General features: G+C 60.1%; 59 protein-coding genes and 2 pseudogenes. 28 read left to right on the forward strand and 33 right to left on the reverse strand.

From position 1 onward, the window contains the following. On the reverse strand, positions 1-117 hold a 117-nt coding region (locus tag EN786_RS39335; protein ID WP_135908707.1), incomplete at its 3' end, for a low affinity iron permease family protein. A 394-nt stretch (positions 118-511) separates the two neighbouring features. Here EN786_RS39335 and EN786_RS27130 point away from each other — a divergent pair. Next, a complete protein-coding gene (locus EN786_RS27130) occupies positions 512-748 on the forward strand; it encodes a DUF982 domain-containing protein (protein WP_127308789.1) in 237 nt (78 codons plus the stop codon). Between the two features lie 80 nt (positions 749-828). Continuing rightward, on the forward strand, positions 829-1,137 hold the full coding sequence (locus EN786_RS27135) for a hypothetical protein (protein ID WP_127286522.1): 309 nt from the start codon (positions 829-831) through the stop codon (positions 1,135-1,137). 167 nt (positions 1,138-1,304) lie between these two features. Here EN786_RS27135 and EN786_RS38740 read toward each other — a convergent pair. The 4 genes and pseudogenes from EN786_RS38740 to EN786_RS39495 form a co-directional block, all read right to left on the reverse strand. Further along, a pseudogene (locus EN786_RS38740) lies at positions 1,305-1,879 on the reverse strand (hypothetical protein); the annotation flags it as partial. A gap of 1,387 nt (positions 1,880-3,266) precedes the next feature. Further along, on the reverse strand, positions 3,267-3,530 hold the full coding sequence (locus tag EN786_RS27145) for a hypothetical protein (protein ID WP_127286521.1): 264 nt from the start codon (positions 3,528-3,530) through the stop codon (positions 3,267-3,269). Positions 3,531-3,582: 52 nt separating this feature from the next. Continuing rightward, entirely contained in the window at positions 3,583-4,089 is a 507-nt protein-coding gene (locus EN786_RS27150; protein ID WP_127308749.1) for a ferritin-like domain-containing protein, read from the reverse strand. A gap of 59 nt (positions 4,090-4,148) precedes the next feature. Beyond that, entirely contained in the window at positions 4,149-4,355 is a 207-nt protein-coding gene (locus tag EN786_RS39495) for a KGG domain-containing protein (protein WP_210212273.1), read from the reverse strand. 1,282 nt (positions 4,356-5,637) lie between these two features. Here EN786_RS39495 and EN786_RS27170 point away from each other — a divergent pair. The 3 genes from EN786_RS27170 to EN786_RS27180 all read left to right on the forward strand — a co-directional run bounded on the left by EN786_RS27170 (position 5,638) and on the right by EN786_RS27180 (position 7,437). Further along, entirely contained in the window at positions 5,638-6,093 is a 456-nt protein-coding gene (locus tag EN786_RS27170) for a hypothetical protein (protein ID WP_245478076.1), read from the forward strand. Between the two features lie 150 nt (positions 6,094-6,243). Next, a complete protein-coding gene (locus tag EN786_RS27175) occupies positions 6,244-7,068 on the forward strand; it encodes a Ku protein (protein WP_127308790.1) in 825 nt (274 codons plus the stop codon). Positions 7,069-7,122: 54 nt separating this feature from the next. Then, positions 7,123-7,437, forward strand: a complete 315-nt coding sequence (locus tag EN786_RS27180; RefSeq protein WP_127284513.1) for a hypothetical protein — start codon at positions 7,123-7,125, stop codon at positions 7,435-7,437. Between the two features lie 43 nt (positions 7,438-7,480). On the opposite strand, the pseudogene EN786_RS39500 reads toward EN786_RS27180, so the two are convergent. Together EN786_RS39500 and EN786_RS39340 are read right to left on the reverse strand one after the other, a co-directional pair. After that, a pseudogene (locus EN786_RS39500) lies at positions 7,481-7,641 on the reverse strand (exodeoxyribonuclease III); the annotation flags it as partial. A gap of 72 nt (positions 7,642-7,713) precedes the next feature. Then, on the reverse strand, positions 7,714-7,836 hold the full coding sequence (locus tag EN786_RS39340) for a hypothetical protein (protein WP_281033857.1): 123 nt from the start codon (positions 7,834-7,836) through the stop codon (positions 7,714-7,716). Between the two features lie 225 nt (positions 7,837-8,061). Between EN786_RS39340 and EN786_RS27190 the strand changes: the two genes are divergently transcribed. Continuing rightward, the gene (locus EN786_RS27190) at positions 8,062-9,021 is read left to right on the forward strand and encodes a hypothetical protein (RefSeq protein WP_245478077.1); all 960 of its coding nucleotides are present in this window, start codon (positions 8,062-8,064) and stop codon (positions 9,019-9,021) included. Here the strand turns inward: EN786_RS27190 and EN786_RS27195 are convergent. The 3 genes from EN786_RS27195 to EN786_RS27205 form a co-directional block, all read right to left on the reverse strand. Beyond that, positions 9,005-9,298 carry a hypothetical protein gene (locus tag EN786_RS27195; RefSeq protein WP_127308751.1) on the reverse strand — a complete coding sequence of 98 codons (294 nt, stop codon included), beginning with the start codon at positions 9,296-9,298 and terminating at the stop codon, positions 9,005-9,007. The genes EN786_RS27190 and EN786_RS27195 overlap by 17 nt on opposite strands. A 206-nt stretch (positions 9,299-9,504) precedes the next feature. Then, positions 9,505-10,776: a phospholipase D-like domain-containing protein gene (locus EN786_RS27200; protein ID WP_246688760.1), complete on the reverse strand. Its 1,272-nt coding sequence runs from the start codon at positions 10,774-10,776 to the stop codon at positions 9,505-9,507. 73 nt (positions 10,777-10,849) lie between these two features. After that, positions 10,850-11,176, reverse strand: coding sequence for a low affinity iron permease family protein (locus EN786_RS27205; protein ID WP_127308792.1), 327 nt, complete (start codon positions 11,174-11,176; stop codon positions 10,850-10,852). 503 nt (positions 11,177-11,679) lie between these two features. On the opposite strand from EN786_RS27205, the gene EN786_RS27210 reads away from it, so the two are divergent. Genes EN786_RS27210 through EN786_RS27220 form a run of 3 tightly spaced genes read left to right on the forward strand, consistent with a single transcriptional unit; the run spans position 11,680 to position 13,826 of the window. Further along, positions 11,680-12,735, forward strand: a complete 1,056-nt coding sequence (locus EN786_RS27210) for a glycosyltransferase family 2 protein (protein WP_189340176.1) — start codon at positions 11,680-11,682, stop codon at positions 12,733-12,735. Further along, positions 12,710-13,402, forward strand: a complete 693-nt coding sequence (locus EN786_RS27215) for a class I SAM-dependent methyltransferase (RefSeq protein WP_127284508.1) — start codon at positions 12,710-12,712, stop codon at positions 13,400-13,402. The genes EN786_RS27210 and EN786_RS27215 overlap by 26 nt, the downstream gene beginning before the upstream one ends. After that, positions 13,395-13,826, forward strand: coding sequence for a GtrA family protein (locus tag EN786_RS27220; RefSeq protein WP_127284518.1), 432 nt, complete (start codon positions 13,395-13,397; stop codon positions 13,824-13,826). The genes EN786_RS27215 and EN786_RS27220 overlap by 8 nt, the downstream gene beginning before the upstream one ends. A 13-nt stretch (positions 13,827-13,839) precedes the next feature. Here EN786_RS27220 and EN786_RS27225 read toward each other — a convergent pair whose 3' ends face one another. Together EN786_RS27225 and EN786_RS27230 are read right to left on the reverse strand one after the other, a co-directional pair. Further along, complete coding sequence (locus EN786_RS27225; protein WP_245478079.1) at positions 13,840-14,385, reverse strand: hypothetical protein; 546 nt, start codon at positions 14,383-14,385, stop codon at positions 13,840-13,842. A 64-nt stretch (positions 14,386-14,449) separates the two neighbouring features. Next, positions 14,450-15,607 (reverse strand): hypothetical protein, encoded by a 1,158-nt coding sequence (locus tag EN786_RS27230; RefSeq protein WP_127284506.1) that lies wholly within the window; start codon positions 15,605-15,607, stop codon positions 14,450-14,452. A 229-nt stretch (positions 15,608-15,836) separates the two neighbouring features. Between EN786_RS27230 and EN786_RS27235 the strand changes: the two genes are divergently transcribed. From EN786_RS27235 to EN786_RS27250, 4 genes are all read left to right on the forward strand, one after another. Next, the gene (locus EN786_RS27235) at positions 15,837-16,367 is read left to right on the forward strand and encodes an inorganic diphosphatase (RefSeq protein ID WP_127284505.1); all 531 of its coding nucleotides are present in this window, start codon (positions 15,837-15,839) and stop codon (positions 16,365-16,367) included. A gap of 165 nt (positions 16,368-16,532) precedes the next feature. Beyond that, positions 16,533-17,447, forward strand: coding sequence for a hypothetical protein (locus tag EN786_RS27240; RefSeq protein WP_127308753.1), 915 nt, complete (start codon positions 16,533-16,535; stop codon positions 17,445-17,447). A gap of 50 nt (positions 17,448-17,497) precedes the next feature. Next, the gene (locus EN786_RS27245; RefSeq protein ID WP_127284503.1) at positions 17,498-17,929 is read left to right on the forward strand and encodes a hypothetical protein; all 432 of its coding nucleotides are present in this window, start codon (positions 17,498-17,500) and stop codon (positions 17,927-17,929) included. A gap of 171 nt (positions 17,930-18,100) precedes the next feature. Continuing rightward, positions 18,101-18,709 carry an alpha-ketoglutarate-dependent dioxygenase AlkB gene (locus tag EN786_RS27250; protein WP_127308794.1) on the forward strand — a complete coding sequence of 203 codons (609 nt, stop codon included), beginning with the start codon at positions 18,101-18,103 and terminating at the stop codon, positions 18,707-18,709. 19 nt (positions 18,710-18,728) lie between these two features. On the opposite strand, the gene EN786_RS27255 is transcribed toward EN786_RS27250, so the two are convergent. After that, positions 18,729-19,742, reverse strand: coding sequence for an ATP-dependent DNA ligase (locus tag EN786_RS27255; RefSeq protein WP_127308754.1), 1,014 nt, complete (start codon positions 19,740-19,742; stop codon positions 18,729-18,731). Beyond that, a complete protein-coding gene (locus EN786_RS27260; protein ID WP_127308755.1) occupies positions 19,736-20,167 on the reverse strand; it encodes a GFA family protein in 432 nt (143 codons plus the stop codon). The genes EN786_RS27255 and EN786_RS27260 overlap by 7 nt, the downstream gene beginning before the upstream one ends. A gap of 699 nt (positions 20,168-20,866) precedes the next feature. On the opposite strand from EN786_RS27260, the gene EN786_RS27265 reads away from it, so the two are divergent. From EN786_RS27265 to EN786_RS27280, 4 genes are all read left to right on the forward strand, one after another. After that, positions 20,867-21,322, forward strand: coding sequence for a hypothetical protein (locus tag EN786_RS27265; RefSeq protein WP_127308756.1), 456 nt, complete (start codon positions 20,867-20,869; stop codon positions 21,320-21,322). Further along, positions 21,319-22,539 (forward strand): Nramp family divalent metal transporter, encoded by a 1,221-nt coding sequence (locus EN786_RS27270; RefSeq protein WP_127308757.1) that lies wholly within the window; start codon positions 21,319-21,321, stop codon positions 22,537-22,539. The genes EN786_RS27265 and EN786_RS27270 overlap by 4 nt, the downstream gene beginning before the upstream one ends. After that, positions 22,539-22,898 carry a hypothetical protein gene (locus EN786_RS27275; RefSeq protein ID WP_127308758.1) on the forward strand — a complete coding sequence of 120 codons (360 nt, stop codon included), beginning with the start codon at positions 22,539-22,541 and terminating at the stop codon, positions 22,896-22,898. Before EN786_RS27270 ends, EN786_RS27275 begins: the two co-directional genes overlap by 1 nt. A 440-nt stretch (positions 22,899-23,338) precedes the next feature. Beyond that, on the forward strand, positions 23,339-24,184 hold the full coding sequence (locus EN786_RS27280; RefSeq protein ID WP_245478085.1) for a cytochrome c: 846 nt from the start codon (positions 23,339-23,341) through the stop codon (positions 24,182-24,184). A 39-nt stretch (positions 24,185-24,223) separates the two neighbouring features. On the opposite strand, the gene EN786_RS27285 is transcribed toward EN786_RS27280, so the two are convergent. From EN786_RS27285 to EN786_RS27315, 7 genes are all read right to left on the reverse strand, one after another. Then, on the reverse strand, positions 24,224-24,640 hold the full coding sequence (locus tag EN786_RS27285) for a c-type cytochrome (RefSeq protein ID WP_127308759.1): 417 nt from the start codon (positions 24,638-24,640) through the stop codon (positions 24,224-24,226). Further along, on the reverse strand, positions 24,633-25,478 hold the full coding sequence (locus tag EN786_RS27290) for a cytochrome c oxidase assembly protein (RefSeq protein WP_245478086.1): 846 nt from the start codon (positions 25,476-25,478) through the stop codon (positions 24,633-24,635). Before EN786_RS27290 ends, EN786_RS27285 begins: the two co-directional genes overlap by 8 nt. Positions 25,479-25,803: 325 nt before the next feature. Beyond that, complete coding sequence (locus EN786_RS27295) at positions 25,804-26,406, reverse strand: cytochrome c oxidase subunit 3 (protein ID WP_127308761.1); 603 nt, start codon at positions 26,404-26,406, stop codon at positions 25,804-25,806. After that, positions 26,403-28,313 carry a cytochrome c oxidase subunit I gene (gene ctaD / locus EN786_RS27300; RefSeq protein ID WP_127308762.1) on the reverse strand — a complete coding sequence of 637 codons (1,911 nt, stop codon included), beginning with the start codon at positions 28,311-28,313 and terminating at the stop codon, positions 26,403-26,405. Before ctaD ends, EN786_RS27295 begins: the two co-directional genes overlap by 4 nt. Continuing rightward, entirely contained in the window at positions 28,310-29,269 is a 960-nt protein-coding gene (gene coxB / locus EN786_RS27305) for a cytochrome c oxidase subunit II (RefSeq protein WP_127308796.1), read from the reverse strand. Before coxB ends, ctaD begins: the two co-directional genes overlap by 4 nt. A 29-nt stretch (positions 29,270-29,298) precedes the next feature. Further along, positions 29,299-29,865 (reverse strand): cytochrome c, encoded by a 567-nt coding sequence (locus EN786_RS27310; protein ID WP_127308797.1) that lies wholly within the window; start codon positions 29,863-29,865, stop codon positions 29,299-29,301. A gap of 32 nt (positions 29,866-29,897) precedes the next feature. Next, a complete protein-coding gene (locus EN786_RS27315; protein ID WP_127308763.1) occupies positions 29,898-32,318 on the reverse strand; it encodes an FdhF/YdeP family oxidoreductase in 2,421 nt (806 codons plus the stop codon). A 660-nt stretch (positions 32,319-32,978) separates the two neighbouring features. Here EN786_RS27315 and EN786_RS27320 point away from each other — a divergent pair. The 5 genes from EN786_RS27320 (at position 32,979) to EN786_RS27340 (ending at position 37,837) form a co-directional block, all read left to right on the forward strand. Next, positions 32,979-35,090, forward strand: coding sequence for a catalase (locus tag EN786_RS27320; RefSeq protein WP_127308764.1), 2,112 nt, complete (start codon positions 32,979-32,981; stop codon positions 35,088-35,090). Positions 35,091-35,431: 341 nt separating this feature from the next. Continuing rightward, positions 35,432-36,007 carry a hypothetical protein gene (locus tag EN786_RS27325; RefSeq protein ID WP_189340177.1) on the forward strand — a complete coding sequence of 192 codons (576 nt, stop codon included), beginning with the start codon at positions 35,432-35,434 and terminating at the stop codon, positions 36,005-36,007. Beyond that, entirely contained in the window at positions 36,004-36,399 is a 396-nt protein-coding gene (locus EN786_RS27330) for a phage holin family protein (RefSeq protein WP_189340178.1), read from the forward strand. The genes EN786_RS27325 and EN786_RS27330 overlap by 4 nt, the downstream gene beginning before the upstream one ends. Then, positions 36,396-37,280, forward strand: coding sequence for a hypothetical protein (locus tag EN786_RS27335; RefSeq protein WP_127308765.1), 885 nt, complete (start codon positions 36,396-36,398; stop codon positions 37,278-37,280). The genes EN786_RS27330 and EN786_RS27335 overlap by 4 nt, the downstream gene beginning before the upstream one ends. 359 nt (positions 37,281-37,639) lie before the next feature. Next, positions 37,640-37,837: a hypothetical protein gene (locus EN786_RS27340; protein ID WP_127282294.1), complete on the forward strand. Its 198-nt coding sequence runs from the start codon at positions 37,640-37,642 to the stop codon at positions 37,835-37,837. 239 nt (positions 37,838-38,076) lie between these two features. Here EN786_RS27340 and EN786_RS39505 read toward each other — a convergent pair whose 3' ends face one another. The 7 genes from EN786_RS39505 to EN786_RS27375 form a co-directional block, all read right to left on the reverse strand. Continuing rightward, positions 38,077-38,256, reverse strand: a complete 180-nt coding sequence (locus tag EN786_RS39505; protein WP_348627047.1) for a hypothetical protein — start codon at positions 38,254-38,256, stop codon at positions 38,077-38,079. Positions 38,257-38,546: 290 nt separating this feature from the next. Beyond that, on the reverse strand, positions 38,547-38,864 hold the full coding sequence (locus EN786_RS27350; protein ID WP_127282295.1) for a YMGG-like glycine zipper-containing protein: 318 nt from the start codon (positions 38,862-38,864) through the stop codon (positions 38,547-38,549). 2 nt (positions 38,865-38,866) lie between these two features. Further along, the gene (locus EN786_RS37850; RefSeq protein ID WP_189340179.1) at positions 38,867-39,202 is read right to left on the reverse strand and encodes a hypothetical protein; all 336 of its coding nucleotides are present in this window, start codon (positions 39,200-39,202) and stop codon (positions 38,867-38,869) included. Positions 39,203-39,939: 737 nt separating this feature from the next. Continuing rightward, positions 39,940-40,215: a hypothetical protein gene (locus EN786_RS27360; protein ID WP_245478080.1), complete on the reverse strand. Its 276-nt coding sequence runs from the start codon at positions 40,213-40,215 to the stop codon at positions 39,940-39,942. 132 nt (positions 40,216-40,347) lie between these two features. After that, complete coding sequence (locus EN786_RS27365; RefSeq protein WP_127308766.1) at positions 40,348-43,911, reverse strand: CheR family methyltransferase; 3,564 nt, start codon at positions 43,909-43,911, stop codon at positions 40,348-40,350. After that, positions 43,865-44,911, reverse strand: coding sequence for a chemotaxis protein CheB (locus EN786_RS27370; RefSeq protein ID WP_246688761.1), 1,047 nt, complete (start codon positions 44,909-44,911; stop codon positions 43,865-43,867). The genes EN786_RS27365 and EN786_RS27370 overlap by 47 nt, the downstream gene beginning before the upstream one ends. A 191-nt stretch (positions 44,912-45,102) precedes the next feature. Continuing rightward, complete coding sequence (locus EN786_RS27375; protein WP_127308767.1) at positions 45,103-45,309, reverse strand: hypothetical protein; 207 nt, start codon at positions 45,307-45,309, stop codon at positions 45,103-45,105. Between the two features lie 504 nt (positions 45,310-45,813). Between EN786_RS27375 and EN786_RS27380 the strand changes: the two genes are divergently transcribed. Then, positions 45,814-47,061 (forward strand): GGDEF domain-containing protein, encoded by a 1,248-nt coding sequence (locus EN786_RS27380; RefSeq protein WP_189340199.1) that lies wholly within the window; start codon positions 45,814-45,816, stop codon positions 47,059-47,061. A gap of 216 nt (positions 47,062-47,277) precedes the next feature. On the opposite strand, the gene EN786_RS27385 is transcribed toward EN786_RS27380, so the two are convergent. Then, a complete protein-coding gene (locus EN786_RS27385) occupies positions 47,278-47,649 on the reverse strand; it encodes a nuclear transport factor 2 family protein (RefSeq protein WP_127308800.1) in 372 nt (123 codons plus the stop codon). A 554-nt stretch (positions 47,650-48,203) separates the two neighbouring features. Here EN786_RS27385 and EN786_RS27390 point away from each other — a divergent pair. Further along, a complete protein-coding gene (locus EN786_RS27390) occupies positions 48,204-49,388 on the forward strand; it encodes an acyltransferase (protein ID WP_127308768.1) in 1,185 nt (394 codons plus the stop codon). A 759-nt stretch (positions 49,389-50,147) separates the two neighbouring features. On the opposite strand, the gene EN786_RS27400 is transcribed toward EN786_RS27390, so the two are convergent. Continuing rightward, a complete protein-coding gene (locus EN786_RS27400) occupies positions 50,148-50,336 on the reverse strand; it encodes a hypothetical protein (protein ID WP_127308769.1) in 189 nt (62 codons plus the stop codon). Positions 50,337-50,522: 186 nt separating this feature from the next. On the opposite strand from EN786_RS27400, the gene EN786_RS27405 reads away from it, so the two are divergent. Both EN786_RS27405 and EN786_RS37855 read left to right on the forward strand, forming a co-directional pair. After that, entirely contained in the window at positions 50,523-51,338 is an 816-nt protein-coding gene (locus EN786_RS27405; protein ID WP_127308770.1) for a fumarylacetoacetate hydrolase family protein, read from the forward strand. A 329-nt stretch (positions 51,339-51,667) separates the two neighbouring features. Next, a complete protein-coding gene (locus EN786_RS37855) occupies positions 51,668-51,823 on the forward strand; it encodes a hypothetical protein (protein WP_187331241.1) in 156 nt (51 codons plus the stop codon). Here EN786_RS37855 and EN786_RS27410 read toward each other — a convergent pair. After that, the gene (locus EN786_RS27410) at positions 51,820-53,184 is read right to left on the reverse strand and encodes an NAD(P)/FAD-dependent oxidoreductase (RefSeq protein ID WP_127308771.1); all 1,365 of its coding nucleotides are present in this window, start codon (positions 53,182-53,184) and stop codon (positions 51,820-51,822) included. The two genes, EN786_RS37855 and EN786_RS27410, sit on opposite strands and share 4 nt — an antisense overlap. 91 nt (positions 53,185-53,275) lie before the next feature. Here EN786_RS27410 and EN786_RS27415 point away from each other — a divergent pair, with 91 nt between their 5' ends. Both EN786_RS27415 and EN786_RS27425 read left to right on the forward strand, forming a co-directional pair. Next, positions 53,276-53,929, forward strand: a complete 654-nt coding sequence (locus tag EN786_RS27415; protein ID WP_189340184.1) for a TetR/AcrR family transcriptional regulator — start codon at positions 53,276-53,278, stop codon at positions 53,927-53,929. A gap of 589 nt (positions 53,930-54,518) precedes the next feature. Next, the gene (locus tag EN786_RS27425) at positions 54,519-54,764 is read left to right on the forward strand and encodes a hypothetical protein (RefSeq protein ID WP_127308773.1); all 246 of its coding nucleotides are present in this window, start codon (positions 54,519-54,521) and stop codon (positions 54,762-54,764) included. A 413-nt stretch (positions 54,765-55,177) separates the two neighbouring features. On the opposite strand, the gene EN786_RS27435 is transcribed toward EN786_RS27425, so the two are convergent. Further along, positions 55,178-55,489: a hypothetical protein gene (locus EN786_RS27435; RefSeq protein WP_127308775.1), complete on the reverse strand. Its 312-nt coding sequence runs from the start codon at positions 55,487-55,489 to the stop codon at positions 55,178-55,180. Positions 55,490-56,087: 598 nt separating this feature from the next. Further along, positions 56,088-56,270 carry a hypothetical protein gene (locus EN786_RS27445; RefSeq protein ID WP_127308776.1) on the reverse strand — a complete coding sequence of 61 codons (183 nt, stop codon included), beginning with the start codon at positions 56,268-56,270 and terminating at the stop codon, positions 56,088-56,090. Positions 56,271-56,291 lie beyond the last annotated feature (21 nt).

A 56,291-nucleotide genomic window follows, 5' to 3' on the forward strand; every position in this document is an offset into this window, starting at 1 on the left:
AAACACAGGGCCAGTTGCCGCCCAGGTCAAAACCGATCCCAAGCAAAGAGCGAACGCCCACGGCCTACCTGTTGCGTGAGCGACTGCTTCCGCCATTCGATTGAACCTCTTTTCCATGACACAAACCCTGGATGATGATGCGCAACCAACGTTGGTTTAGGGCACCAGTTCCCACCGATCAGAATCGCGATCGCCGGCAACTTTTGCCCGCTTGCCGAGTTTGTTTCCTGAGGGTTTCTAAAAGGAAGAGTGTCACCATGGAAGCGACACAAACTCAGCCAGCCGCGGTAGGAGCCGGGGTGGAACGCAAGCGCTGCGCCGACATAGTCGACCTGCAGGCCTTACATTTTGAGCGAAAGAAAATCTTCCCGGTAGCCAGGGCGCTGAAGGCGGTGGCGCAAGAAATTCGCGGGGTTCAATCTCCGCCCCCGATGTGAGCCCGCTGCTCCCCGGCAGGGCCGATAAGCGCGATGACCGGCTGGCAAGGCGGCGCTTCTATTCTCCGGTCTATGTGAGAGCCGCCCCGGCGGACAGGCCTTGTGAAGTTGGCCACGTCCAGGAAGCGGCCGAGCAACTCGTCAAATGGCCGAAGCGGGGGCCCGGATGGCACAAGGCAATGATCCTTTGCCTGTCAGCTCTGGAGGGCGATCCGATTGATCCGCAGGTCATACGCCAAGCCTTCGAAGCTGCGGCAAAGGAGGCTGGGATGTTGCTTACTTCCGACCCACGTAATGGCAGCCGAGATTAATTCGCTTTCCCCGGAACATCTCATCCATGAACCCTGTTTTCTCCTTACAGGTCCTTCGGCGATCTAGGGAGGATAAGCTGATGAACGTCGCCAACTTGCAACTTGAAGGCCTTCTTATGTCCGTAGCGTCAATCAACAATCTGCTGGTTCACAAAGGGGTTCTTTCGATCGACGAAATTGACCGCGCCTTACAACATGCCGAGGATTCGCTGTTGGACGACGCACGGCTTTACGAGGATATGTCCCCGTCAAATCGCGATGCTGTGTGTTTTCCGCTGAGATTGCTTCAGTTGGCTAACTTGGCTCAGTCGGAAACAGAGATTCCGCCATTCTCCGAACTTGCCAGAATGGTGGCCGAGCTCAAGCAGCCCTATAACGAAAAAGGCTAGCTCCACGACGTCGCCCCGTTCGTGCCGTTCGGGGCAAGCGCCTTCTGATTGCACATAGCATCGCCCGCCGGCGCTTGGTCAGCGGGCAACTTCGCCTTCTCTATGACTGCCCCTTTCGTCACCGAGGTAGCTCCTGGCAAGCGGCCTAAGGCCGCGCAGCGCACGCTTTCGCATTCGACTTCATCCGGCCCGTATGCAGGCGCATCCGGGTTGAATTCGCTCCATCCGCTGGCCTCATACTCCCGAGGGCGTTCAGACACGTCAACCGAACCGTCCTGCCCGAGGATGCGCTCGGCTTCCGGAACGGAGTTCATCCTGGACTTTGGCAGTCACAAGTGTTCCGCCGCGTCTGATGTCTTCGGCGTAGACGTGAGCATCCCGCTCTGGCACCCCGGATTCGGTGAGCGCGCCCATCATCCCGCCGGCCGCTCCCCAACTGCGGCGCCGCTACCGCGCCGGCTGCTGTGGCGACGAGCCATCCAGCTGCAACTACAGGTCCCGTGCCTGGGATGGTCATTATGCCAAGACCCGTCAAAAGACCCCCGGCTCCCCCGATAGCCGCGCCTATGCCGGCACCGCCTGCTGCATCGTCTGCAACGTCAGAGGGTTCGCCATCATACCAATCGGCAGAGTTGTTAGCCACGAGAGTGATATCGGCCGAGGAGACTCCGAACGCATCCAATTCGCCAACCGCGTCAGAGGCGTAGGCATAGTCGTCGGACAGTCCGGTAGGGATTTTCATTTTTCTCTCCATCGCGTTCCTTGGGTGCCGGCAAACACGCTGCCTGATAATCCAGAGCGACGCTTGTGGATTGCCCGTTCTTGGCGGTGGCCTGACCGCGCCAGATACCTTGGTTGTCTTTAGGTCGGCCACGTTCGAATACCCGGCGCTTTCGATCCGGGCGTTGGCCTGGTCCTCCGTGAAGCTGTTGGCGCCAGGCACGGGAGACGCTGTCGACGGGGTGCTCGATGTCTTTACCGGCCGCCGGGGTTGTCCCGCCCCAGCCGCGGAATGTCGATCATCTCCTTTTGCATTTTCAGCGTGGGGAGCGTTTCTTGGGCGATGTCTTCAGTGCAGCGTTGTCGCCGTCTGCCGCGTAGCTTTAAAATAGGCCGACAGCATCGGAATGAGCCTTCTGCTGCGGCGCTTTGCTCCAGGTGAATGGAGTAAGGCAGGCGGGCAACAGGGCCACGTGCTCACGCTGCAGATGTCCCCGCGTGCACTACGATCCCGCCGCGGACGGCCCGAAAGTGAGAATAATCAAGAGGGCGACAAAAAGCATCGCGGCTATCATGGCACCCCACATCAGGATATTTCCGGTGCCGCGTTGCTCCGGGGCGCGAGACAGGTGTTTTGCCATTGGATGCGAACCTCAGTAAAATCATCTCTCAGCAACGTGCCTTCACAAGGGCTGGTTCCCGGCCGCTGCACCGCATCCCAAGTGGGGCTGAGGTCTTGTTCCGAAGATTCCGGGGCGCGGCCGGAACATTAGCGGCTTTGAATTAGTTAGGTCCTTGCGTCGGATGAGGCTGCTTGGAGTTCGGCGTAGGCTGGTGGGGCAAAAACATCAGCCGCGGCCCGCGCTATCGGTCCTCCGTAGCGCGGGCTTTTTCATGCCGCTGGAACAATGCGGCCACCTCGCAGTTTTCATGGTTGGCGGTGCATTCCAGATCACAACTCCGTGGCGCCGCCCGGAAACCTAGCCGAATGAAGCCCGCTCCGGTCCCCTCCCGGTGCGGGCTTCATTCAATATGACGCGGCCGGGGCCGACTGAGATGGCGATTGACGGCCAAGACCCATTCAGAACTAGACCAACGAATGGAGCGAACGAGTAGGGCAGCGCGTGAAATTATCGAAATGGAAGCAGCCGCGCGCGCTTAGAGGACGGGTTAAAGGATTTGCGCGAAGCAAAACATGCCACTGAGCGACAGCCTGTGAGGAAACCCAAAGACGGCCGACTAGCATTTAGGAATCGAGATCCATCCGCCGGTGTCTCGGCTGCTCATGCCAGACAACCTGTCGCAGTCGCGCCAGTCCACTGCTTGACCCCAGAGGGGACATTTGTGGAAATGATCGCCGGCGCTCAGGTCGCGCGCCGGCAACCGCCGCTCAAGATCGGAAAGCTTGGTCATTTTACGAAGACGGGGGTCTGCCGTCGTTCGTCCCATTCGCGAACGCTTTCATCATCGTCGCTCCCCCGGATCTCTTCAGCAACTGACGACAGAGCCCGTGAAACATTGAACAGGTTTAGCCGTTCAAAGGCGCGCGCTCGTTGCTGCAGGATCATAATACATCGTCGACGTTCAGAGACGGCTTCGGTCACCGATGCGACTGGTACCATCGCATCGGCTGGTTGTTCTACATGGAAGTTGGATTGCATCGGAATGGTCATCGTAGCACCATGCGGCTCCGGACAAGCACCGGAGCCGCTTGTTGAGAGCTGATCAGGCCGCTTGCAGGGCGCGCTCGTTGGCGTCGCTCTCGCCCAAAGCGCTGAGCGCTTCGTCGGTCGCCGTCTCTTCTTTGAGGGTTTCGCGCAACAGCGGGATGGCATCCTTCATGCCGAGTTGCTCCGCCCAGGCGATGAGGGTCCCGTAGCGGGCAATCTCATAGTGCTCGACCGCCTGTGCGGCGCCTACAAGGCCCGCATCGAGGGCAGGCGCCCCCTTATACTCTTCGAGCACCTCCGAGCCCTCTTCGAGAATGCCGTCGATGGCGGGGCACGTCTTGCCTCTGGCAGGTTTGCCAAGTTGCTCGAAAACCTGTTCGAGCCGTTCTACCTGGCGTTCTGTTTCCATCCGGTGTTTCTCGAAGGCAGCACTCACCTGCTCGGATTCCGCTGCCTTTGCGAGCTTCGGCAATGTCTTCAGAATCTTTTTTTCCGCGTAGTAGAGATCCTTCAGGCCCTCCACGAACAGCGTTTCCAATCCCTTTTCCGATTTCATCGGCATCGCGCTTTCTCCTTCTGAATGACTAAGAAAAGCGGCGCCTCAGAGCGCCGCTTCCTCTATCAGGACTGACCACCTTTGCGACCGGCTTCCGAAGCCTTCTCGCGGTCGTCAGCAAAGTTGCCGCCGCCGCCGCGCTGTTGGCCGCCGCGTTGCTTGTCGTCGGCCTGCTGCTGACCGCTGCCGCGACGCTGATCCTGATCGTCGGCGGATTTCCGGCTCTGTCCTGTCTTCTCATGCTGTTTGCGACTTCCGCCTTGGTTGGCCATGTCATTCTCCTGTCTTGGTAAGATTTTCCTAACCATACTCAACTGCGGCCATCGCGCTCTGTTCCGGCGGAAATATTTCGTGATTGGTATCGAAATGATTGACCTACGACAGCCCGGCCACTTATTGGGTTGGTCCCGCATTTAAAGGCGACCGGATCACCGGCTCGAGGTCATGTGGGAAGTCTGGAGCATCGACCGGTATGGCATCGGCTTGGCTTCTTTTCCGATTGGTCAGCGCTGGGAGCAGATCCGCCACCTCTTCCCAGATAACTCTGATAAGCTCACTCATCACTGGACCTACACAACTGCGGATGAACGCGTTGCCTAAGGGCCCGGTTCCGGTTTCAGCATTCGCCCCCTAATGGCCGAGCGCAGCACCGGGCGCTATGTCGGGAGCGGCTTCATCGCCTTGAAAAAGGGCGCGAACGGAAAGGCTGGGGCAGCGCGTCAAGGAGCATGACCCCGCCCAAGGGTACGAAGCGGCGGCGACGCAGCTGATCGGCCGTATGAAGCTTTGCGCGGCGAGGAAGACCTGCGGCATGCCTCACTGCGGGATTTCGCGAGGAGGTTGGGAATGAGGCGGCGTGGGCCGTCTCTGCCTCATTAAAGATGGGCAAAGGCAACGAAAATGCCTCTCGCCGGTTCAGAATCGACATCTCCCACCAACGCGGCCTTGCAAGCGCGAAGCCGCTTTCTGTTCCGGGCTGTTGCCGCACGAATCGCTGGCGACCGTGTTGAGTTGACGGGGAAAGCCCAGTACGACCCAAATGCGGGCCGACTTTTCGAAGGGTTTGGACAGCATGGGTGACCTCCCGGCAGCCTAGGCGAGCGCTCCGCCGCCGCAGCCGTGATTGCCGCTGACCATCCAAGGCAAGGCGGTGGTCACTTCCTCATGGATTCTAGCCGGCTTAGGCGAGCGCGGGGCCACCCTCCTCAAAGGCATACCTTGCGACGTGGCCAGACAACGCGCAGTGTAACGGGCTCCGGCAACCCTCAATGCTGGTGTATGGCCCGGCCTGCCCGAATCCTGTGTCACAAGATGAAAAGCAGACCGGGCTATCGCTCAACCCTGAGAGATCCCGAACCGTCTTCAACAGCGTCTCATGTAGCGCGTGCGTCGATCGGCAATGATCGCATTGCGGCGATATCAGCAGATCGACGATGCTCTTATGTGCAAGCCCTCCGCGGCGCGCAAAATTGGCAGTTCTTTTTCTTTGTCGGCGGCCTTGTTCAGTCTGGACGCTATCTGAGGAAGCGCTAAATCACGCCAATGACACGTTTCTTGCTGAGCCTCGTATCGATCCTGTTTTTCAGCACGCTTCTTCAGGCGCAAGCGTGGCAGCCTTTCGGCGTCAGGCAGTTTGGCTTCACATTCGATGTGCCGCCGGGCTTTGTCTTGACCCAACGTTCGGACCAGGGCGCGGCTTTTCGGGGCGCAAACGAAGCCTTCCTCGCCGTGTGGGGTGCCAGGCTCGGCAAGGCCAGTTTTCGGGCCGAGATCAAGCATCGCATGGTCGAGGACGAAAAGGCCGGCTGGAAGCTGACGTATCGACGCGTCACGCCCCGATGGGCCAGTTACTCGGGCATCAACAATGGCCAAATCCGATATGTCCGTGCCATTGCCATCTGCGATGACCGTGCCGCGCTCTTCACCATCAACTACAGCAAATCCGAAAAAGTCCCCTACGATCCGGTTGTGGTCCGCATGGTGCGATCCCTGAAGGCAGAAGGCTGCTGAGCTGAGTCCGCTGATGAATTGTCGGCACACGGGTTTCATCTCCGCGTTTCGCTCGATGCCCTCGCGAGACTGCCAAGTCGAACCTGCCGCTTGGAACATATCCAGCTCCTGAGTATTTCGGTAGAACTCAAAAAGAACGAGGCAACGACCATGACGGCGCCGCGGGCAGTTTGGAAAGGATTCCTGAAAGTTGGTTCGGTCTCCTGTGGCGTGAAGCTGGTCGGGGCGACCAGTGAAGCCTCGAAAATCCATTTCAAGATTCTGAACAGAAAGGACGGTCTTCCGGTAAAGAGCGCCTACGTCGATGAGGTGACCGGCGACATCGTCGAGGCAGAAGACCAGACGAAGGGATACGAGGTCGAAAAGGGGGAATTCATCGAAGTTCCGCCCGACGACATCAAGAAGCTCAAGCTGACGTCCGCCCACACCTTGGAGGTCGAGGAATTCGTTGCTCTCGACGACATCGACACGCGTTATTTGGAAAAACCTTACTACGTCATCCCTGCCGATGGCGCGGCTGTCGAAGCGTTTTCGGTACTGCGAGAAGCCATGGCAAAAAAGCGCGTAGCGGCCAGATCCTGTGTGGTGCTTTACCAGCGCGGGCGGGAAGTGGTGATTCAACCCTTCGGCAAAGGCATGCTGCTTACAGAGCTGCGTACCCATGACGAAATGATCCCGGAAAAGACCGTCTTCGACGATCTGAAGAGTCCTAAATATGATCAGGACCTGCTCGAGATCGCCGGCCTGCTGATCGACAAGAAGGTGACCAAATTCGATCCATCGAAATTCGAGGACACCTACGAGGATGCGCTCGTTGCAATGATCGACGCAAAGCGCAAGGGCAAGAAGCCGCCGAAACCGGCACCAAGGCCCAAAGAGAACGTCGTCGACCTCGCGTCGGTGCTGCGCAAGAGCCTTGCCAAGGAAGGCATCGAAACAGGCCCCAAGGCAAAGGCAACCCGCAAGTCGGCATGAGGGAACTTGCCGCTGATCAGCGGGTTGATCCTCATGATCTTCAGGAGCTGAGCTATGACAGGCGATGAAAACCGTCGCGAGACGGGTGCCAGGAAATATCCGGCGTCGAAAGACGCCGATCCATCGGATGATTTCGCGCAAGAGGCGGCGGGCAACAAAAAGCCGCCGGGCGGGATCGGCCTAACGAGGCCAACCGGGCAAGGGGACGACAGCTCCCATCGGTCCGCCCGCCAGAATCCAGGGAAACAGGCGACCCCGAGCCCAGCAACAGAAAAGACATCTGGAGCCGGCCCTGCGATCTCGGAACATTCAAAAGACGCAAAGGCGCCCAAGACAGGTCGCCAACCAGGCGCTTACGTCAAAGAGTGAGCCATGAACGTCAGCGGCGAGGCGACCAAATGTTCGGATGCTTGGAACTTTTGGCGTGCCAGATCGCGCCGTAGCCGGCCCTTCTGATCGCATCGACAGGAAATTTGTCGTCTGATGTCTTCAACTCCTGAAGGCAAAGGACGTCATACTCGGTTTGACCCAGTCACTCCAGAAGAACGGTAGCCGGCCGTTGACGCCATTCAGATGAACGTTGCGATGCGCGTCATTCGAACTCTACCATCTGGACCTGAGACTGTCATCTCGAGAACGGGAAGCTCATTTTTCGTCCTTGTAGGATTTGGCGGCTTCATCGATCTTGCGCCAATCATGTCCGTACCGACGCACAAGTTCTCGCGCCTGGGCTGGCGACACATTCTGGGTTTCCACAATATGTTTCACCTCTGCTTCCTCACCTTTCAGCGGCCGAGAACGAGGTCTTCTCGGCCGCATGGGGGCTGTCCCTGTTTCATCGCGTCTCGGCATGGTCTCACCTTTCCGAGTTAACCGCCGAATGTGGGGAAGGTTTCACCGCGCTTCGCAGAGCTTGCATACGTAGGGCTACACTTGTCCTCCTGCCGCAGGATCGTTTGAAGTTTGTGAACCTGCTGGCTCGGCCGGCGTTCAATGCATGGAACCGTGATCCCGCAGGGAGCGGAAAAATCGGACGCTGGTCCCATGCCACAAAAGCCGCATACTCCCGGTGCCGAAGCGCGCTTTCCCTTCGACAGGATGGCCGTCGAACGGTTCCGACAGGCTTTTCCGCGAGCGAGGTGGAGCGACGGGCGCAAGAGTTGGTTCGTTCCTGGAAAGACGGCCGCCGGGCGGATCGACCGTTGGCTGGAAAAAGAGGCAGCAATGCTGGCGGTTCACGGCGACAGCAAGGGACGCGACGCCTTCGCCTTTGATCCAATATCAAGCCCATACCTGGAGGTGTCCGACGACCTCCGTATTCGAACGCCGTATTCGAAGACGGTGATCGAGGAACTGCGAACAGTTCCCTGGGCCAGTTGGGACGAGGAATTACGGACCTGGCGAGTGCCGTTCCGTTCTTTTGAAGAGCTACGACGCCGTTGGCCCAGAATCGAAAAGGCCGCCCAACAGGCGGAACCGGAAGAAAGGAAACGACGACGAGAGTCTGCCAGAAGCTCTGATGCTCACAAGGCCGCTCAACTGCGGAATGCCGAACGCCGCCGTCATCGCTATCCACTTCCAGCGGAACACCTACCGCCCGTTGGCAAGCCGGTTGCGACAGAAGAATATGGCATTGTCGTTTTCAGCGAAGTGTCCGGTGAACTCGTCGAGGCGGAAGATTTGACCGCCTCCTATCCAAACGCGGCGTGCGCAAACGCGAGCTACATTTGGGGCAGGTGGCGTTCGGCCACGCTGTCCGAACTGATCGCCACATGGCCAACTCGCAGTGCGTCAAAAGCGGACAAACGTTTGAGGTGGTGGCAACCGACACTTCCCGAACTGAGAGTTGCTCGCCGAAACGCCCGCAGCATGGAACGCAGAAAACAGACTCGCGACCTCAGCAGGTTTGCTGACTTGGGATGTGCTTCGAGAGTGCTCAACCAGAACGCATGACACCGGGCTCTTCGATAGGTGCCTTGCTGCTGGAGGATCGCGGTCCGGAAGTGTCACGCACTAGATCGGAGAAATTGACGGTTGCCACCAGATAGCCTGCCGCATCGTAAACCTTGATGATCGAGCCCGATTGGGCAGCGCCGGCAGGGTCCTCGGCGACGAGTGCGGCGTGAGCCATTTCCAGCGCTCTCGGGCTCGCCAAATCGGCGCTGGAGAGTTCTTCCTCGACTATCTTGGTCTTGCCGAATTGGATCGTCTCAAAGCGGAAAGTGGGCATGGGAAATCTCCTGTCCCCCATGCAATGCTCAGGACGGCGTAGCGTTCCAGCAAAGGCGATCCGCCTCCACCAAACCGGGTAGAGCGCGAGCAATCCGCACGCGCCTGCAAAGGGGGCGCCGCTGTGCCGATGTTGGTCGAGAAGGCGCCGACGAGTTTCCCATCCGGCCATGTTCTATATGCGCAGGGGCAGGATCACAACGTCCCTCAAAGTTGAGAGCGTAGCCGACTGGCAAACCAGTCCGTGATCTTTTCGGTCAGGGGACGCGCTTCCCATTCGTCCCAACTGACTTGCCTTGATCGCTGAAGATCCTGGTTGAACAAGTCGATCTGCGTCCTTGCGAAATCCTTTCCGTAGACGTTCAGCGTGGCTTCGTCATTTAGCCGCAAAGAGCGCTCGTCCAAATTGGCAGAACCAAAGCTTGCCCAGACGTCGTCAACGATCAAGAGCTTGGGATGATACATGGTAGGCTGAAACTCGAAGATCCGCACACCCGCTCGGAGCAAGTCGCCCCAGAAATAGCGCGAGCTCTTTCGAGCCAGCGGCACATCCGTCAGCGAACTGGGCACAATGACGTCTACCGATACCCCGCGCCTCCTGGCATCCAAAATCTGCTGGAGGGCGATGTCGTCCGGCACGAAATAGGCCATTCCGATACGCAAATGATCCTTGGCGGCGGCAACGGCCGCCAACATCATCAGTTGCATGTTCTCCGAGCCGTTCGGCTGCGAAGAGAGTATCAGCTGAGCGCTAAGCGCACCCGCGGGTTCGGGTGGCGGGTAGAATTTCGCACCCAGCAAGGTCTCGCCGGTTGTCTCCAGCCAATTTTCCGCGAACGCCGCCTGAAAAGCAGAGACCACTGATCCTTCTACCCGGTAGTGCGTATCACGCCATTCATTGGGGTTGCGGGCGTTGCCAAGCCAGTTATCTGCAATGCCGACGCCGCCGGTAAATGCGACGCGCCCATCGACAATGAGCAATTTGCGATGCGTCCGATTGTTTACCCGGTCCAACGTATACCAATAGATGGGCCGATAGCGTTCGAACGCAACGCCGGCTCTTGTCATGATTCGGATCAGGTCTTCATCGAATGGAAGGCTTCCGACCCAGTCAACCAGCACACGGACTTCAACTCCATCTCTGGCTTTAGCGGCCAAAGCTGTCGCGAACTTGTAGCCGACGGCACCCGACCAGTAGATATAGGTCTCCATATCAATGGTGGACCTGGCCGCGCCGATCGCCTGCAACATTGAAGGAAAGATCTCATCTCCGTTGACCAAGGTTTGCACTGCGTTCGAATTGGAAAGCTGCCCTTGCGAATACCCGCTCATGCTCGTGGGAAACTGGGGGTCTGAGGCGTCGAAACGGTGAGGCACGATGGCTCGCAAGACGCGAGGTTCAGGGATCAGGTTTATGACAAGCAACGTGATCAAAACAGCGATCAACGCAACGGCCACATAGCTCAGAAACTTGAGCAAGCGTGCGAACCTTCCGTCGGACCCGATCGCTTTCCCGCCTGCCAGAAACGCCACGAGACCGGAAGGCCGCACGTCAATCTCCCTGCTGTTTGCGAACGCGATGTTTTTCGATTTCCTCAGGTTCCTGATCGTCAATCCGGGTGATGTTTGAAGCCGAGCTATTTGATCGCAACATCTCATCCAGCTTGGCGTGGATTGCCTGAGTGTCGCGATGCTCTGCTCGCTGGATGAACAGCGTCATGGCCCAGGTGAAGAGAGTAGCCGCCCCATGCCAATTCAAACTTTGCCGATCGAATACCACCCAAAGAATGGAATAAACCAACAACACCAGGAAGGCGGCAGGACGAGAGGTTAAGGTGCCGATCGAGGTGAGCAGGCTCGTGATTGGGTGATTGGCCATCACCAAGAACTTTCGACTGTGACGCAAGTTCCCGCGCGACCTGAAGGTCGGGGGGCAAGCCACCCCCGGTGGATGCCCCTTGCGTTGATCTGGCGCGCCGATCCGCGATCGCTCTGCAATCCGGGCAGCTCTGCTCGAAGGTTTCGAATGGATGCGCTACGAAGCGGCCTCGGCAGACCTCTACGGCACGTCCTCATGGTGGCGCCTGCCAGGCACGGGTCTTCAAGATCACCGCAAAGCTCGACATGCGCGAGACGCGCCCCGCGCAACTCCTGACCGAAATGGCGTAGCAGCTCATGGGCGCCGCCTTTGTCGAGCTTCGGATCCGCGAAATAGATGAAGAAATAGGCAGTGTTACGAGGCGATTATTCGAGCGCCGCAGGGGAGGGCTGGCCGGTTGCATCATTGGCTGATCCCAGAAGGCTGGCAAATTAGCGATTTCTGATGGACCTAGGGAACTTTGTGGCGGGTGTTCCATTTTCAACCGCATGCGAGACGCTGTGATGCACGGCATTCGGACGCGCGCAAACGCGCAGTCCCCGCGCTACTCATTGGTGCTGCCGATCTACAATGAGGAGGAGGTGCTGCCCCGGCTGGTCGAGCGAATAAGCCTGCTGGTGGGTCAGCTGGACTCAGAGGCGGAGGTCATCTTCGTCGACGATGGAAGCCACGACGGAAGCGTGAAATACCTTCGGCGCATGGTCGCTGCCGAGCCGAGCTTCCGGCTGATCGAGCTTTCCCGCAACTTCGGACACCAGATCGCCATCACGGCCGGGATGGAGGCGGCGGCGGGCGAGGCCATCATCGTCATGGATGCCGACCTGCAGGATCCGCCGGAGGTCGTGCTCGACCTCGTGGCGAAGTGGAAGGAAGGCTTCGAGATCGTCTATGCAAGGCGCACCAGGCGCGAGGGCGAATCCTGGTTCAAGCGTATGTCCGCGAGCCTCTTCTACCGCGTTTTGGAGAAGATGACGCCGGTCGAGATTCCCCGCGATGTCGGCGACTTCCGCCTGGTCGGCCGCAAGGCGCTGGAGACCTTCAAGCGCATGCCCGAGCACGACCGCTTCGTCAGAGGCATGTTCGGTTGGATGGGATTCAAGCAGGCGGCTGTGTCGTTCGAGCGACCGGCGCGCACGCTGGGCGAGACCAAATACCCGTTCTGGAAGATGGTGCATCTTGCGGTCCACGGCATCATCAGCTTCTCGGAAAAACCGCTGCGTCTGGCGCTTTGGGCGGGATTGGTCGTTTCCGCCCTGGCCGTCCTTTTCGGCGCTTACGCCATCTTTGCATGGCTCTTTGAAGCGGGCGTCCTCGCCGGCTGGACGTCGACCGTGGTCGTCGTGTCGCTGCTCTGCGGCATCAACCTTTTCATGACCGGCGTTGTCGGGCTTTACGTCGGCAGCATCCACGCCGAGGTCAAACGCCGTCCCCTCTACGTGGTCGACAGGCTGAACGGCTTCGGCCGCTCGGTGCGCGTCGCTTCCGGTGACCGGCGCACCTCGTTTCGCAAGGCAGAGAACGGGGTTGCGGCCGATGTCCGAACACTTCGACAGCTATAACACCAGTTACCGCGATGTGGTCGAAGGCTCGATTCGGTTCTCAGGCCTTCAGCATGATTTCTTCCTCGCAGCCAAGGCCGACCTTTTGCGGCGCGTGGTCGTCGAGCGGCACCTTCGCGCAGGTGGGGCGGAGGTGCGTGCGCTCGATGTGGGTTGCGGCATCGGCGCGCTCCATCCCTATCTCGAAGGCGCCTTCGATCGCCTCGAGGGTTGCGATGTTTCGCGGGATTCACTGGCGCGCGCCGCGCGCGACAATCCGCATGTCGGCTACAGCGCCTGCACCCATGGTAGCCTGCCTTATGAGAGCGGCGCCTTCGACTTGGCCTTCGCCAGCTGTGTCGTCCATCATGTGCCGCCCACATCCTGGCTCAATTTTTTCCGCGAGATGAGGCGTGTGCTGCGGCGGGGCGGCGTTGCCTGCATCATCGAGCACAATCCCTTCAATCCGCTGACGCGCATGGCGGTGCTCCGCTGCCCGTTCGATAAGGACGCCGTCCTGCTTGGCACCCGCAAGGCGGCATCGCTGTTTCGAGAAGCAGACTTCAGAAATATCCGGTCCGAGCATTTCCTGTTGCTGCCTTCAGCAAGACCCTTTGCCAGGAAAGTCGAGCGCGCGCTCGCAGCCCTGCCGCTCGGAGCACAGTACGCGTGTGTCGCTTATGCCTGAGCACCGCTTCACCGCTGGCGTGAAATTCCTGGCGCGCTTCGGATCGGTCGGCATCGCCGCGACGATTCTCTACGCTGTCCTGGCTGCGGTCTTCGCCCGGGCGGACCTCGGCTTCACGCCGGTGCAGGCTTCGCTCGCCGCTTATGCAGCAGCGGCACTGTTTTCCTATCTGGCGCACAAGTCCTTCAGCTTCATGTCGGCCGGATCGCATCGCTCGGAAGCCCCACGTTTCCTGCTGCTGACGGCGACCGGCCTCGGCGTCGCCTATGCTGCGCCCAAGCTCTTCACGGTGATGCTCGGCCTGCCGCTTTTCGTCCCCATACTGCTGACCTGCCTGATCATCCCGGCGCTCAATCTTATCGTGCTCGACCGCTGGGTCTTTGCCGGGCGGGAGCCGACCGAAGGGGCGAACCGTCCTAGGTGAATGTCGCTTGCGCCTAGAGCGCATCCAGCCGAAACGAGATCAGCTTGATCGACCGGTTGTATATGTTGCTTGCCGCCGGACTCTGCGCGATGCCGTCGGGATAGTCGAAGAACAAATCCAGCCTGCCGGTGTCGGCCAGGGCTGCCTGGGGAATGACGAAAGCCACCGTCATCGGTGCCGCGCCCGAAACTGTCGCCGGATGCAGCCTTACGCCATTTGCCGATATGACGATCCTCTGTGTGAGTTGGGGAGGGCGGATGACGGCGGCCACCTGCAGCGTGGCCAGAAGGCCGCCACGGACGGGGGGCAGCGCCAGGCGAAGGCGCGAGGACTCGCCTAGCGAATGGGTGCCGTCCGCCACCGGACCCGACCAGCCGCAAACCCTCATATCCGAGGTCTGTCTGGCGCCATCGGACCGGAACGATATTGTCCTGCCCGGCGTGTAGCTGCCGATCGCGTCGCGGTTGAGGCACGTCGTCGTGCGGTCGATGTAATAGGCGCGGTAGTCGCCGTTGACGTCGGGATTGAGGGCAAGCGTGAGGATGGCGAGCTCGGACAAGGCAAGGGCGGCCGCCAGACCGTAACCGCCAAGTGATACAGCGGACCTAGGGGATCGCAGCGCTTCAGACCAAGGCAAGATAGCCTCCGATCCACGCCACCGTCATGAAGTAGCAGGCGGCGAGGAACAGCGCCAAGGCCCCGACGAAGGTCAGCTTCGACGCTGACAGCAAGACGGCTACCAGCATCGCCAGCGGCGCGAGCCCGACGACGTATCTGACCATCGAGGCCAGGTTCGTGGTCAACGGCAAGATGATGCTGACGGCGCAGAAAAGGGCCGCGCCATATTGCCTGCGAGCCCCGAGCACCAAGCAGAGCGCCAGGCCGGCAATTGCCGTCATTGCGCTCCATTGCGGCGCCGTGGGCAGCCAGCCGGCATGGTAGGACAGGCCGTCCCACAGGAACAGCAGCGGATTGCCCGCCACGCGCCCGAAAGCGCGCTGGATGTGGAGGAAGGCAAAGCCGTCCCCGACCGTGAGATAGAGAAAGAGCATGTAGGCGAACAAACCGGCGGGCGAGATGAAGATGGCGACCAGAAGGTCCGGCCGGCCGAGCAGCCAGCGAGGAAAGGCGACGATCGAACCGCCCTTCGCGCGATACTCCTCGTACATGTGGATGACGGTGGCGAACACGGCTAGCACGCCAACGAGCCGCGTTGCCGACAGAAGCGCCGAGGCCACCCCGGCGGCGAGATAGTTGGAGCGCTTGAGCGCTAGGAAGACGCACGAGGTAAGCAGCACGAAGAGCGGTTCGCTGAGGAAAGTGGTGAAATGGAACGAGAACGGGCCACTGAGCAGGAAGGCGCAATAGAGCACGTAGGCGCGCATGTTCTTCCCCACGAGCGGCCATGCCACGAGGCAGGCTGCGTAGCTCAACGCCAGCGACGTGATCGTCGCGATCAGGATCGTGGGGAAGGGCAAGACGGATCGGATCGCCGCCACTAGAAGCGGATAGAGCGGGAAGAAGCCCCAGCGCCCGACATTGCTTGCGTTCGGAATTGGGAAGCGCTCATAGCCCTTTTCGGAGATGTCGACATACCAGGCGCAGTCCCACCTGCAGAGCGCCTGAGCATAGGCCGCAAAACCTGTATCCGACGATACTGAGGCAAAAGCCGCATAGCGAATGACAAGGCCGCTCAGCGCGAAGAGCAGCGGCACCGCCACCACAGTGACTATCATGATGCGAATGCCGATATTCGCACGCGCCGCACCTTCAAGCGCCACGTATGTCTCCACCGTCCGCTCGGCCCGGCAGCCGCGTATTCGGTAAAAGCGACTGCGGGAATTTTGGTTCCGCGGCAGCACGCAGCCGGCTCGGCGATGAGCCCGCTCGGCGCCTGAGCGCCCATTCGCCCCAACGCGTCGGACTGCGGCTGGGCTCGCGCTGCCCTTCGGAACATTCGTCGCGTCTTGAAGTTCCAACCGGAGCAACCCCCCGCGATAGAGCATCGCAATGCCCGATTATCTGAAGCTGCCAACCACGACGAATGGGCTTGTCAGAGTAGTGATTGAAACACCGCGTGGTGCGGAGGCGAAAATCGCCTACGATCGCGCAACCCGGACCTTCGGTTATGTCCGCCCCTTACCGGTCGGGATGACTTATCCCTACGACTGGGGCTTTATCCCTTCCACCTTGGGCGATGATGGCGATCCCCTCGACGGGCTGGTCATCCACCAGGCGGCTTCCGCTCCTGGCATCGTCATCAAATGCGACCTGTTGGGTGCATTGCGTGTCAAGCAGAAAGACTCCGGTGGCGAGCCCTTGCGCAACGACCGCTATGTCTTCTCTCCACATAGGGAAGATGCTGCCGAACCGGTTGCGGCGGATCGTGTGCCAGATGACCTGCGGCGCGAAATCGAGCAGTTCTTCCTGTCGTCCGTGCTGGGGACGGGCAAGACCATCAAGTTCAAGGGATGGCAGAATGCCGACGAGGCGCGCAGGGCGATCAGGAAGGGCATGAAGGCCTTTGCCGCCTGTAAATGACCCGGCTTACCGCCAACGGAACAGAAGACCTGCAGCGACATTGTTAGTTCATCACACACTAACCCACAGGAGGCTTCTATGGGCCGCGGTATCTTGCTCTGGCTGCTCGGCATTCCCATTCCGATCATCATTCTCATCATGCTGTTTGCGCGGTAGGAGGCTCAGATGGAGGCAACACTTGCGACTTCCGAGGCCTCTGCACCGACAGAATCCTCATCTTCAGCAGTGAACTGGGGGCCAATCATTGCCGGCGCCTTCGCCGCTTCGACCCTGACAGTCATGCTCCTGTTGTTGGGCTCCGGCCTTGGGCTGAGCATGGTTTCGCCGTGGTCCGGTGCCGGCGCGTCGGCTACGACATTTGCTGTGTCGACCGCAGTCTGGCTGGTGGTCGTGCAATGGCTGTCATCTGGCGTCGGTGGATATCTCACGGGTCGGTTGCGCACCAAATGGGTGGGGATTCATACCGATGAAACCTACTTCCGCGACACAGCTCACGGTTTCCTTGCCTGGGCACTCGCCACGCTTCTTGTTGCGGGAGTTCTCGGCTCAGCGCTTTCGGCGGCATTGGGTTCTGGAGTGCAGGCAGTTTCGACGGTCGCCGCGGGCGCCGCGACCGGGGCCTCGGCCGGTGCCGCAAGCAAGGACGGCTCAGCATTCGACAGCACGTCCTACTATGTGGATGCCTTGTTCCGCCCCGCCGACCTGACCAAGCCCGTCGACGCCAATCCGCAGAACGAAGCTGCAGCCACCGCGCAGGCGTCGCGCATCCTGCTCGCGACTGCTGCGACCGGCGGTGAACTTGCGGCTGACGACAGCGCCTATCTGACGCAACTCGTGGCCGCCCGCACCGGGCTTCCGCAGGCCGATGCCAAGGCTCGGGTGGATGCAATGATGGCCAAGGTGAAGGAGGCAAAGATCAAGGCCCAGCAGGCGGCCGACACAGCCAGGAAAGCCGGCGCCACCTTCGCCCTTCTTGGCGCCCTGTCCATGGTGGTAGGCGCCTTTATTGCCAGCGTCGCAGCGGCGCTTGGCGGACGCCAGCGTGACGATGAGGAGGCCACTTATTTGGCCGACCGATAGGCTTGTCGCGAAAACCCCTTGGGTGAATGCTCGATCAACAGGAGCTGATTATGAAACACCAGACCCTCGAACAACTGCAGGCGATCGCCGACATCAAGCCGCTGGCGCAGAGTCCCGTTATGACCCGAAGGCAACGGATCGAGCGTTGGGCGGAGCTGCTCGAGCGGCACCCCGGCCGATGCCTGGGCGCGCTTGCTGGCACCGAACGCCTGCGTCTGGACGCCCGCCAGGCCGCACGAGCCGATGGATCGCCAATTTCAGTTGCCTTGGAAGATCCGCTGCTGAAAGCCGCGGGACTTAGAAACGACACCTATGGAGAGGCCCTTCGCTTCTTCGAGCTCAGCGATTGGCAGTTGCACGAAATCGTCTGCAGCTGTCATGTCGGCGCCACCATGCAAGGCAAATGGGCCGCCGCCAGGGTGCGCAGGACCGTCAATGGCAGCCGCTTCCTGGCTTGGTTGAGGACCCTCCTCTTGCACTGAGTACTGCCGCGCTTGCCATTCAGGCGGCGACCGAAAGGGCAGCGCGGCCAGGCACGGCCGCCGACTGCAAACCATGACGCCTTGGCATCCACGGCACGGGGGAACGTTAGTATGCGGATCCGCCGCATCGTAGTCCTTGCGCTCAGGGAGCAGCTTCACCAGCTATTGTGCATGCCATCTCTAAAATCCAAAGCTCTGACCGGCGTGAATCTTGATCAGCCCGACCTGTTCGCCGCGGCCGATGATCTGCCAGAAGGGTTTCGCTATCAGGCGAACCTTGTCACGGCGGATGAAGAAGCGGACCTGCTGCGCCACCTTCAGAGGCTCCCTTTCCAGCCCTTCGATTTCCATGGCCACCTGGCAAATCGGCAGGTGATCGGTTTCGGCCTGCGCTACGACTACGATCGGCGCCAGGTGGTCGAGGCGCCCCCGATACCAGATTTCTTGATGACGCTAAGGCGCAAGGTAGCGACTTTCGGCGGGTTGCCGGAAAGCGCTTTCGAGCAGGTTCTGATCAACGAGTATCGACCGGGCGCGGGCATTGGCTGGCATCGCGACAAGCCGCATTTCGAGACGGTGGCCGGCGTATCTCTTCTTGCTCCCTGCAGCTTCCGACTCCGGCGCAAGAACGGCACGAAATGGGACCGCAAGACAATCATTGTCGAGCCGCGGTCGGCTTACCTCTTGAGCGGCCCGGCGCGCGATGAATGGGAGCACAGCATCCCGCCCCTGACCGAACACCGCTATTCGATTACTTTGCGAACCTTGCGCAACAAGTGAATGCTCGATTGCTAGGCCACTACTCCATCTGCTCGAACGTGCACTGGCGCGGCGCCTTGTCGGGCCGCCAGCGCAAGAGCCTGGTTCCGTGCCGGAAACGGGCGCTGGTGATATGGTCGAAGCGCACCTCGACGACCAGTTCCGGCCGCACCGGCTCCCATTCGCCGCTGCGTTCCGTGCTCCAGCGGCTTGGCCCGCCCGGCGCCTTGCCTGTGAAGCCGGGTCCGCCGCGCAATTCCTCCAGCTTCACGGTGACCGCCAGCCGCTCTTCATTGCTGATGGTCGAGGTGAAGCCGACATGGTCGAGCAAGCCGTTGTCGTTATAGAGGCCCAGCAGCAGCGACCCGACCTGGCGCTTGCGGTTCAGGTAGCGGAACCCGCCAACCACGCAGTCTGCGGTGCGCAGCCGCTTGACCTTGACCATCGCACGCTCACCTGGCCGATAGGGCTCGTCCAGCATCTTGGCGACGACCCCGTCGGTCGAACCGTGGCCAGCACCCTGCAGCCACTTGTTGGCCTCGGCGATACTCGTGGTTGCCGACGAAAGTCGCAGCGCCTCATTCTCCGCCCTGGTGACAAAATCTTCGGTTGCCGAGCGCCGTTCCCGCAACGGGCTTTCGAGGACGATCTTGCCTCCGGGCGCGGAGAGGATGTCGAAAAGAACTATCCGCGCAGGCGTTTGTCTGCTCAGCTTCCGGATACGGCTCTCTGCCGGGTGAAGCCGCATCTGCAGCGCGTCAAACGATGCGCGTCCTTCGATCTCGATTATGATCTCGCCGTCTACGACGAAATCCTGTGCTTCGAGCTCGCCCAGAAGCGCCGTCAGTTCGGGAAAATAGCGGCCAAGCGGCTTGCCGGATTTCGCCCTGAGATCGACCGCCTTTCTTCCTTTGAAGGCAAGGCAGCGAAAGCCATCCCACTTGGGCTCATACTGCCAGATGCCGTTGCCCTCTGGCAGCGTGTCGGCAGTCCGGGCTTCCATCGGCGGCGTGTCCACAGTGAGCGGAAACTCATGATCGGATTCCGCTACCATCGCTCTTCCGTGTCGTGATGCGGCAAGTCAACGCCACAGCAAACCCAGGCAAGCCGCTGCGAGGACCCGTAATTGTATTGCGGTTCCAGACCTTCAGGATTGTCAAAGGTTCCGACATGCAGAGCGACTTCGCCCTCGGCGGCGGCGTAGGAAAGGGTCAACGGAGAACCGCATGCTCCGCAGAATCCCCTCCGGGCGATGGGCGAAGATGTGCGATAGGCAGGCTCCTCGCTGAGCCATGACAGGTTGGACGAGGACGTCCAGGCCAACACGGCGAAGGCGCTGCCGGTCGCGCGGCGGCACATGTCACAGTGACAGTAGTGAACGCGCGGATCGCCAGTCACTCGATAACGGATACTGCCGCAAAGACATCCACCTGTTCGTTCGACGGCGGCGGTCCGGGAGGCAATCTCGACTGTGTCCATCTCGCTTGAACGTTCGAACGGAAATGTGGTTTCCGTCCTATGGTCACATCGAGACCCATTCCATTGTGATGTTGGCGATGGAATCGGAAAGCATCGCCCGGGCGGAACCGCCGTCGACCTATCTCTCCACTGAGGTCGTTCCTGTCAGCTGAATTTATGAGACGAGGCGGAACCTTCGCGCCCCGGCAGCTTTACACTCCATGATGAACCAGGAGAGGCCAAACGCAAGCCTGGGATGCGACTTGATCGTCCCGCATTTCCAACCTCGATTGCGACGATGCAGGAGACCGGCGTTGGTACGAGGGGCGACGCCAGCGTGGAAAGGCATATGATGCAGTTCTTCGTATTTCTTCACGCCGTGGCCTCTCGTCGAGGGGACGGACTCCACCCCGAACTTGTGCATCTTTTCAGACAACAAGCTGCATTGTCGGCGCCAGGCGTTGTGTCGTTGCGGCCCCTTGGCCGAGGTAGAAGGGAGCAGGCCGGTCCCAATCCACACAGGCTTTCGAAATGCACCCTGCCTAGCGATGTCATACCCTTCCCGGGAGGCCGAAATCCTTAGATCGGGATTCGTGATGTCCCTGATAGCCAGCTTCAGATCCGATCAGATGGAGCCGCACCATGCACCCCTTGCCCATCTCTGAATGCTTCAAGCAGACACCATCCAAACTCGGGCTGGCCGGAGGATAATGCGCTGCCATGCCGCTGACTGTAGGCATTGTCGATGACGACTGCTATCGGGTTTGCCGCTCATGCCTGTTGTCGACTATGCTCGCCTTGGCTGCCTGTTCGTCGTCCGGACCCGTCGAGCAGGAATCAAAAATCGCGGCGTCGGCTTCGCAGACAGCGGTGATGGTCATGGACGCCTGGGCCGCCGGCGCGGCTCCTTCAAACTATGCATCGGCCACATTGCAATCGACGGCCGAGGCGCTTGTCGAGGTCGGTCGTCAGATAGAATCTGACAATCCTCCTGAATCCCCCAAGCGGCGCGAGGTCGTAACGGCAGTCGGTCAGCTGTCGGCTGCGGCCAAGGACGCTCAAGCGGGGGTAGAGGCTGGCAACCTGCGGCAAGTGAGTCAGGCGCGGCAGGAACTTCGGGCGGCCGCGGCGAACCTGGCCGCCGCCTATGCCAAATATTTCGCGCCGAAATCATGAAGAAGCTGCTCGAAATCTCGCTTGGTATCGTCACCAGCGTTGGCGGCTTTCTTGAAGTCGGATCAATGGCGACAGCCGCGCAAGCCGGCGCCACTTTCGGCTTGCGGCTGATCTGGGCAATCCTCCTCGGCACCATCTGCATCATCTTCCTGGTCGAGATGGCGGGCCGGTTCGCGGCCGTCAGCGGCCACACGATCGCCGACGGAATCCGCGAGAGGTTCGGCTTCAACACCTTCCTATGGCCGTTGCTGGCCACCTTGCTGGTCAATTTCATGGTGATGTCGGCAGAGATCGGCGGCGTTGCCATCGCCGCTGACCTTGCGACAGGGATCGGCTTTCAATGGTGGGCAATACCCGTGGCATTCCTGGCGTGGCTGTTCTTATGGAAAGGCACCTTCGGGTTCATCGAGAAGGGCGTGGCGGTCCTCGGTCTTGTCACGCTCTGCTTCGTGGTCGCGGCGGTGATGCTGAAGCCGGATTGGAAACAGGTTGCGGCTGGCGCCGTGCCGAGCTTGCCGGATCATGATGCGGCAAGCTACTGGTTCATGGCAGTCAGCATTCTGGGCGCGTCGATATCCCCCTACCTCTTCATGTTCTATTCCTCGGGCGCCGTCGAGGACCACTGGGACAAGACCTATCTCGGCACCAATCGCGCAATTGCGGGCCTCGGCATGAGCTTTGGTGGCACCATCTCGGTCAGTGTGCTGATCGTGGCCGCGCTGGTCTTAGGCGCGCACGGCGTAACCCGGATAGACGATTATCATCAACTGCCACTGCTGCTGATCCCGGTATTCGGGTTCTGGGGCTTTGTCCTTTTTGTCGCTTCGCTTGCCATAGCCTGTTTCGGCGCGGCGCTCGAAATCGCCCTGCAGCAGGCCTACCTCGTCGCGCAAGGCTTCGGCTGGACGTGGGGAGAAGACAGGAAACCACGCGAAGATCCCGGCTTCTGCAGCGTCTATACGATCTCGCTGCTTCTTGCCGCCATACCAATAGGCCTTGGCCTCGACCCGCTGAAACTCACGATCTTCTCCATGGCAGTCACGGCAGCCAGCCTGCCCCTGACCGTGGTGCCATTCCTCTTCCTGCTCAACGATGAACGTTATGTCGGCGACCATCGCAACGGCATGATTTCGAATGCCGCGGTGATCTTCGTCATTGCGCTGGGTTTCGTCCTTGCCGTGGTGGCCATACCCTTGCAGATATTCGGAGGCTCGTGATGGATCTGCTGCGCGATCTACTGGACAAACAGGTCGTCGACCGCAGGCAGGTCAAGATCGGAAAGGTGGACGGATTGGTGGCCGAGTTGAGGCACGGCAAACCGCCCAGGATCGTCGCGGTCGAGCTTGGCTCGATCACGCTGGCGCGCCGCCTTGGTTCGCGACCGGGACGCTGGATGGCCTGGCTCGCGGCAAGACTTGGCGGCGAACGCCATGCCGAGCCGCACCGCATAGCGTGGAAGAAGGTGCGAAATATCGGTGTCGACATCGAAGTCGACGTTGATGTGCGGCGGACGGCGATCTTCGATTGGCAGGACTGGCTGCGCGATCACATCATCGGCCGCATCCCAGGAGCTTGACCATGGCCTCCGTCAACCTCGAACATCTTGCCGGTCGAAGGGTGCTATCGCTACGCGGCAAAAGCGTCGGTCACATTGAGGAGATACGCGCCGAGCGTGATGGTGACGATCTCGTCGTAACCGAATTCCACGTCGGCATTTTCGCTGCTTTCGAGCGCCTCTCTGCCTCGGCAATTGGCGTCGCGATGCTGGACTTGTTTGGCTTGCGCCACCGCGACTGCCTGTACCGCATTCCCTGGGAGAAGCTCGATATCTCCGATCCAACCAGACCTCGGCTGCGATGCACCCTCGAGCAACTTTCTCATATGAAGGCGGGAATTGACGGCAAGGGCAAGGCATGGTCGTCCAACAGCTTGCGGCACGTCATGGCGAGCACAGTGTGGAAAATTGCTCTCACAGTTTTCCTATGTGCAAGCGGCGTTGGTACGGTCTTGTGGTACATGACCGCGGCGCAGCCCCCTTTCTCGAACCAGGATCAGCAATTTGAAGGCCCGGTCGATGTCGCGCACGGTGAGCTCGTCTTCGCGGCAGGGGATTGCGCTTCCTGTCATGCGACACCGGGGCAATCCGATCGCCTAAAGCTGGGCGGCGGGATGGCGCTCGCTTCACCATTCGGCACCTTTCGGCCTCCCAACATATCTCCCGATCCGGTGGATGGCATCGGCGCATGGACCGTCACCGACTTGGCAAATGCACTCCTCGGCGGCGTGTCGCCAGAGCGTCAACACTACTACCCTTCTTTTCCCTACACGAGCTTTACCAGCATGACGGCCGAGGACGTCAGGGACCTCCACGGCTATCTCAGGACGCTTCCCAAGGTTTCGGGGCGTGCGCCACCGCATGATCCCGCGATCCTGTTCGGCATCCGGCGGTCCATGGGCATTTGGAAAATGATGTTCTTTCGCCAAGGCACGACCTCTGCGCGCCTCGACGGAGATCCCGTGCATGATCGCGGCGCGTATCTCGTCGAGTCCGTCTCGCATTGCGCTGAGTGCCATTCGACCCGCAACGCTTTTGGCGCCATCAAGTCGGACACTCGATTTGCCGGTGGCATCGATCCTCAAGGAACGGGATTCGTGCCAAACATCACGCAGCACAGATTGAGCGGATGGACAGAGAACGACATCGCGACGATGCTCAAAACTGGGGAAACGCCCAGCCACGGTCGCGTCGGATCCTCGATGGCCGATGTGGTGACGAATACGGCAATGCTGCCTGACAGCGATCGCCAGGCGATTGCACGTTACATCAAACGTCTGCCACCGATTGCCACGCCGCGCCCTTGAAGCATTCCAGGGAAAGCATGAAGTGACATTTCATCCGCTTCATTGTGCGTAGAGATACGCTGCGAGGTCTTTGGCTTCCTGTTGCGAGATACCGGTCGCCGGCATCGCAGTCCGCGGGGAGAAGCTCCGGGGCGAAACGATCCATGCGACAAGGTTGTCGGAATTGTTTTCCAGTACGCCCGCGATGTACAGCCGCTTCGACAGCCCAGTGAGAGGCGCGCCTGTCTGGCCGTCGGCTCCCGGTATCCCCTCAATAGTGTGGCAGCCGGAGCAGCCGTATCGTCGGAAGATTTCCGGTGCGCGTGCGGGATCGCCGTCGGTGATCGCTTTGGCTACGGCCGCCCGGCTGTGGTTGTCGCGCGCGATATTGATTGTGGCAAAAGCGGCCGATGCCGCGACGAGGGCAATGCCTATTAAGGCGGCGCGGCCTGAGAGAGTTGTCGGCAGGTCAGGCATTTTGCGCCCTTCGTTCACTCGATCCCAGAATCCAGAGCGCAAGCATCGCCATTGCCGCCACCGCATAGATCGTGCCGGCGGGCACCCACATGATCATGCCCGCCAATTGCTGGTCTTCCAGAGGCGTCAGCCCCCAGGCCATGGCGGTCCGGGTCTGCGCGATGTAGAGCACGCGTGGAGCGAGAGCGATCAAGGCACCCAGAATACTCGTGTGAACCATGGTCGCGAACAGGTGCCAGGCCGAGGCGCCGTAATCACTCCGCCAGATCATCGCCCACCAGAACAATATCGCTGTCACAAAGAAGCAAAGATGCTGGACGCGATGCAGGGCAGTGGTGGTGACGGCCGCGTCGAACAATAGCGGCAGGTGCCAGGCCCAGATCGCGAAGCCATGAAGGATGGTCGCATTCAAGGTGCCCGTACACCAGTCCCACGGACCGCGAACCAGGGGCGAACACATCCCTGATGCAGCCACGCGACGCGCTCGTCCTGGCAGCCCCCACATCAGGATGCCAACCGGGCGCGCAAGCACGATCAAAGGTGCCGAGACGGCCATGACCATCTCGTGCTCGATCATATGGAATGTATAAAGGTGCTCACCTAGCCAGTGAAGCGGCGACAGCAGCGCCGCCGCCAGTGTCAGCCAGCCGCTACAGTAGAGCAAAGCGCGCATGAGCATGCCGCCGGGTTGCCGCGCGCGCCGTGCCAGCCTTGTCACGCCCGCTCCGTAGAGTAGTGCAAGCATCGCAAGTGGCACGACCATCCACGGATCAAACGTCCAGGGATAGCCAGAACCATGGGTCTCGTCGCCGTGCGCCATTGCCGGGGAAGCGATCATGAAGAAGAACAGTATGCGGATCAGCGCTGGCATGGGTCGAGCAGCATCGTGGCCGCCTCCTGCAACGACAACGCAAGGACAAACGCCAGTGCGACTAGGAAACCTGCGTCAACGACAAATCGCTTCGATTTGACCAATCCGTTTGACGTCACCCGAGATGCGGCGACGCCGGCGACCGACGCAACGAGAAGGATGCCGCACAAGGCGGCGGTCCAGGAAAAACTTTGCCGGCAATCGATGTAGGGTGTGATCTGCCCAAGCTGGGTGCTGAGCGCCCAGCTTATGGGCGGCACAAGGAGTCCAGCGTTTCGGAGCCAACTTTTGGTCAAAGCCGTGGAGCCCAATAGAGGCAGGCATACATTGGCAACCAGGTCGCCACGACGAAGTTCCAGTACATCACATTGTCGCTGACATCCCCAAAGCGCCGCGGATTGTCGCCATGCCGCGAAAACATCAGGCAAGTCAGTACCAACGTCTCCACCAGATCGGTCAGAATATGGGTGGTGTGCAGGCCGAGCATGACCCACACGATCGACCCGTAGGCATTCTGATCCCACTGGATATGCATCGCCGGAAACTCGAAGGCACGCAGGACAAGCGGCGCTATTCCGATCAGGGACATGATGATCAGCCCGATACGCACCTTCCGCAAGTCCTGGTCGCGCGCCCAGCGCGCCAACAAGATGTTCGGAAACAAGCTTGCCACCAGGAAAACCGTCAGCGTCGTCCCAGGCAGCAGATCGGGTGGCGGGGCGTCCGGAGGCCAGCGTGGTGCCAGGCTCATGAGATAGAGGTAGACGACGATGGAAAGCGCAAAGCCAGTGCCTTCAATAAGCATGAAGGCGAGCGTCCCCCACCAGGACAAGCTCGCGGTGCCGAGGCCATGCGGGGGAAGCTCCGTCAAGTCGAGCACCACGCCTTCCTTCATGACTCGTCCTCCGGCACGCCCTTGGGCCAGAACCAGCCAATGAGTGCAATCGCGATTGGTATCGATCCCCAGACCACCGCCCAGGGTGTGAATATCGACCAGATCAGCGTCGCGGTGGTGGCGATTGCCGCCAATAGCGGCCAGATCGAATCCCCTGATGACGCTTCACGCGCCTCCGGGGTCGCTTCAACGATGCTGCTGACCAACAGCTCACGACGGTCGACGCGCAGGCCCGCAGCAACGGGAAGGACATCTCGGCGGTCCGACAGGGGATCAAGGCCGCCGACCACCGGTAGCCGGGCGAAGTTGTACGGCGGTGGTGGGGACGAGGTGGCCCATTCGAGCGTCGAGGCCTCCCAAGGGTTGGACGACGCAACGGCGCCTGTCCTCGCACTGCGTATGACGTCGATGAAAAACAAAAGAAAGCCGCCAGCAAGGATGACCGCGCTGAGGCTGATGAACATATTCAGGCCGGACCATGGCATCTCTGGCTGGTAGGTGTAGATCCGGCGCGGCATGCCCTGCAGGCCGAGGATATGCATGGGGAAAAAAGTCAGGTTGAAGCCCACGAAGATCAGGCCGAACACCCAGCGCCCGAGTGTCTCGCTCATCAACCGCCCAGTCAGCTTCGGGAACCAGTAGTAGAGCGCGCCGAGCAAAGGAAAGACCGCGCCTCCGACCAGGACGTAGTGAAAATGCGCGACGACGAAATAGGTGTCGTGGACTTGGGTATCGAACGGCACAGACGCCACCATCACTCCGGTCAGACCACCGATGACGAAGGTGACGATGAACCCGATTGCGAACAAGAATGGCGTCTTGAAGATCGGTCTGCCTGCCCATATCGTCGCGAGCCAACAGAATATCTGCAGTCCCGCCGGAACCGCGATCGCCATGCTCGAGGCGGTGAAAAAGCTCTCTCCCAACCGGGGAAGGCCGGCCACGAACATATGATGGACCCAAAGCCCAAAGGCCAGGATACCTGTGGCGATCAATGCCATCACCATGGCCAGATAGCCGAACACCGGCCGACGCGTAAACGTCGCGACGATTGTCGATACCATCCCCACCGCCGGCAGGAAGATGATGTAAACCTCCGGGTGTCCGAAAAACCAGAACAGGTGTTGCCATAGCAGTACATCGCCGCCTTCGGCCGGATTGAAGAAATGTGTCTCGACCAGTCGGTCGAGAATAAGGGCCGTGCTTGCGACCATGATCGCCGGCATCGCCAGGATGACAACAAACGACGTGACCAGCATCGACCAGACGAACAACGGGATACGGTCGAGAGACATTCCTGGCGCGCGGTGCTTGAAGACAGTCACGACGATCTCGACGGCTACAGCGAGCGCGGAGACTTCGGTGAAGGTGATCATCTGCGCCCAGATGTCGGCCCGCTTTCCCGCCGCGTATTGGGGACCGGAGAGCGGGACATAGGCGAACCAGCCGACATCCGGTCCCGTATCGAGCACAAAGGCGATCCATAGAAGCAAGCCGCCGGCGAGATACATCCAATAAGAGAATGCATTGAGACGCGGAAAGGCGATGTTTCTGGTCCCAACCATCAAGGGCACGAGGTAGACCGCCATCGCTTGCATGACGGGCACGGCGAACAAGAACATCATGTTCGTGCCGTGCATGGTGAAAATCTGGTTGTAGCGATCGGGCCCGATGAAGCGAGCTTCGGGTTGCGCCAGTTGCAATCGCATCAGCAGGGACAGCAATCCGCCAAGCGCCAGGAAGACAAAGGCAGTGGTGATATATCGTCGGCCGATGACTTTGTGATCGACCGTGGCAAGGGCGCCCCACACGCCCGGCGTTGTCGACCAGATCGCCGCAAGTCGACGGTCGATTTCAGCAGCGTCGAATGCTGTGTCACGAAGCGCGCCGGCATTTCTTGACGTCATTTCAGGCTCTCCATGTAGGCGGAGATATTTTGCAGCTCGACACTGGTCAGCGGCACCATCGGCATGTTGTTCCCGGGTTTGAGCGTCTGGGGATCGGCAATCCAGGCCGCCAACGAACCACGCGTGGTTTCCAGCAGCCCGGCCGCGATCGTCTGACGCCCGCCGATGTGAGTGAGGTCTGGTCCGGTCGTGCCTTTGGCTGCCGTACCGCGTACCGTGTGGCAGGCCGAACAGGGCTTGGCCAGAAAAGCCATTTGCCCAGCGGCCGCATCCGGATCGGCCGGCGTCAACGCATCACCACGTTGCACCGCAGCCCAGCGTTCAAAGTCGGCCGGCGCCTCGGCGATCACCAGGACTGCCATGTGGCTGTGCTGCAAGCCGCAGAATTCCGCGCATTGGCCCCGATACGCCCCGGGCTTTTCGGCACGCAGCAGCAAACTGTTGGACCGGCCCGGGACAACGTCTTGCTTTCCGGCGAGGCTTGGCACCCAGAACGAATGGATGACATCGACGCCTTCAAGCCGGACCTGGACATCCGTCCCCACGGGGATGTGGATTTCGTTGGCCGTCTGAAAGCCGGGCGACGCATCGGAGCCGGCGTAGAATACCTGCCACCACCATTGCTGTCCCCGCACCGTGATCGTGAGGGCCGCGCTGCCCGAAACACCAATGTTGCGGGTGGTGTAGAAGCTTGCAATCGTCAGACCGGCGATGATGACAACGCTGGCCGCGACCGCGGCGAACACCACTGTTGTCAGCCGGCCCTCGGGGTTTGCGTCTTCCGTTCCGGCGCGGCGGCTCCGCAGGAGCGCCAAGCCAAGCACGACGATCACCACGATCCAGATCACCGTGCACACGGCGACTATACCGATGATCAGGTGCTCGACATGAATTGCAGGACCGCCGTGCGGATCAAGCGCGGACTGCTTGCCGCTGCAGGCAGATGCAACAGCCATGATTGAAAGCAGAATAAGGCGAACATTTCTCAAGGCGAGGGTCCCTGATCCGGGTGGACGCCTACTGGTCCCTCGTCGAAAAGGATTATCGCCGGACCGCGATTCTCGGCCGGGCGAGTTTGTTTGTCGTCGTTGCGACTGGGTGCCGCCACCTTCGGGCTGTAGGAACCGATCGTCTGGACATATCCCGCAAGCTGCCAAATTTGCTCGATGGTCAGGCGGTCGCGAAACGCGGGCATACCGTGCGGGCGGCCGTCACGAATGGAAGCCACGATGGAAACCATCTCAGGCCCATAAAGCCACCAGCCATCGAGGAAGGACGGACCGACCCCGCCGCGACCGTCACCATGACAGGTACCGCAACCGAACCAGGCATAAAGCCGCTTGCCCTGGCTTAGATTGTAGGCGTCAGCCTCGTATGGCTTGCCAAGTGCGAAATAGCTCTCGGGCGGCGTGCCCCCGATGCCGTTGGACATGAGGCGGAACCGGTCGAGATCAGCTGCAACCGGCGGTTCGAAACGGAGCTCTCTTGGCTGCCGCAAATAGCCAAGCACCCCACCTGCGCTGGCGAGGGATAGGAGAACCGCAACCGCCAGGACCGACTTCGCAATGCTGAAAACCCTCTCTGTCAAGCGTTCCTCTGCCCTGGGGGGTCATCCAAGGGAGTTAGGTGTGATCGGCTGAGACGGACTGGCAAAAGCTTGTAGGACGGCGTCTTCGACTTCGGGTCGTGATGCGCCAAGGGAAAGAGCGGGTTGGTTTCGGGATAATACGCCCCGCAACAGCCCTTCGGGATATTGTAGGAAACGATCTTCAGGCCGGTGACCGTGCGGGCGACATTGTCATCGATCGCCGTGGTCACATCGACGATCTCACCATCGGTGAAGCCTAGCCGGACGATGTCTTCGCCGTTCATGAATATAATTCGGCGCGTGCCTTCAACGCCGCGATAGCGGTCACTGTAGCCGTAGATCGTGGTGTTGAACTGATCGTTGGATCGCAGCGTTGCAAGGTGCAGAACGTCAGCCCTGCCAGAGGTTGAGAACTCAGGAAAGAGTCTGGCTGGCGTGATGAAATTTGCCTTTCCGCTTTTGGTCACCCACTTGCGTTCGCGTGCCGGCAGCGGCCTGGCAAAGCCACCCGGTTTGAACATCCGCTCGTTGAAGTCCTTGAAGGTTTCCGGGTACGTCCGCTCGATGGCGTTTCGTATCTCGGCGTAGTTGCCGACCCAGGTGTCCCACGGAACCTTGGTTTCGCCGAGCGTGGCCTTGGCTATCCCGGCGATGATTGCAGGCTCCGATAGCAGCGCGGTACTGGCGGGCCTAGCTTTGCCGCGCGATCCGTGGAAATGGGCAATGGAACTTTCGATGGACACGGCCTGCGGTCCCGTCGCTTGCTGGTCGAGTTCGATGCGACCGAGGCAGGGCAGGAGATATGCAATCTCGCCATGCAATACGTGGCTGCGGTTAAGCTTGGTCGCGATCTGCACGCTCAGACGCAGTTTGCGCCACCCCTCTTCCATGGCGGCGGTATCAGGCACCGCTTTCAAGAAGTTCCCGCCAAGGCCGATGAAGGCGCGGGACTGGCCGTTCATGATGGCTTCGCAGGTTTCGACTGTGGTTCGGCCCGTCCAGCGCGGCGGCTCGAACCCGTAAAGTTCGGAAAGCTTGTCCAGCGGCGCCAGCCCGGGCTTTTCGGTAATCCCGACGGTGCGTTGTCCCTGAACATTGGAATGGCCGCGTACGGCGCAGATATTGGCTCCAGGCTTGCCAATGTTCCCCCGCAGGAGTGCGAGATTGCAAACCATATGGACGTTCTGGACACCCATGAGGTGCTGCGTCAGCCCCATGCCGTATACCATCATGACGGCATCGGATTTCGCATAGGTGGCCGCTGCTTGCATCATCTGGTCGCGGCTGAGCCCGGATACACGCTCCAATTCGCTCCATTTGTGATCGCGGGCAGCTTGGGCAAATTCCTCGAATCCGGCAGTATGCTGCTTGATGAAATCATGATCGAGCACGTGCTTTTTGTCGGCTGAAGCCATCGAGGCGGCGAAAGCGACCATCGCCGCATTGTTCGGGTCCTTCGGCTTGCCGTCCTCTCCCGCCACGCGCCTGTCTCCAGATGCCTTCAGGGCGTCGTCGGCTTCGATGAGCGCCTTGCAGACGCCGAACAACGCCGCGATGTCGCCGCCATTGTTGACCTGATAATATTCCGAGGAAATCTGCGTCTCTTTCCCGGTCAGCATCTGGGCTGGCGACTGCGGGTTGACGAAGCGTTCCAAGCCGCGTTCGCGCAGCAGATTGAAGGTGATGATCTTCACGCCACGATTGACGGCATCCTGAAGGTCGTGGAGCAGGCGAGGTGACGACGTACCCACGTTTTGCGCGATATAGAAAATACAGTCGGTGTTTTCAAAGTCCGACAAAATAGCCGTGCCGACAGAGGCGCCGATGCTTTCTGGAAGCGCCACCGAGGAGCTCTCGTGGCACATGTTGGAGCTGTCAGGCAGGTTGTTGCTGCCGTACATGCGCGCGAACAACTGGTACATGTAGCTCGCTTCGAGCGACGCTCGGCCGGAGGTGTAGAGGTCGACCTGATGGGGATCGAGCGCGCGAAGCTCCCTGCCGATCTCGTCGAACGCCTCTGACCAGGCCACCGGGACATATTTGTCACTGGCCGCGTCCCAGCGCAGCGGCTGGGTCAGCCGGCCCTGTTCTTCCAGATCATGATCTGGCCAAAGCTCCAGTTCGCTCAGCGGCTTTCCGGCGAAGAATTCGGGGTCGGCCCTGCGGGAGGTGATTTCCCACGCGGTCGCCTTCGCGCCGTTTTCGCAGAATTCGAGTGGATGCGGTTGTGAAGGTTTTGCCCAGGCGCAACTGACACACATGTAGCCTTCCGGCCGGTTCTGGGTCGAAAGCAATCTTGGTCCTTTCAAGGGGACGCGTTCTCTCAAAATGATCGCAGCCACGGATTTGGCTGAACCCCAGCCGCCGGCCGGCCCGCTGTAGGGCTTGGAAATGGCCGAGCTAGTCTTCAATGTCATTTTTAACCCCATCTTGCTGAGGCACGGCCAGGCTTCTCCTCAAGCGGAGCCTGTGATTGTCTTGCTCCAAGGCGCGCGAACGGCCACGCTCCCACCTCATGGTGATTGATGTCCTGCGCCGACTTGCGTCGAGTTCCCCGGCGCCCCTGGCCTGGTATAGCGTTCAGGAGGAAGCTCGCGTGCAGCGGGGCGTACGCCTCTGGGTTTTTCATAACCCGCCTTCTCAGGTCTCCGAACCTCTGTTCCAAGCGTCCCAGATAACGCAAGCGCGCCGCACACGTTCCCGCGAGCCAGGTAGGCGGCGGGACGAGAGATCAACGCGCCGATCGAGGTGAGCACGCTCATAGATTGGGTGATTTGCCATCACCAAGAACCTTCGACTGCGACGCTGGTTCCCCGAGGAGATTTCGTGGACATCGGTCGCATTGGCTAGTCGGCTAGGCGCAGGACGGCTAGTGCCGTCGACGCAGGGGCAAGCGGCGGCTTCCGACGAGACCGGCTGCCCCCGCGGATCCCAAAGCCTCTTGCGCTCCATTCAACGAAAAACTCGACGTGCTCGAGATGCGAGACCTTTCCGCAGGTCTGGAGTTTTCAGGAACCTAGAGTGCACCCCGGCATTGAGAGAGTTCAACCTGCTCCTCGATCCTTGGGAAAAGCACAATGGTAAAGACGGCAAAACGGCCCTCAGGCAAGTCCGCGATAATCCATGACCAAAAGCTTGTGCGGGGCAATGGGGGAGAGCTTCACCAGATCGTAGGGGATGACAACGCAGTCCTCACCACTGCGCAGGGCGGCTTGGTCTCGGATGACCAGAACTCGCTGAGGATCGGCGAGCGGGGGCCGACGGTCCTGGAAGATTTCCACTTCCGCGAGAAGATTTTCCACTTCGACCACGAGCGGATTCCCGAGCGTGTCGTGCATGCTCGTGGCTACGGCGCGCACGGCTATTTCGAAACCTATGACTCGCTCGCCAAATACACCCGCGCCGACATCTTTCAGCGCGCCGGCGAGAAGACGCCGGCCTTCGTCCGGTTCTCCACCGTTGCCGGATCCAAGGGCTCGTTCGATCTGGCGCGCGACGTCCGGGGCTTCGCGGTCAAGCTCTACACCAAAGAAGGGAACTGGGACATCGTCGGCAATAACATCCCGGTCTTCTTCATCCAGGACGCCATCAAGTTTCCGGACATGGTGCATGCCGTCAAGGAGGAGCCGGACCGGGCCTTTCCCCAAGCCCAGTCCGCGCATGACAATTTCTGGGATTTTATTTCGCTGACGCCCGAATCCATGCACATGATCATGTGGGTGATGTCGGATCGCGCTATCCCGCGCTCCTTCCGATTCATGGAAGGGTTCGGGGTGCACACCTTTCGCTTCCTGAACGCGAAGGATGAGTCGACCTTCGTCAAGTTTCACTGGAAGCCGAAGCTTGGCCTGCAGTCGGTGGTCTGGAACGAGGCCGTGAAGATCAACGGCGCCGATCCGGATTTCCATCGCCGCGATCTGTGGCAGGCAATCCAGTCGGGCAATTTCCCTGAGTGGGAGCTGCGGGTTCAGCTCTTCGACCAGGCCTTCGCCGACAGTTTCGCTTTTGACGTCCTGGATCCGACGAAGATCATTCCGGAGGAAGAGCTCGAGCCAATTCCTGTCGGTCGCCTCGTTCTCGACCGCATGCCGGACAATTTCTTTGCCGAGACCGAGCAGGTAGCATTCATGACGCAAAACGTTCCACCTGGCGTCGACTTCTCGAACGACCCGCTGCTTCAGGGGCGGAACTTCTCGTATCTGGACACGCAGCTGAAACGCCTTGGCAGTGCGAACTTCACCCATATTCCGATCAATGCGCCCAAATGTCCTTTCCACCACTTCCAGCAAGATGGGCATATGGCAATGCGCAACCCTGTTGGCCGGGCGAACTACCAGCCGAACTCTTTCGGAGAAGGACCCAGGGAGTCACCACAGCGCGGATTTCGGTCTTTTGCGGACGCGGAGGAAGGCCAGAAAGTCCGCCTGCGGGCGGAAAGTTTCGCCGATCACTACAGCCAGGCGCGGCAATTCTTCAACAGCCAGACGCCACCCGAACAACGTCACATCGCAATGGCTTTGACCTTCGAACTGAGCAAGGTGGAGACCCCAGTCATCCGCGAGCGGATGGTCTCGCATCTCCTCAATATCGACGAAGGATTGGGCGTGACCGTCGCTGGCAAGCTCGGCATACAAGAAATGCCCAAGCCGGCGGATGCCGCTGTCGTGCCAAGGGACGATCTCGAACCCTCACCGGCGCTCAGCATAATCGAGAATGGGCCAGACAGTTTCGCGGGACGCAAGGTCGGCGTGCTGGTGAGTTCCGGCACCGATGCCGCGTTGCTGAAGAAGCTGCAATCGGCGATCGAGAAGGAAGGTGCGACGATAGAGGTGGTTGCCCCGAAAGTCGGCGGTGTCGAAGCCGGGGATGGAAGCTGGATCGAAGCCAGGCATATGATCGACGGAGGACCCTCCGTCCTGTTCGATGCCATAGCTGTCCTGTTGTCGGAAGAGGGAGCAGATCGGCTAGCCAGAGAGTCAGCAGCGCGGGACTTCGTGGCGGACGCCTTTGCTCATCTCAAGTTCATCGCCTTTGTCCAGTCTTCCTCCCCGCTTTTTGTCAAAGCCGGGGTTGCAACCGACGCAGACGAAGGGCTGATATCGCTCGACGGAGTGAGCGGGATAAACACGTTCGTGCAATCCTGCCGGAGACTGCGTCTCTGGGGGAGGGAACCGGCCGTCAAGCTCTAGAAGAGGGTGGGGACGACTGTTGTCTCGGTGAGACCTTCGCTGCATCTCAATCGTCAGCTCAGAAACAGTTCCCTCGGCATCCACTTGGGCACCACCGAAGCGGCACGGTGATCTCGTAGGGCCTTGGCAGAGGGCGCTAGCGACCCCGCGCGCGGCTCGGCGGATGAGTCGCAGGAATCGATCTCGCTAATTTAGTGAAAACGGATGGAACCTGATGGTCGCCGGTAAGTTCGATATCCAATCGAGGAGATTGCTGCCATGAACAGCGTCATTTACCTGATCGGCTTTGTCGTCGTCGTGCTTGCGATCCTCTCCTTCCTCGGAATCCATTAGGAGATCCCATGCAGCGCGAAGACGATCACGGCCGTAAGCCGGCCGATTTCGAAACAGCCAAAAGCGAACTGTCCGAAACCTTCCAGCAGGCAACGCAGACCGCGACAGAAGCGCTGCATAGTGCTCGCGATGAACTCACCAGAAAGGCGAGCGACTATGCCTCGGAAGCAAAGCAGGCGTTGTTCAACAAGGCCGAGGGAACACAACACGATGTCAGCGCCAACCTGAGGGTCTTTGGCGGAGCGCTGCGAGCGGCAAGCGAACACCTTGCCAACAACGATCAACGAACCGCATCGAAGTTCGTCCTCGATGCCGCGGGCGGCCTCGAACGGCTTTCAACTTCATTACGGGACAAGCCATTCGAAGAGGTCCTTGGCGAGATCCAATCGTTCGGCCGCGAAAATTCCGGGGCGCTGATCGCCGGTTCAGTGTTGGCAGGCTTGGCGCTGGGGAGGTTCATCAAGACCTCATCACGCCCTGTCGAGAGTTTTGGATCGCGGCCGTCGGGGACAACTGAACCGACGCAGCCCCGCTCCAGCCCGGCTGGCGATAACTGGGGCCGCAAGCACGGAGGAGAGCCATGATCGGTAATCAGGACAATCGCGGTCTCACCACCCTCATCGGCGATCTGGCACAGCAGGTCACGACGCTGCTTCAAACCGAAAGCAGGCTATTGCGGGCTGAGATGTCGGAAAGCCTGAGCAAGGCCGGCGCGGGTGCGGTCGAGTTTTTGGGCGGCGCGATTTGCATTCTCGCCGCTTTGATCGTGCTCTTGCAAGCTCTCGTGATCGCATTGGCGAATGCCGGGCTGGGACCGGGGTGGTCCTCGCTTCTCGTCGGGATCGCCGTCGCAATCCTGGGCATCTTTCTGTTGCGCAGCGGCACAGCAAGCATGGCCCCTTCTGAGCTGACGCCGGATCGGACACAAGACCAACTCAAGCGTGACGCACGCGTGATCAAGGAACAAATAAAATGAGCGAGAAATCCGCAGCCGAGCTGGAACGAGATGCCGATATCGCCCGGGCGAAAGTCGTGGACACCGCTGATTCCATCCGCAGCAGGATGACTCCCGGTCAATTGATCGATGAATTTGCCGGAATGTTTGCCGGCGGGGACGGAGCCGCCATGCTTGGCAATCTCAAGGCGCAGCTCAGGGAGAACCCGCTGCCGCTAACGTTGGTTGGAGCAGGCCTGGCCTGGCTCATGCTTGGCAACGGGGCGTCAGCGACCACTTCAGCGGCTGGCAACCATACAGGCATGAGGCCAAGCGACTCCCTGTCCGACCGACCCGTCGATGAGCTCAATGAGGACAGCGAAGGTTCCGGAATTGCGGCGATGCTCTCCGATACTGCGGACTCAGTTGCATCAGCTGCAAGCGATGCGATCACAACTGCAGCCAACGCCGCAACGGGCGCGATGGAAGGGATCACGGGTTCGGCCGGGCAGCTTGGATCAGGCGCTAGCGAGATGAAGGCCCGGGCACGTCAATCGGCACAGGATATATTGGAACGAGAACCGCTGGCAGTCGCAGCAGTTGGCCTTGTCCTTGGCACTGCCCTGGGCACGATGCTGCCCCGCACGACCACGGAGGATGAACAGCTTGGCGGCTACAGCGACAAACTTCGCGACACCGCAGAGAAGGCTTTCGAAACAGGCCTTGAGCAGGTAAAGCAAGTCGCCGCCGAAGCCTACGATACTGTCAAGGAAGAGGCGGACCGGCAAGGCTCTGGTGGAGATGCCGGCACGCTAGCAGGCCAGGTCGGCAAAGTCGTGAAATCGACGGTAGAAAAAACCGAGGAAGCCATACGCGATCGGTTGCCCGAGTCATCGGAGGGGTCTTCCCAAGGTGCGTCATAGCGTCCCCGCAACCTGATCTAACGCTGTCCGTCACTATGGCGAAGAGAATCTGACTCTGCAAAGCAGCCTCGTCCAGCCCAGCCGTGAGGTAGATCCGCCACAAGATACTCTCCGACCATTGTAGGGCCGGCTACGGCATATAGCTGGCCCGCCAAAAGGTTGCCCTTGCCACACGTGAGAACAGCCTCCGCCTAGTCCCCCTTGCGCGTTTGCTCAACTGCCGAGTTATACCTACACCGGCTGTCGAGCCAGCCGCGCAGGTTCTGGAAAGTGTCTCAGTTTGAATTTCAGAAAATTGATGTGGCGTTTGAAGCCCTAGGCGAAACCGCCTATGCTTAGTGGAAATCACGGGATGTGTGATGTCGGAACGCGCACGCCAACTGTTCGACAAATACGTTGCCAGCAGTCTGAACCACCCAGACCTGAAGGGATTGAGCATGGGAACCCATTTGTTCAACCTGAACATGGCAGCGAGTGAGGCGCGCATCCCTGCATCAGAGATGATCGAAGAACTTGGTCCGCTGGCCCAAGCCCTCATTGCTGCTAAGATAGCCTGAATGCCGACGTGATCGGCCCCGCCGCCCGCGTCATGCGCATTGCCACTGGGTGCCGACAACACGCGGATGACGGCAAGAGCGCCGCCGCCAAACCTTGCTTTCGGAAAGGGGCAGCGCGAGCCGTATCCCCGACATATCAGATCGCCGCCAGCACGCCGGCGCCTGATGTGCCCACGAAGATAATATCGGCGAAATCCTTTCGGTGACCCAACAGCCGTTACCTTTAGTCGCAGCGAAAATCAGGGCGCGCCGAAATGCGCCATGGACTCCTCGCAAAGCTGCCTTTTGACCATCAGTTGCTTCAGCCCGGCCGGCGTCCAGCGGTTGTAGTCGTGCAGCCTGGCATGGACCCTGAACAGGAACGGGGTGGCGACCATCGCCCAGCCGCCCGGGCGGGTCGTGGCATGGATGTGCTCCACCGCCGCCCCTGGCCGCTACACATGCTCCAGGTCGGCAATAGCGACGGCGATTTGCTCGTCGGTGCGGTGCTGGCATCGAAGTCCAGGAAGTCGACCGAGCGATTGTTCGGACACATCGCTCTCCATCTCGATCACGTCGCAGGCTCGCGGTTGCCCGCCTCGAAAAAGGCGCTAAAGCCGTCAATTCGACCTCGTCCGCAGGTCCCGCCGCCAGACTTCTTCTACATCGAGAACCGTACAACGAGGAGGCCAGCGCCAAAACGCCGGCCTCCCCAGCCAAATGTTTGGGATCAATAGTCGCCGTTGTAGTATCGGTCGTCGCAGGGCGCGGTGTAGATGCGGCCATAGCGATCCTGGTAGCGGCAGAGCTGCTCGCCGCGGCGCTGCGGGGTGGTGGCCGAGCCGACGACTGCGCCGAGTAGCGCGCCGCCGGCCGCGCCGATGACCGTGCTCTTGGTGTTGCCGCCGATCGCCTGGCCGACCAACGCGCCGCCGGCGCCGCCAACCAGCGCGCCGGTGGTGGCCCGCTGCTGGCTTTCGGTCTGCGTCTCGCAGCCGGCAAGGGCCGCGGTCATCAGCACCGCCAGAATAGCCTTCTTGATGATCATCTCTAGAACTCCTCTGAAGCGCCCCAGAGACTGAAATTGGGGGCGAATGGTTGCCAGTTGCTGGCGCATTGCGGCGGAACATAGGCGGTTCTCCTCACGAAGTAAGACATGGTTTCTCGCCTCTTGAGGATCGTGGTCGCCAAACCGCAAACGGCCTGCGCGAACAGCACGATAACGTTTCGGCTTGAATCAGGTTGCGAATGCGCTAGGCCGCCTTCCGTCCGCATCGCCATTTTCGAAGCGGCAGCCAGAAAGCCATAACCATGACGTTCCGCATATTGGTTGATCTGGCGGAGGACATCCTCCGGAATGGTGACGTTGACCCGCACCACCTTCATTCGGCCTTCAGAGCAACCAGTATAGCGACGCCCGCCGGATTGTCCCGATCGGACATCACCTTTTCGAGGAATCGAGGTCTCGCAGCAGACAGCTTGCGGCTTCGACACCGCGAAGGCAGTTCGCTGGCATTGATGCCGGCCCGTTGACCGCCATGGAAATTGAGTTAGCCGAGTTGAGCCAGGAGTTCCGAAACGCCGCCGAGCGCTGTGGCTCGTGGAGCCTCGAACTTGTGGCGGCGCGAGGGTACATCAACCGCTTGATGGACAGTCCCAAGGGTGGTGCGGTATCTCGCCCATCGTTCCCCAGAACAATTTGCGGCATTTCAACAGGGATTGGAAACAACCCCAAATTCTCTGTTTTAGAAAATCCTTAATTGCCCTACGGTAATGTCATTAGTTGGCGGGTGGGGATCCGCTGTGGAACGTGGGGTAGCGGCGTTGCCAGGCAGCGCATGCATGGTTGGGCAAAATGGGGTTGGCGTTATTTAAGATCGGCGAGTGCCAAGGCTGCGTTGGCACCGGCACGATGTTCGATTGTGCGAGATGGCGCAGCTCGAACGGTCATTGCTGCCCAGCGGGCACGCATCAGCACAGATGTCCTGGAATTACCGTGACATGCGCTGAGTGCGATGGCACGGGCGGGGTGAAAACGCCTTCGGGATATGCGGAATCGAACGCCGCTTGAATTAGGGCATTCCTCGGAGAAGGTCGTTACCCAAGCAGCACCGAGCGAAAGATCAGTCGTCATGCCTGCGGAAGTGTGCGACCGCCTCGGTCAGCGCCTTGGGATCGACGGGCTTCGACAATCTGGGCGACTGCCGGAACGCATCCGGGAAGGCGGTCGAGCTGTCATAGCCGGTCAGGAACAGGAACGGGATGCCGCGCGCCGTCAGCAATTCGGCTATCGGAAAGCTCCGCTCGCCATTCAGATTGACATCCAGGACGGCGCCGTCGAGTTCGACGCCATCTATTTCGCGCAGGGCATGCTCCACCGAGGCGGCGGGGCCAATCACGTGGCATCCCGAACCGTCAACTGATCGGAGAGATCCAGCGCGACAAGGAACGCATCCTCGACGACGAGAACATTCAGCCCTGAAAGCGACGTATTCATAGCTTGCCTGGAGCAGGCAGGGACAGATAGTCGATCATGACTTGGGCAGCGGAATACGCAACAAGCACTCCACACCGGCCCTTTTGAACCGCAGATCCACATTTCCACCTAGCTCGTACTCCAAACTCTGCTGGATAAAAGTGGTTCCAAAACTTCTTTTCGGCGGCTCCTTCACCTTCGGGCCGCCGCTCTCCTTCCAGGCGATCGACAGCATCTGCGAGCCATCGATGCGCCAGGAAACCTCCACGCGGCCTTTTTCGGTGGAAAGCGCGCCATATTTGGCAGCGTTGCTACCCAGTTCGAAGAAGACCAGTCCGAGCGTGGCGGCCGCGCTGGCATCCAGCTGGAACGGCTCGCCCTCAAGGCCGAGGCTCTGGCCTTCCTTGCCGACATAGGGAGACAGGGTTGCTCGAACCAGCTTTTCGAGGTCGGCGCCTCCCCATTGATAGGATGCCAGCAATTCGTGCGTGCGCGCCATCGCCTGCAGGCGAGCGTGGAAGGCGCCCGCGAAATCGTCGAGCGTACCCGATGAACGCACCATGCGCGAGGTCAGCGCGGTGACGGTTGCTAGGATGTTCTTCACGCGATGCTGCAATTCGTGCAGCAGTCGCTCTTGGTTGCGCTCGGCATCCTTGTGGCTGGATATGTCAATCACCGCGGCGATGGCGCCGCGCACATTGCCCAATTCGTCGAACAGCGGATTGGCCGACATCATGACGTCCACATTGCCGCCATTGGTGCGCGCGATTCGAGCCTCGAAACCCGGAATGGGCTTGCCTGTCCGCATCGCCTTCAGCAAGGGTTGATCGGCGGCGTCTACCGCGGTTCCGTTCATCATCAGCGGCAGGATGGCGGGCATGGAACTGAGCTTGCCATCCGTGGCGGGCCGGCCGGCGAGTTCCACCGCGTGGCGATTGGCGCGGATTTGTTCGCCATCGCCGTCCTCGGCGATGAAAATACCCACCGGCACCAGATCCAGGAGGGTTTCCAGGCTTTCGACGCGGTTGCGCAGGTCATGCGACAGCGCGCCGATCTTCTCTTCCGCCCGCGCTATCTGCGTGACATCGACAAAGGTGACGACCACGCCGGCGATGACATTGTCGACGGTGCGGTAGGGCAGCACGCGCATGATGTAGCGCCGACTGCCTTCGGCGCCCTCGATCTGCCGCTCGATCGTGCCCAAACGCCGCAGAACCTGCTCAATATCGGCCTGCAGGCCGTCGGCGGCAAAGCGCGGGCGCACATGCGCAAGCGGCCGACCGACGTCGCTTTCGACCAGCCTGAACAGGTCCCGCGCCGTCGGCGTGAAGCTCTTGATGCAGAGGTCGCGGTCGAGGAACACGGTCGCGATCTGCGTGCTCTCGAGAAGGTTCGCCATGTCGTTGTTGGCGCGGCTGAGCTCATCGACGCGGATGTTGAGCTCGGCGTTGACGGTCTGCAGTTCCTCGTTGATCGACTGCAGCTCCTCCTTGGAGGTCTCCAGCTCCTCGTTGGAGGACTGCAGCTCCTCGTTGATGGAAGACAGCTCCTCGTTGGACGACTTAAGCTCCTCGTTGGAGGATTCCAGCTCCTCAGTCGTGATCTGCAACCGCTCTTTGGTCTCCCTGAGCTCCTTTTCGAGCTGGCTGACATTGGCGCTTTCGACATCGTCGGTATGGACGGGCTCGCTCTCAGGCTCCGGCTTGATACCGCCGACATCGCGGAACACCAGCATAAAGAGCGGGTCCGCTCCGCTCTCGGTCGGCAGCGGCTGCACGGCGAGGCTGATTGTCTGGCGGCCGCCATTGGTACCGACGGTGATCTTGTTCTGGATCGCCACCTGGCCGGTGCTGACAGCCTTGTGCAGCGCGGCCCTCAGGTCCATCCGCAGTCCGCGGCGCGCCATGGAAAAGACGTTGGAGTCGGGAGCGCCGGCTGCGAGCTCCAGGTATTTTCCCGTGCCGCCTGAACTGTGGATCAGTTCGCCGGCCGCGTTGATGACCACGTAGGCGGGCGAATAGCGGTCGAGGAGCAGCCGTTCGGCGCTCTCCTGCAGGGTTCCGCTGGTCGCCCGCTGGCGCACATGCGGGGGCTGCCGCGCCGCGGCGGCGAGCGGGAATTCAGGCAGCCGCTGCGCCGTGACGCCGGCACGCTTCTGGAAAAGGCGACTGGGCTTGTCGATGGTCGAGAACAGGCGCACATGACGGGTGACGTTCTCGGAGGAACCGAGGAAGAGATAGCCGTTGTTGCGCAGGGCATAGTGGAAGATCGGAATGATCTTTTCCTGTAGCTCCGGCCCCATGTAGATCAGCAGGTTGCGGCAGGCGATCAGGTCGAGCTTGGAAAAGGGCGGGTCGCGCAGCAGATTGTGTGACGAAAACAGGCATACCTCGCGAAGTTCGGACGCGACACGGTAGGTGCCGTCCTCGCGCGAGAAGAATTCCTTCAGCCGCTTCGGTGTGACGTCGGTTGCGATGGTCGCGGGATAGCGCCCGGCGCGGGCCACTTCCAGCGCACGCTCGTCGATGTCGGTGGCGAATATCTGCAGGTTGGGCGAAGCGGCGCCGCGCGGCGCGTTCTCCCTGAGCAGCATGGCGACCGAATAGGCTTCCTCGCCGGTGGCGCAGCCCGGCACCCAGACCCTGATCGTCTCGTCGGGCTTGCGGCCCTCGAAAAGCTTTGGAACGACAAGGCGCTCCAGCACATCGAATGCATGTGGGTCGCGGAAGAAGCTGGTCACGCCGATGAGGAGGTCCTGGAACAGGAGATCGACCTGTTGCGGCTCCGCGCGCAGCCGTTCGTAGAAGGCGGCCGGATCGTCGATCTGCAGCACCTGCATGCGGCGCTGGATGCGCCTCAGGATGGTGTTGTCCTTGTAGCCGCTGAAATCATGGCCGGTGCGCATGCGCAGCAAGGCAGCAATCCGCGAAAGCTGTTCGGCGACGTCGCGCTTGTGGCGATCGCGCTCGCTGTCGGCGCGGCTCGAGTGGCGAAAATAACTGACCAGCTTGCCCGCCATCTCCTCGGCCGGAAGCACCATGTCGACCAGGCCGCTCTGGACGGCACTGCGCATCATGCCGTCATATTCGGCACTTTCCTGCGCCAGCGTGAGCCCGCCGCGTTCCTTGATCGCCCTCAGGCCGATCGTGCCGTCGCTGCCGGTTCCCGAAAGGATGACACCGGCCGCGTTCTCGGACCGATCCTGCGCCAGCGAGGTGAAGAAGTCGTCGATCGGCGTTCGCCTGGCGCGCGTGGCCGCCATCCTGGCGACACGGAAACGATGATCCTCGACAGTCACCGAAACTCCGGGCGGGATCACGTAGATCTTGTCCGGCCCGATCTCTATGCCCTCGGCCGCCGTCTGCACCTCGATCGACGTGCAGCGCTGGATGATGCTTGCGAGCACACTTTCATGCTCGGCGTCCAGATGCTGGATCACCACATAGGCAAAACCGCTGTCGGCCGGAACCTCGGGAAAGAACTTTTGCAATGCCCCGATGCCGCCCGCCGACGCGCCTACGCCGATAATGGGGAAAAAACCATCGGCAGGCGCTTTGATGCCGTCGACTGGACTAGCCCGCTTTTTCCTTCCCGTTGCCTTCTTCGGTGACTGCGCCATCGTCCGTTACCTGCACCCGCCTGCTTTCCAGAATGCGCTCGATGACAGCGGCATCCGCCTCATATTCCCTGGCTCGCTCGTCGAGCTGCGTGGCGAGTTCGGAGCGGAACTTTTTCTTTTCGCGTTCGGCCATCCGTCGGGCAAACGCCGCCCGTTGCTGGTGCGAGCGCAGCAAGCTCCACAATATTTCATCCGCCTCGACCGCCTGTGCTTCCATCATCGCGTCGGCGGTGAAGGCATGCCCGGTATGGCACCGATAGCGAACCATGTCACCATCTTCGATTTCCCACAGCGGCCCGTGGCATTCCGGACATGTAAACACCGACAATTCGCCGAGTCGATCTTCATCTTTCATGGTCGAATGCTCCTGAGCGGCGACCGCCGCTTCCAGCCTGACGCTTGACGGGGCGGGCAAGGTTTTGCCGGCCGACTCTGCCGCCAGTTTTGCCAGGCAGACGCCCAGTTCAGCCGCGGGCAGGCAGTGGTCGACCTCGACATGGTGCAGCGCGCTTTGCACCATGGCCGGCACCAGAGTGTCCTTCGGATGCTGGACAAGGGCCAGCCCGCCGACCGCCTTGATCGCCCTCAGGCCCGCCGTGCCGTCGGCAAGCGAACCCGACAACAGGACACCGATGCCGGCAGCGCCGTAGCTCAGCGCGGCAGAGCGGAAAAGCGGGTCGATGGCCGGCCGGGCAAGGTTTTCGCGCGGTCCGCGCCGCAACATCATGTGGTCGCCATGGAGCAGAAGGTGGAAACCGGGCGGCGCGACGTAGATCTTGCCGGTCCTGAACTTGGCGCCGTTCTCGGCGACCAACGTCTTGAGCCTGCCCGCGCGATCGAGGATTTCGGCCAGGTAGCTGACCTGTCCGACATGCAGCACCACGAACACCGCTGCCGGCAGATCGGCGGGCAGGTCGCCGACGATCTCCTTCAGCGGCTCGACCCCGCCGGCGGACGCGCCGATGACGATGACAAAGCGGTTGCGTGCGGCGGGCGTCACCTGTCGCTCAAGGCGGGTCTCATCCTCGCTTATGGCTGAAACAGGGTTCTGATCTTCGGCCATTGCACCATACCAGGGGCACGGAATGCGCCCTCGGCCTCGGATCAACAATGGGTGAGGGGGGACTTATGTTCCATGGCGCGCCTGGCCTGCCTTCGCAAGGAAGCATGGATGGGTAGGAGGCAAGAGCATTACGACGAAACGGTGATCACGCCAAGCAAGGGCGAGAGATGGTTCTGCGCTGAAGCCGCAGCGCGCACGCGGGCTGGCGAAAGGCGCGGTGAAGCATCGCAGAGCTTTGGAGAGATTGTCAGGATGTCCTCGACCTTGCCGGGGATGACTGGTAAGTCCTCGATGTCCTGCATGGCTTTGGACAGGATCGCTGTTGCCGCTTGCATGTCCGCATCGGAAGCGAGCCTTCTGGCAGCCGCTCCGGTCCGACCAATTCCTCTAATCCGAGCAACCCGAGAATGGTCAGCGTCGTCGCCGACAGTTTCGGCGCGTATGCCTTAGCGACGGGCGATCAGCTGACAGAGCATAACCATCTTGGCTGAACCAGTCGCGAGGCGGTACAACACTCTCCTGCCCGGCAGGTCGAAAGGCTCGTCGACAAGCGACGGACCGTTTGCTGCGCTCCCACAGGCTTCGGTCCGCTCGTGGGCCGGGGCTGAGCCGCCGCCCTCGATCGCCAGTTAGGCATTCGTCCAAGCTCTTGTTCTTAGCGGCGATGCGCGAGCCTGTCGTCAACGGTTTGGACCATTCACGAGACCGGATGGATGGGATTTTCGTTCAACTGGAAAGCAAATCTTTAGAAAGACCGGACATGTTGCCTATTTCCGCCACCGCGCTTGGTTGGGAAACCGTTAGGGGGAAGCGGCCAAAGGCCTAAGGTTGTGTCAAATCTGGTGCCCTCCGACGAGCAGTATGAACCCGCCATAGGTGCAGAAGTTGACCAGCTTCTGGCTCGCCGCACGCGCGACATCCGTCTCAAACGCGAGATCATGCGCCTGTTCAGGGCGCGTGTCTGGTCACAGACCGCGAAGATCATACGTGCATGGATGATCTGGGTGGCTTTGTTGGATGTGCTCACCCTGACGGTCAACATGGTGATCCTTCCAAGCGCGGTCGCCACTCGCATGCTTCTGCCGGCCGCAATCATTCCTCCGGTCGCGATGGCCGTGGTCCTTCTCTGGCGAAAACCGCAGGCACCGTGGGTCGAAGCGTCCTCGCTCATCACAGGGATGTTTCTCATCTTGTTGTCGGTCGCATTGGTCGGCGTAAGCGCTGGTGGCGAGTTCTATGAACGGCAATTGAATGTCATGTTGTTCGTGGCCATTACCGCGATCATCATTTTCGGTATCCCGCTGGCCTCGACGGTGGCCATCGCCGGGCTGGCGCTCGGGCTGTATCTCGTGTTTCAGCTGCAGAACCCCGCCATCGAACATGGGAGCGCGGCCGCTGGGACGCTGTTCTTCGCCAGCGGTATCTTCGCAACAGTCGCCGCGCGACGCATCATGACAATTCTGGCGCAGAAGACTTTCCTGTTTGAGCTTCGCGATCGGCGCAGGGTTGCCGAACTGGCCAAGGCGAACCAGCTGTTGGAACTGTTGGCAAGGACCGATCCGCTCACCGGCCTCGCCAACCGGCGCTGGATGACGGAAACGCTCAGCCGCATCTGGGGAAGCGACAAACGCTGCCTCGACGGTGCCGCACTGCTCATGTGCGACATCGATCACTTCAAGAAGCTCAACGATCACCTCGGCCATGCCGAAGGCGACCGCTGCCTGGTCGAGGTCGCTGGGATTATCCAGCAAAACATCAGGCGCGATCAGGATCACGTGGCCCGCTACGGCGGCGAAGAGTTCCTCGTGCTTTTGCCCGGGGTGACGGAGGAAGAGGCGAGCGCCGTGGCCGAACGCATTCGAAAGAGCGTTGAGGCCGCAGCCATTCCCAACCCGGGCACTCGCGCGCGCCGCGTTACTCTCAGCGTTGGAGTTGCAATGCAGACCGCGGACGAGGCCATCTCACCGGAGCAGCTACAGCGCCACGCCGACACAGCGCTCTATCTCGCGAAGGAAAGAGGGCGCAACCGAATTGTGCTCCGCAGACCGGACTCTGAGGAGTGTAAACCTGTTCGTTGGGCACAGTGATGCCGCCAAAGGCCCCGGTTCGGGTCCGGCCGGGTGAGCATCCATCGTCGCTCGTGTCGCCTTCGCGCTCATCGGTGCCGATTTGCCGAGTGCGTTGGAGTCGTCGATCTTAACCGCTGCAGGCTTGGCGGCCTTTGAAGTTTGGATACGGAGTCCTAGTGGCGAACGATCAGAGGAGCGAATTGTGGACCGCCTAGAGTTGAGGCACGCGCCGTTCTACTCGACCATCTTCCAGTACGAGTCCTTGCGGATCACCTTGCCGTCGCGGAACGTGTAGAAGTCGCAACCGCGGACTTCCTTTCTCGTCCCGTCGCGGGCAGTGCCGGTGAGAAGCCATTTCGAGATGCCGGTATTGTTTGCCGCATCCACGAAATGCTCGCCATTGCCATAGTGAACATCGGGCAAGCCTTCGAAACGTGTGGCCAGCGCGTCTCGGACATTTGCCTTGCCTTCGAGGCGGGAACCCCATGGTTTGTTGCCCCTGGGCATCTCCAGGACGCAGTCGTCGGCAAAGCACGCCATGATGCGATCGAGATCGTGGGCGTTGAAGGCGTCGCACAGCTCCGTCAGCGTCGATCGAATGTCCATTCGCCCGTCTCCTCCAGTCGTATAGCCTATAACGTGCACGTTCGATGATCGAAGTAGGTCACCGGCGGCGATGCCGGTCAAGGCCTCCAAGGCTGCCCGGAAAAAACGCGTGCCCGCTCATGGCCAGCCGCATCATCCCCGCCACGCTGCGGTCTCTCCTACATCGCCGCCAATCTGCGCCCCGAGGACCGAGCCGAGATCGACTGCCAGCTCGACCATTGGTCGCCGGCGCTGCTGGCGCTCACTGCCCAGCACGGCTCTGGAACTGGTGATATTGGCGCCGGCATGCGCGGCAGGTGAAACGGCGTTGATACGAGGGCCACTAGGGGAAGATCGGCAGTTCCGGCCTTCCACCTTCCACCCGGATCCCCTAAAAACCTCCGCTCATGTTGCATTGCGTTAAATTTGTTGCATTGCGATATCAGCGCGCCGGCTCGAAACTCCTCGCGGCGGGGTTTTCTGACAAGGTTTTGGCGTGTCAGTATCATCCCGGCCACCGGCCTGCCTCGATGAACGATTGCATTGCTGACGCTCCCGCTCTCAAGGAGTTCGGCATGACCCGATCCCGTGTCGAATGCCTGGACGGGCTTCGGGCGCTTGCCGCGATGTGGGTGCTTGTCGGGCACTGTCTGCTTCTGACCGGCTGGCGTGTTCCGATCCTGGGCGAACCGGATCTCGGCGTTGATCTCTTCATCATGCTGTCCGGCTTCCTGATGGTGTTCCATTACCAGCTTCGCCAGGACAAGGAGCCTTGGCAAAGGCCGGAGACCTGGCTGAAATTCTGGACACGCCGCTATTTCAGGATAGCGCCGCTGTTCTATGTCATGCTTTTCCTGGCGCTGGCGCTCGGGCCCTATCTCTACGAATCCAGGACGGTCATCGACGATTTCCTGCTGAGGTCGCATCAGGCGCCCGAGCGTTACCTCGACAGCGGCCTGAAGAACATCGTCGCCCATCTTCTGTTCCTGTTTGGCCTGTTGCCGAATTTCGCCTACCGCACGCCGCTTCCCGACTGGAGCCTGGGGCTGGAGATGCAGTTCTATGCGGCCTTTCCGGCCGTCATGCTGCTTGTCCGCTGGCTTGGCTGGGTACGGAGCGCCGTGCTGGTCGCGGCGCTCGGCGGCCTCGTCGTGTTTGCGATGGGGCAAATGTCGGTGCATTTTCCGATGCCGTCGTTCCTGGCGCTGAAGATGCAGGTATTCCTGTGCGGGATGCTTCTGGCCGGCGTTCTGCATCAGAGCCGGCCAAGGGCCATTCTCTATCTGGCGTTGGCCATGCTGTTGGCGGCGCTGCCCTATGGCGGCGAATATGGGCTGGGAAAGCTGCTGATACGCGAAGTGCTGGTGATGGGCTTCTTTGCTCTTGTTCTCTATCGGATGCTGCCGGGAATGGCGGGCGTCGTGGCAGCAAGGATAGCCACGACGCTCGGCAACCGGTTCTTTCATCTGATGGGAGAGCTTTCCTTCAGCATCTACCTGATCCATCTGTTGGTTCTCCAACCGGTCGCGGCTTTCGTCATCACGCAATCTGGCCACGGCCTGGCCGCGCCGCTTCGCTTCGCGATCGTCCTTCTCATTGTCCTGCCGACGGTGAGCCTGCTGTCTTGGATCACCTACAACCTGGTCGAGATTCCGGGCCAGAAGGCCGGCCGTTTCGTCGTCCAGCGCTTTGGCCGCAAGACGATGCTGGAAACGACGCCGTCGGCCGCTGCACATGCTCCAGCCCCTGGTCGGCGATGACGACGGAGAATTGCTCGTCGGTGCGGTCACGGCAGATGTTGAAGTCGGGGAAGACCGAGGGATAGTTGCCCGCCTTGAGAAAAGCGGTGAACGCCTCGATCTGGCGGATACGCAGCCAGCTGCGGCTATCGTAGCGCGAAGGGCGGCATCAAAGTCGGCGACGAGGTCGCGATCACCGCGGCCGTGCGCAAGCGCGTGACTGAGGATCGGGTCGCCGTGTTGATCCCTTCCTACCACCAGCCGCATTCGATCGTAGAGTGAAGGTTCCGCTGCCTTGACGGCCGTTTACCTAGACGAAGTCACCTTTGCACTTTCGCCCTTTGTTGCTGGTGATGGTCAGGTTGCCGGCACGTCTGTGTAACCTGTGGCGCTACCTGTGAAGGTCTCCGCACCATCCCCAGATTGACCCGCACAGGCAGCGTCATGGCGCATCCACGAAGCAAGATTATTCTTTTGCACTCTAGGACCCCCTTCGAACTTCGCGGCCGCATACAGCCAAAGTATCAGTCGGGTCTCAAACGGCCATTCAGGCTGTCTACGGGACATACTAGCTTTGCGCCATACTGTGTGGCCAACTCGGGGGCACGGGCAAAATTTGCCCAGGTGAACGGCAGCCTTTGCGCCTCTTTTGGGTCATTGCCGTGTTGACGGGCGCTGCCCAGAAGCGGACATCCATCAAATGTCGCGCGTTGGCTCCTTTGCGCCAAAAGCGGGCGTTGCAGGAGAGAGGGGCGATGTGCCGGCCTGCCACGCTCCGCCTCATGGGTCGCGCGTGTAGATGCGGGCGTAGACCAGCAGGTTATCGCCATCAAAGCTGACACCATAAAAGCGCTTGTGGTGATGCCGGATGGGGCTCCACTTGTGATCGATTTCGCGCGCCTCTTCCTCGGTAATTTTCTTGGTATCGAGTGAACCAAGCAGGTTGTGGTTCTTGCCGCCGCGCTCCACCTGCAGCGCTGTCGCAAGCCTGGCGGAGAAATAGTTCGGCCCGGCGATTTCGCTGACGAGGGGGTGCGGGTCCAGGCTGCAGGGACATGTGAGGACGTTGCTGGCCGCTCTAGGTCCGAGTGATTATCGACCGCCAAAATGTTACAATGTGTCCGCTGTCACAGTCCTCTATTTTTAGGCCATGTCATGCACGAAACCTGGAGTACAGACGAGCTCAGCCAAGAATTATTGGCTCTTTGGAACACGGGGCAGCAGACGATGCCATTCTCCCATCGCTGCGTGAACTTCGATCTTGTTGACGCCTACAAGATCGTCGCTGAGGTCGCTCGATTGAGACGAAAGCGTGGAGAGAGGACCGTTGGGCGTAAAATAGGTTTCACCAACAGATCAATCTGGAACCGCCTCGGCATCGCCGCTCCCATTTGGAACTTCATCTATGACACAACCGTCAGCCATGTCGTAGATCGGCCCTCGTTCGACCTTAACGGAATGCCAGAACCTCGGATCGAGCCCGAGATAGTCCTTCATCTGGCGTCGCCTCCAAATCCCGGTATGTCCCAGCACGACCTTTTGAAATGTGTCGATTGGGTTGCCCCGGCTTTCGAGATCGTGTTTTCGATCTTCCCCAACTGGCAGTTCACAGCAGCCGACGCCGCAGCGGCATATGGCGTCCATGGCGCTCTCATCCTGGGTGAGCGCTTGCAGATCACGGGCGCGCAATTGGAGCGAGACGAACAACTTCATGAATTCGTTGTGGAGTTGGAAAGTGACACTGGCATTCGTAGAGATGGGCATGCCACCGATGTTCTTGGCGGCCCGTTGGAGGCTTTGAAGTTTCTAACGGATGAACTGGCGCGCCGGCCAGACTGTGAACCTCTAGGGCCGGGGGAACTTGTAACCACGGGGACTTTGACCGAAGCCATGCCGGCCAAGGCGGGTGATGCCTGGCGCGCTAGGTTTTGCGGAATTCCGATATCTCCGCTGGAGTTGAGAATAACCTAGCTGGACTACACCAAGCTAAGCGAGCGTCCAGTGATTTCTCGCCCCTTGTTAGTTGACCGCCCTAGCAGACGCATGGCGCTGGTCTGCTTTTCAACTCTAATGCTCGGACAGAGGACGGTCTGTTTGCGGCCGTTCTAGCCATTGCTATTGATCACCGAACTGACGGAATGGGCAGGCCTATTGATGTCAAAAACACACAACTCCCTTTCAATGTTCGCCTTTTGTGCTTCGAAAGTCGCATAAAAGGTAGAGTGGAACTGCTTGCGTATTGAGTAACGGCAGCCAGTCCTACCCAAAAGCGGTCCGACTGCTTGCGGCCCAAAGACGACATGACAGCTTTGCGCCTCATCTCGGTCGTCGCGCGGATCCTGCCCGCACCCCAGAAGCGACCAGCCGACGTGATCGGCAACGCTGTCCGCGTCATGCGCATTGCCACTGGCGAACTCAACCGCCAACTATCTCGCAGGCTGGCGCTCACCATCTAAATCGGCGCCAAGCTCTCAATGTGATCGGCGATGTAAGCCGCGTCACGCCCGACGAAGGATAGGACGGCCGACCGGAACGTGTGCATCCAGTGAAGTCCAAGAAAATAAACTCCCGGGCAAGGGGTGACGCCGCGCTGTTGGACTGGAGTGCCGTTAGCATCGATGATCTTTAGATTCACCCAGTCGTAGTTATAGCCGTATCCGCTTGCCCAGACGATCGTGCGAACGTTTTCCCCGCTCAATTTCAAGGCGGGCACGCTCTCGATCTGGAAAGGCAGCGGTGGCACCGAGCGATCCTGTTGGTCCACTTCCGACTGCATCGAAGTCGTAGCGGCCAGATGGTCTGCCGCCTCCAGGAAACCTGCATAACTTCTGTCGGCGGCCGCGAGCGCGTCCACAGCGTCATCAGCAAGTACTGCTGTACCATCGGCAATCCCAACTAATCGCCCCAGTAGAGTTGCGCCCTCAACGCCCAGCCGACGCGGATCAAGATCATACCCCCCGTCCATGCCGGTCAAAATTACCGACGGCGGGTACCTCCTATTGGGGAAGGAGTCGATCGTCACGTCGAAGCGGCCCAAATTTTCGTACCACCAGATAAGGTCTTGACCACGATAACGCCGAGGCACTCTGCTGTGTCGGCTGACAGCAAGAAATACTCGTCGGCCGCTGCGCAACAGTTCATCTGCAATCTGGCAGCCCGAGTTGCCACTGCCTACGACAAGGACAGCCCCCGGCGGCAGCTGTTGAGGGTTTCGGTAGCAGGTCGCATCGATCTGACAGATCGAGGCCGGTACTGCGTGGCTGTAGCCTGGAACGATCGGACGTTGAAACGGACCGGTCGCAATAACAACATGGCGCGCCCTGATCGGGCCGTTTGCGGTTTCGAGATGATAGGCTGCGCCGCGGTCATCGCGGGAGAGGCCAGTTACTTCAACGCCGGTGCGCACTGGCGCTTCTATCTCAGCGGCGTAGTCTACGACAAAGCGCAAGACCTCTGAATGATGAACAAACCCGTCCGGCTCGGTCCCTGCATATGGCTTCCCTGGCAAGTCGAGCCAGCGGTTTGGTAGCTGGAACCGTAGCGAGTCCCAACGTTCAGACCGCCATCGCTCGGCCACTGTAAACCGTTCGAGAACGATGTGCTGTCGACCGCGCTGACGCAAATGATAGCTCATGGCCAGTCCCGCCTGGCCACCGCCGATGATGACTGTGTCATGTTCCTCGTACAAGCTTTCGAGGCTGACTCGTGCGCCACCCAAGGCTGGTCGGCCTCGAGACTTTGGCCTGCCGGGCACCGGGACGGTATGTCGGTCAAATATGGGTCGCATGTTCACGCCTGGCGGGCCGTCAATATCCATCGCGCCGGTGTCCCTTTTACCGCCGACATCTTGGTTGGTCACTGACGGGCGGATGTGGTACCGTTACTTGATAGTAAACTGGTCTACTACAATGATTGAAAAGAATCTCGCTACACGTGAACGCTTGGTTTCCGAGGGATTGAAAGCGCTGATCCTGAACGGTTTTGACGGCGTCGGTCTGAATGCCATCCTCCAATCGGCACGTGTCCCAAAAGGCTCGTTCTACTATTTCTTCAAGAGCAAGGAGGAGTTCGCCGGTGCCGTGCTGGACGCTTACGAGCGCCACTATCTCGACTGGCGCGATGAAATGTTCAAGGACAGTTCCTGCAGCCCACTTAAGCGGCTCCGAAACTATTTCGACGCCGTAGAGGCCCAGCATCTGGCTGAGGTGCCGCTTGGCGGCTGCCTCTTTGGCGTTCTCAGCCAGGTCGCAGCTGCACGCAGCCCGGAATTCAGGGCGAGGCTGGCCAGCGTGTTCTCCCGATGGGAGGAACAACTGTGTGGATTGCTGGAAGAGGCGAAGGCCATCGGAGAGGTCGGACCAAGCGTCGACGTCAAAGATGCGGCTGCCTTCCTAATCGATTGTTACGAGGGAATGCTGGTGCGCATGAAAGTCGATGGCGATCGAGGTTCTTTTGATAGATTCCGCCGCCTAGCCCTCGACCCTCTGGCATCAGGCAGACAACATGCGAAAAACTATCGCTGCATCGGAGGCGATCAGGAAAGCCAACAGACGCCTCAGTGAATCGCAAGCTGGTCCTCTGCGCGCCTGCCAACTTCAGGACCACTATTACCCACTTCGCACGTTCGGGCGGCCGAGTAGCTCACTGTGGAAGCCTGAAAGATGCCGTAACTTCGCCCCAACGAAGGTGGATGGGCTTCCGCACCAGCGTTACCGTCGGCTTTCAGGTGCTCTTGATCTCTACGCGCTTAGCCAAGAGCTGGCTAAGTTCTTCGACCAGAGCGGGACACGGTGCATCACTCGCGAGGCGATCCTTCGAGATATCGTAAACGACGACGAAGGCGAGGACGCGCATTGTGGCCGGCCCCAGCGCCCATGAGAACGCCACGCTCGCTGAACAGATCGCCAGGGCCAGCCGGGTAGCAGATGCAGGTTGCGTCGCGCAATTCGTCCGTTCGTGTCGCCGACTGTAGCGCCAAGTCCGGCTGTGACGCCGCTTGCGCCACCAAGCGTCGCCCCGGGGATTTGACTCGTAGCGTTCCGGCAACCCTCAATGCTGGGGTATGGCCCGGTTCGTAGCCAACTGTGACGGAACCAAATGCAGCCCGAAGATGTTTAGCCGGAGGAAGTTCAACCGCGCGGAGGTTGTCCCGTGATCACGAACCCGACTGAACTAATCGATTTTGGAAGATCGCTGTTCTACGGCCGACATACCGCAAAGATCGCCAAACCGCCTGTTTCGAGAGCCTTTCAAGGAGGCGTCTTCGCCGCTCGCACGGGGATGGAAAGGGACGACAACCCCTATCCGTGGGGGACGGTTGCCCACATCGATTGGATCGACGGTTATGAGTCCTCGGTCCAAGTAGGTCAGGCGATGGATCTCGACTGGGCAGGCTGACGCCACCGCCATCAGGTTGACAGGCAGCAGCCGTTTTGGTGGAGGCGTGGGCAATTATCAACCCGAAGAGGTAGTGTGGATAAGCACGATGGTTCGCGAGGCTAGGTTCCTGAAGGTCGACACTAGAGTTGCCGGCCGGCACTAGCGGATCCGCTGGACGCGGCCTCTATCGAGTCGAAATACCCCGTTCTGGCCGCCCTGCTTCTCAAAGTCGGTTTGTAGCTCATCCCAGGTGCCAAGGTACTTTCCGCAATCATCGCAAAAAATGGGCGTATCCGGACGAGAGTCATCGGGTATTCTCAGCCTGATGGTGAGGCAGTATGGGCATTCCAACCGATGATCGAGATATTTCGGGGCCATCGACAAGTTCACAATCTGCTCTGATTTGCGCTCGATCCCGCGCTGGCCAAGCGCTAGTTCTCGCTCGCCAAAAGAAGTGGTGGTTGGCGGTGGAGGGAGGTCGAAAATCGCCCGGCCAGCCTAGTTTCCGCTTCGTGCGCAGCAAGAATGCCGCTCGTACCATCGAATTCCATCGGGATGTGAAACATTTGAGCGGTGTCCAGGACTATCTCCTCAATGTCCTCAAGGGCGATATTCTCCGAGAGATGACAACGCCTGACTTGTTCCGCCACGACCGGAACGTTGACAATGCGAAGCCTCTGGAACGCCTCAGTGACACTCGCCGTAACGTCGTCCAGTAGGGTCTGTGAATAATGGTAGCGCATGGTGACCTCTTGTCCTCCGGACCGGGTTACCCTCACCTTCACCATGCGCGCTCGCGAAGCGGAGCACAAGTCACAAAGCATTAAATAAGCTAATATTTTCAAGAAGTTAGTACTTACGGTAGACGCAGCCCTTAATGCATTCACCTCATCAGGCGTACAGACCCAAGACGATGGTCATGCAACCTTTGGAGTGTTATGCTCATTATACGCTAACTACTCATTCGACGCTCTATGGGTGAGGTCGCAAAATGCCACAAATCGAGAGACCTGTACGTCTTCAAATAATGTTGTCGCAAAGAGAAATTGATGCGCTGGAGGACTGGCGCTTTGAAAGACGAATGCCAAGCCGAGCGTCAGCGGTGCGTGAGCTGTTGAGGCGGGGCCTGGCTGCTGAGGGCTTTCTCTTGGCGGATGGAAATATCAAATCTCAGGATTTTGGCATTGTCGGTAGCGGAAACGGACAGGGGGATGCCAATTAGGACGCTTCATCGACAAGGTGACCTTTGATGCCGAAACGGGCTCATGACCAGCATGCCTCGATGCAGGATTTGGGGAAGAATTAGCCTAGTGCGCAGAGTTGGACCTATATGCTAAAATCTCACCGATGGACCAACGAACCATTGATAGAGCGCTCTTCCTGCTCAGGCAGTATCGCGACACCCTCGTAATGAGCCACGCGCCAATAGGGCCTGACGGTGAGATACGCACGCCAGCACAGGCCGCTGATCCGCTCGAAATAGCCGCGCTGGAAGATATCGCCTCGCTCGATGCGGTCATCCAAGAGATGTCGACCTAACGTCTC

The sequence above is a fragment of the Mesorhizobium sp. M4B.F.Ca.ET.143.01.1.1 genome (assembly GCF_004792275.1).
GTDB classification, from domain to species: domain Bacteria; phylum Pseudomonadota; class Alphaproteobacteria; order Rhizobiales; family Rhizobiaceae; genus Mesorhizobium; species Mesorhizobium abyssinicae.

Coding starts and splice junctions, on each gene's coding strand:
- EN786_RS27255 (WP_127308754.1), bottom strand. CDS start 19,742: ATGGTAGCGGAATCCGATCATGAGTTTCCGCTCACTGTGGACACGCCG.
- EN786_RS27285 (WP_127308759.1), bottom strand. CDS start 24,640: ATGCCTGACCTGCCGACAACTCTCTCAGGCCGCGCCGCCTTAATAGGC.
- EN786_RS37850 (WP_189340179.1), bottom strand. CDS start 39,202: ATGAAGGTGGTGCGGGTCAACGTCACCATTCCGGAGGATGTCCTCCGC.
- EN786_RS27335 (WP_127308765.1), top strand. CDS start 36,396: ATGAGCGAGAAATCCGCAGCCGAGCTGGAACGAGATGCCGATATCGCC.
- EN786_RS27220 (WP_127284518.1), top strand. CDS start 13,395: ATGCCTGAGCACCGCTTCACCGCTGGCGTGAAATTCCTGGCGCGCTTC.
- EN786_RS27325 (WP_189340177.1), top strand. CDS start 35,432: ATGCAGCGCGAAGACGATCACGGCCGTAAGCCGGCCGATTTCGAAACA.
- EN786_RS27435 (WP_127308775.1), bottom strand. CDS start 55,489: ATGCGCTACCATTATTCACAGACCCTACTGGACGACGTTACGGCGAGT.
- EN786_RS27295 (WP_127308761.1), bottom strand. CDS start 26,406: ATGAAGGAAGGCGTGGTGCTCGACTTGACGGAGCTTCCCCCGCATGGC.
- EN786_RS37855 (WP_187331241.1), top strand. CDS start 51,668: ATGACAGCTTTGCGCCTCATCTCGGTCGTCGCGCGGATCCTGCCCGCA.
- EN786_RS27195 (WP_127308751.1), bottom strand. CDS start 9,298: ATGCCCACTTTCCGCTTTGAGACGATCCAATTCGGCAAGACCAAGATA.
- EN786_RS27135 (WP_127286522.1), top strand. CDS start 829: ATGAACGTCGCCAACTTGCAACTTGAAGGCCTTCTTATGTCCGTAGCG.
- EN786_RS27280 (WP_245478085.1), top strand. CDS start 23,339: ATGACCGCGGCGCAGCCCCCTTTCTCGAACCAGGATCAGCAATTTGAA.
- EN786_RS27330 (WP_189340178.1), top strand. CDS start 36,004: ATGATCGGTAATCAGGACAATCGCGGTCTCACCACCCTCATCGGCGAT.
- EN786_RS27210 (WP_189340176.1), top strand. CDS start 11,680: ATGCACGGCATTCGGACGCGCGCAAACGCGCAGTCCCCGCGCTACTCA.
- coxB (WP_127308796.1), bottom strand. CDS start 29,269: ATGGCTGTTGCATCTGCCTGCAGCGGCAAGCAGTCCGCGCTTGATCCG.
- EN786_RS27245 (WP_127284503.1), top strand. CDS start 17,498: ATGAAACACCAGACCCTCGAACAACTGCAGGCGATCGCCGACATCAAG.
- EN786_RS27375 (WP_127308767.1), bottom strand. CDS start 45,309: ATGCAAGCGGCAACAGCGATCCTGTCCAAAGCCATGCAGGACATCGAG.
- ctaD (WP_127308762.1), bottom strand. CDS start 28,313: ATGACGTCAAGAAATGCCGGCGCGCTTCGTGACACAGCATTCGACGCT.
- EN786_RS27415 (WP_189340184.1), top strand. CDS start 53,276: ATGATTGAAAAGAATCTCGCTACACGTGAACGCTTGGTTTCCGAGGGA.
- EN786_RS27385 (WP_127308800.1), bottom strand. CDS start 47,649: ATGGACATTCGATCGACGCTGACGGAGCTGTGCGACGCCTTCAACGCC.
- EN786_RS27270 (WP_127308757.1), top strand. CDS start 21,319: ATGAAGAAGCTGCTCGAAATCTCGCTTGGTATCGTCACCAGCGTTGGC.
- EN786_RS27215 (WP_127284508.1), top strand. CDS start 12,710: ATGTCCGAACACTTCGACAGCTATAACACCAGTTACCGCGATGTGGTC.
- EN786_RS27265 (WP_127308756.1), top strand. CDS start 20,867: ATGCCGCTGACTGTAGGCATTGTCGATGACGACTGCTATCGGGTTTGC.
- EN786_RS27340 (WP_127282294.1), top strand. CDS start 37,640: ATGTCGGAACGCGCACGCCAACTGTTCGACAAATACGTTGCCAGCAGT.
- EN786_RS27145 (WP_127286521.1), bottom strand. CDS start 3,530: ATGACCATTCCGATGCAATCCAACTTCCATGTAGAACAACCAGCCGAT.
- EN786_RS27150 (WP_127308749.1), bottom strand. CDS start 4,089: ATGCCGATGAAATCGGAAAAGGGATTGGAAACGCTGTTCGTGGAGGGC.
- EN786_RS27240 (WP_127308753.1), top strand. CDS start 16,533: ATGGAGGCAACACTTGCGACTTCCGAGGCCTCTGCACCGACAGAATCC.
- EN786_RS27205 (WP_127308792.1), bottom strand. CDS start 11,176: ATGGCCAATCACCCAATCACGAGCCTGCTCACCTCGATCGGCACCTTA.
- EN786_RS27190 (WP_245478077.1), top strand. CDS start 8,062: ATGCATGGAACCGTGATCCCGCAGGGAGCGGAAAAATCGGACGCTGGT.
- EN786_RS27250 (WP_127308794.1), top strand. CDS start 18,101: ATGCCATCTCTAAAATCCAAAGCTCTGACCGGCGTGAATCTTGATCAG.
- EN786_RS27390 (WP_127308768.1), top strand. CDS start 48,204: ATGACCCGATCCCGTGTCGAATGCCTGGACGGGCTTCGGGCGCTTGCC.
- EN786_RS27405 (WP_127308770.1), top strand. CDS start 50,523: ATGCACGAAACCTGGAGTACAGACGAGCTCAGCCAAGAATTATTGGCT.
- EN786_RS27320 (WP_127308764.1), top strand. CDS start 32,979: ATGGTAAAGACGGCAAAACGGCCCTCAGGCAAGTCCGCGATAATCCAT.
- EN786_RS27180 (WP_127284513.1), top strand. CDS start 7,123: ATGACAGGCGATGAAAACCGTCGCGAGACGGGTGCCAGGAAATATCCG.
- EN786_RS27175 (WP_127308790.1), top strand. CDS start 6,244: ATGACGGCGCCGCGGGCAGTTTGGAAAGGATTCCTGAAAGTTGGTTCG.
- EN786_RS27315 (WP_127308763.1), bottom strand. CDS start 32,318: ATGACATTGAAGACTAGCTCGGCCATTTCCAAGCCCTACAGCGGGCCG.
- EN786_RS27275 (WP_127308758.1), top strand. CDS start 22,539: ATGGATCTGCTGCGCGATCTACTGGACAAACAGGTCGTCGACCGCAGG.
- EN786_RS27365 (WP_127308766.1), bottom strand. CDS start 43,911: ATGGCGCAGTCACCGAAGAAGGCAACGGGAAGGAAAAAGCGGGCTAGT.
- EN786_RS27235 (WP_127284505.1), top strand. CDS start 15,837: ATGCCCGATTATCTGAAGCTGCCAACCACGACGAATGGGCTTGTCAGA.
- EN786_RS27410 (WP_127308771.1), bottom strand. CDS start 53,184: ATGGATATTGACGGCCCGCCAGGCGTGAACATGCGACCCATATTTGAC.
- EN786_RS27350 (WP_127282295.1), bottom strand. CDS start 38,864: ATGATCATCAAGAAGGCTATTCTGGCGGTGCTGATGACCGCGGCCCTT.
- EN786_RS27260 (WP_127308755.1), bottom strand. CDS start 20,167: ATGGACACAGTCGAGATTGCCTCCCGGACCGCCGCCGTCGAACGAACA.
- EN786_RS27290 (WP_245478086.1), bottom strand. CDS start 25,478: ATGATCGCTTCCCCGGCAATGGCGCACGGCGACGAGACCCATGGTTCT.
- EN786_RS39495 (WP_210212273.1), bottom strand. CDS start 4,355: ATGGCCAACCAAGGCGGAAGTCGCAAACAGCATGAGAAGACAGGACAG.